The organism is Kribbella caucasensis (genome assembly GCF_004361855.1).
Classification (GTDB): domain Bacteria; phylum Actinomycetota; class Actinomycetes; order Propionibacteriales; family Kribbellaceae; genus Kribbella; species Kribbella caucasensis.
Window position 1 is genome coordinate 340,486 of record NZ_SNWQ01000002.1, and the last position, 57,671, is coordinate 398,156.

Here is a 57,671-nt window from a genome sequence, read left to right on the forward strand (position 1 = left end):
TCACGGCCGGTGCGGTGCACGGTGAAGCCGTTCGGAAAGATCTGGAAGTCCTGGATCCCCTTGAGCATCAGCCGCTTCACCTCGTCGGCCAGTCCGAGCCGCGCGGCCCACGTGGTGTCCATACCCCAGTCCTTGTCCTGTGGATAGACCCGTTGCCGGTACGTCGCCTGCATCAGCTCGGAGGTCTCGTCGAAGAGTCCCCACGGCCAGAGCACCTCCATCTCCGGGTTCTGCGTGTTGTGTGCCTCCTCGTCGGTACCGGACCACGCCAGCACCTCCTCACCACCACGCTGTACGGTCCGGAACGGCGGAAGCTTCCCGACGGCAGTTCGCAGCCGTGCGGCCAGAGCCTCGTCACCGCGCGACGATGCCAGGTCCGCGACGATCGGGAAGATCACCCGCATCGCGGCCAGGTCGGGTGCGGGGTCGTCGGTGTCCCACTGCACTTCGAGCGCGTTCACATGTTCGAGGTGGAGGTACCCATCCTCGCCAGGAGTCAGCGCGGCCAGATGGAACTCCGCGATGTCCCGGATCAGCGGATAGGCGCGATCCAGCAGGGCACGGTCGCCGGTATAGCGGTACTGCCACCAGACGTTGTTGACCAACTCCGGTCCACTGCTCAGAATGCGCTTCACCCAGCCGGGCTCGGACATGTTGTCGCAGCCGTCGCCGGTCCCGTCGTACCGCAGGAACTCCGGTACGCACGTGCCGACAGCGCCGATCCAGTGGTCGTGCGTCCACTTCTTCATCAGGTCGGCGCGGTCGAGGTAGAAGCGGAAGTACGGCGCGTTGAACTCACCGATGCCGGCACCCAGGTTGGTCGAGATGATCATCCGCAGGTTGAAATGCCAGTACGAGTCCTGCGCCCAGTCGGCCTGGTCCTTGGCCGACGAGAACATCCGTACGACGGCGCCGTGCGTACTCGGCACCGGCGACCGCATCGACGCGGCCATCGTGTAGAGCTGCAGCGTCCGCAGGTTCTCGACGTACTCACCGGTGCCGTCGGCCGAGGTGATCCGCATCGGCGCGGCCTTCGCCCAGAATGCATGCCACCAGTCGAGATGCTGGCTCTTCGACTCAACGACAGCACGACGCGCAGCGGTCGCGACGTCACCACCCTTGTACGACGGTACGCCGACAACCAGCCGGAACGAGCCGTCCGCGTTCGGGCGGAACGTGATCCGGACGGTCAGCGGGTCGACGACCGATGTCGAGACGTCGCGGGCCCGAGCGGTCAACGCGGCGACAGCGCCTGTCAGGCTGCCCGAGGCGGTGTCGCGGAAGGTCTCGGCGAGCGAGGCGACGGCGCCGGTCGCGTTGGCGGTCGGCGTACGGCCCTCCCACAGTTTGAGGTCCGCGGTCTGCGACTTGCCGGGATCGGCGCCGGTGACCTCGAGGACGAACTGGTCGGCGTCGGCACGCACGTACGAGCGGGCCGACATACCACCGCCGCGCTGGACGAGTTGGCCGTCGTACATCGCGAGCCGGCCGGTGTAGTCGGACGCGCGCATCAAAGGTTGGAGGCCAGGTACGACGAGACGCCCGGCGGACTTGAGTCCGGGGAAGGTGTCGACGCGGTTGAGCTGGGCACTGAAGCCCTTCTCGGCCCAGACCGCGGCACCGAGGACGCCGTTGCCGAGCGGCATCGCCTGGTAGGCGCGCCACGCCGGGCCTTCCTGAACCAGGTCCGACCGCGAGACGAGGCCGGCCGGATCGGTGCGTAACGCGCCGTCGTGCCAGGCGGTGGTGAGCTGGCCGGCGGGTTGGGCAGGTGCACCGGCTGCTGCGAGTGAGCCGGCGCTGGTGGCGAGAAGTGTCACGAGTAAGGGCAGGGACCATCGACGTACAGGCATGGCGGAGCCTTTCGGGGCGGTTACGTTCGGGGCGGTGGGGCGGGGAAGGTATCTAGCAGCTCAGTGCGGTCCACAGGTCGGCTGGTAGCGGATGCCGCCACAGCTCGACGTTCTCGCGGACCTCGGCCGCGGTGGCGCAGCCGATCAGGACTGTGGTCACCGCGGTGTGCGTGGCCGGGAAGCGCATGGCGGCCGCTTTCAGTGGTACGTCGTACGACGCGCACACCTTGGACAGTTGCTCGACGCGGTTGACGATCTCGGGTGACGCCGGCCGGTAGTCGTAGGTCGAACCGCCGGCGAGGATGCCGGAGTTGAAGACGCCGCCGGCGATCACGGCGACACCGCGGTCGGCCGCCGCGGTGAGCAGGTCGTCGGCGGCCGAACGGTCGAGCAGGGTGTAGCGGCCGGCGATCAGTACGACGTCGACGTCGGTCTCGCGGACGAACCGGGCCGGGATCTCCGGACTGTTCATACCGATCCCGATGGCGCCGATCACGCCTTGGCGGCGCAGGTCGTCGAGCACCGGGTACGCCTCTTCCAGTGCCTGCCGCACGTGGTTGTCCGGGTCGTGCAGGTGCACGATGTCGACCCGATCCAGCCCGAGCCGCGTCAAGCTGTCCTCGACCGACCGCGCGATCCCGTCCGCGCTGAAGTCGTACTCGACCCGATCCCCGACCACTCGCCGCCCGGCCTTCGTGGAGATCCGGTACGACGCCCGCGGCACCCCGGCCAACGCGCTGCCGAGCCGGCGTTCAGCCGACCCGGCGCCGTACAGCGGAGCCGTGTCGAAGTAGCCGATGCCAGTCTGGACCGCCTCTTCAACAGCCTCCCGCGCTCGCTGCTCGTCGCCCGGCCCCTCACCCGCCAACGGCGCGGTGCCTAGTCCGAGTGCAGTCATGGGCGGGGCTCGATGAAGTAGTCGACGCCTTGCCGGGTGCGGAATTCGACGACGCCGTCTTCCGGTCGGGCGAAGGCGACCGCGCCCGCGGTGGATTTCACGTCGACCTTGAGGCCGGTGCGGAGCTTCAGGCGGTTGCCGAGCAGGGAGCGGATGCGGGCCCGGGTCAGTTTGCCGTCGGACCAGGTGAGGTCGAGGTCGAAGCCGCCGCGGGCGCGCAGGCCGCGGACCTGGCCGGTGGGGAAGGCCGCCGGAAGGCAGGGCAGCAGCGCGACCTCGCCGGAGTGGCTCTGCATGATCATCTCGGTGATCCCGGAGACACCGCCGAAGTTCCCGTCGATCTGGAACGGCGGATGCAGGTCGAACAGGTTCGGCGCCGTCCGGCCGGGCGCGAGCAGTTGGGTCAGGTGCTTGTATGCGTTGTCCGGCTCGAGCAGCCGCGCCCGCATGTTCAGCTTCCACGCCAGCGACCAGCCTGCCGTGACCGCGGGACCGCGGAGTTCCAGCGATTTGCGCGCCGCGTCGGCGAGTTCCGGCGTACGGCGTGGAGTGATCTGGTCGCTTGGGAACACCGCCCACAGATGCGAGACATGTCGACTCGACTCCAAGGCGGCCTCCTCCCAGTCGATCAGCCACTCCTGGATCTGGCCGAGGTACCCGATCCGGATCGGCGCCAGCCGTGACCGTGCCTCAGCGACCCGAGCCGCCATCGCGGAGTCCTCGCCCAGCAGAGCAGCCGCCTGGCCGAAGACCTTGAACAGGTCGTGCAGGATCTCGGTGTCCATCGTCGGACCGGCGCAGATACTCACGCCCTCGTCGTCGATCTCGTGGTGCTTGACCTCCGGCGAGTGCGACGGGCTGGTCACCAGATAGCCCGTCTTCTCATCCGTCTGCAACTGGTCGAGGAAGAACTCCACCGACCCACGCAGCACCGGGTAGTACTTCCGCAGCATCGCCAGGTCACCGGTGTACTCGTACCGCTCCCAGAACAGCAGCGACAGCCAAGCACCACCCGTCGGCCACACCCCGTAGTACGCGAAGTCCACCGGAGCAGTACCCCGCCACCCGTCGGTGTTGTGATGCGCGACCCACCCGGGAGCGTTGTACATCTCCGTAGCCGTCCGCGCCCCGGACTCGGCCAGTTCGGCGATCATCTGGAACAGCGGGTCCCAGCACTCCGCGAGGTTGGCCGGACCGGCGGGCCAGTAGTTCATCTCGCAGTTGATGTTCAACGTGAACTTCGACTGCCACTCCGGCAGCATCTTGTAGCTCCAGATGCCCTGCAGGTTGGCCGGCTGCCCCGGGCTGCGCGAGCTGGAGATCAACAGGTACCGCCCGAACTGGTAGTACAGCGCGGCCAGCTGCGGATCGCCGCCGTTGCGGAACGCGATCACCCGCTGGTCGGTCGGCAACGCGATCGAGTCCGAGGTACCGAGATCGATGTCGAGCCGGCCGAACAGCCGCCGGTAGTCCTCGATGTGCGTCTGCCGCAGGCGCCCGTACGCCGGTCGCTCGGAGGGCAACGGGGCCGTCGCCTTCGCCACCTGATCGGCGCTGACATCGAGGTAGTTGCGGTAGCTGGTCCCTATCGACAACACCATGGTGACCGCATCGGCGCCGACGACAGTGAGCTTGCCGTCGGCAACCTTCGTGCTCCCGCCCTCGGTGAAGGCCCGGACCAGTGCGCAGAACTTCACCGACCCCTTGAGCCCTTCGGCATCCCCGCTGATCCCGTTCAGCGCCAGCGTCCGGTCGTCGTACCGATCGACCGTCGCCGCCTGCGGTGTCGTGAACGTCGCGTCGAAGGACAGCGCGCCAGCCTGGTCCGCTGTCAGCCGCATCACCAGCACCTGCGCCGGATGACTGACGAACACCTCACGCGTGTAGCGGACGCCGTTGGCGACGTAGCTCACCGAGGTGATCGCCGTGGTCAGATCGAGCTCACGCCGGTACGACGTGACGCCGGCCTCGGTGATCACGGGGAACGTGAGCATCAGGTCGCCGGCCGGCTGGTACTGCATCTGCTCGGTCGGACGGCCCATGAAGTGCTCGTCGGCCAGGTCCTGCGCGGCGAGGTACTCCTCCGCGGCGATCAGCCGCCGGATCTCCGGCAGCACCTCGCGGCCGGCCGGGTCGTCGTACTGGTGTGGTCCACCGGCCCAGATCGAGTCCTCGTTGAGCTGCAGCTGTTCGGTCGCGATGCCGCCGTACACCATCGCCCCGAGCCGGCCGTTGCCGATGGCAAGCGCCCGTAGCCATTCGGTGGCGGGCTGGGTGTACCACAGCTTCAACGGGTTGGTGTCAGTGTCAAAAGGGGCGGCGACTGCGGTCAGGGGATCGGTGAGGCTACCGGCGACGACAGCGGTGCCGGCCGCGGCGCCGGCGGTCCGCAGGACCTGGCGTCGGGTGTATTCGGTCATGGGGCGGTCTCCCTAGGGGCGGTAGGTGCGCTCGGCGGTGCCGCGGAACACGTCGTTGTGCGCGGCCGCCGGAAGCAGTTCGGTGGTACGGCGAATGGCCTCGGCGCGACTGCTGGAGAGCGTGCATACGGGCCAATCGGAGCCGAACATGACGCGGTCGCTGCCGAACAGGTCGAGCGTCACGGCGATGAGTTCGGCGAGGTCGCCGGATGGTAGGTGGGCGGTGCCGGAGAGCTTGACGGTGACGTTCGGCGCTTCGGCGAGAGCTTTCATCCCGGTGGACCAGTCGGCGGTCGGACCCGAAGGGTTGCCGAGGTGGTCGAGCACGAGGCGGGCGTCGGGTACAGCGGTTGCGAGCCGCGCGGCGCCGATCAGGGCAGGTGGTCGGAGGAGCAGGTCGATGGCGAGTCCGGCGTCGGCGGCGGCCCGCACTCCGCGAACGAAGGCGGGATCGGTGAGCGCGTCGGGGTCGGTCTGGTCGGCGGGCGGGCAACGGATGCCGACCAGGTTGCTGTCAGCCGGAAGTTGGAGATCGGAGTGGAGGTCGAACCAGCCGACGACGCCGAGGACGGAGGATGTGGTCGCGGCGAGGTCGAGCAGGTCGGTGACTTCGAGCGGATCGGCGTCGGCCTGGACGAGGATGGTGTCCGGCAGACGGCCGTCGGAGGCTTCGGTAAGGTCGGGGAGCGAGAAGTCACGGCGGAGGGGGTGGCCGGCGAGGAGCCAGGGCAGTTGCCGGCGGGCGAGATCCCAGACGTGAACGTGGGCGTCAAGTGGATCTGGGCCGGCGAGGGCGTCGGCCGGGGGTGGTGGGCGGTTGTCCGGCGAATCAGTCATGGCGCCCCGCGGGTCTCGTGATCGAGCTTTCGCCGCGGGCGTGGGCCGAGAACAGGCGGGCCGCGTCCTCGGGGTCGGTGCCGGCGAGGACCTCGACCAGGTCGAGGTGACGACGCGCCATCAGGCCCCAGTCACCGGCGTACATGGCGTTCGAGACGACCTGGAGATTCCACAGCGCGGGCTCGAGGGTGCGCCAGACCTTCAGCAGCATCGAGTTGCCGCTGGTCGCGAGGACCTGTCGATGGAAGCGCAGGTCGGCCTCGCGGAACGCGCCGATGTCGTGATGCTCGGCCGCCTCGGTCATCCGCCGCACCTCGATCCGCAGCAGGTCGAGCTCCTCCGGCGGGACGTGACCGGTCGCGCGCCGGGCCGCCGCGGCCTCGAGCAGCACCCGGACCTCACGCGCTTCGCGGGCCTCGACCTGGGAGATCTCCGTGACGAAGTTGCCCAGCCGTGGCCGGTACGTCACCAGTCCCTCGTGGGCGAGCCGTCGTACTGCCTCCCGCGCGGGGGTCTGGCTGGTGCCGAGGACGCGCGCGATCTCGGACTCGACCACGCGCATCCCGGGCGCGAGTTCACCGGAAAGGATCCAGCCGCGGATCGCCTCGTAGACCCGATCAGACAGCAGTTCGTTGTCCGTCGAAGGCGGCGGCGGAGGTTGCGTGGAGCCCAACACCAAACCGCCACCGGTCCGGTACTGGTGCACTTCCTCGCGGCGACGGCGCGCGACGGTCGACTGCGACACTCCGTGAGCGGCCGCGACATCACGCGTTGACAGCTGGTGTCCGGAATCGGCCATCGATCCCGCACCGATCGCACCCAGCTGCACCCGGTCGACCATCCGCGGCCGGCCGCTGCGCATCCCGTCGTCGAGACCGGCCATCCCCATCCGCAGGAACCGGCGCCGCCATTTGCCGACCGTTCCCGGTGTCACCGCGAGCAGATCCGCGACATCCTTGTTCGACTGGCCCTCGGCGCAAGCGAGCACGATCCGGCTGCGCAGCCGCATCGCCGGGCTGGTCCCGTTCTGGGCAGCGAGATGGGTGAGCGCGGCGCGCTCGGCCGACGACAACGTCAGCGGCGACTTGGGGCGTCCGGCATCGGGCATGGCTGCATGGTGGCCCCGCCGACGGCGATCTGCCAACCCCTTATGGCATGGACTTCTGACTCACAGCGTCCAGTTTGCCGTTTAAACGTTGACACTTCAGCGTGACGCTCTGCATTGTCGATCGCTAACGACGCCCGGCCGCCCCCGACGCCGGGACGATCCGAGGAGGACCCGGAAATGGCTCGTTCAATCGGTGCCCTGGCAGCAATCGCGATCCTGGTGGGCGCGGCCGGCTGCGGTGGCGGCTTCAGTGACGAGGGCTCGGCCGGTGGTCCCACCGGCGAGGTGCGGATGCTGGTGAACATCACCCCCAACCTGACCAAGGGCTACTGGGAGGAGCTGGTCAAGCCGTTCGAAGAGGCCAACCCCGGCGTCGACGTGAAGATCGAGGCGCCGACCGGACAGGGCGTGAAGGACACGCTGCCGCAGCTGCTCGCGGCCGGGAACGCGCCGGACGTGGTCGAGACCCTGATGGCGGACAAGACGCTCGCACCGCAGATGCTCGAGCTCACCGACCAGGCCTGGACCAAGGACACCCCGCTGGTCGAGCAGGCCGCCCTGGACAGCAAGGTCTACACCGTCGGTGTAGGCCAGCAGGCGCAGTCGCTGGTGTTCTACAACAAGGAGGCGTTCGCCAAGGCCGGCATCAGCGAGCCGCCGAAGAACCTCGACGAGCTGACCGCCGCGATGGGCAAGCTGAAGACGGCCGGGTACCTGCCGCTGCAGACCGCCGGCGACTACGTGACCGGGTTGCAGCTGCTGCAGCTCAGCGACCCGTCGATCGCGACCAAGCACCCGGACTGGTACCAGCAGGTCAACTCCAAGCAGCTCAGCGTCGGCCAGACCATGCTGCCGCTGCTGCAGCGCTACGAGTCCTGGATCGAGAACGGGTACGTCGACAAGAACGCGCTCGGCCTGGACGACGTCAACGCGCAGACCAGCTTCCTGACCGGCAAGTCCGCGATGTACATCATGGGCAGCTGGTTCGTCCGGACCGCGGAGAGCCAGAAACCCACCTTCGACCTCGGTGTGTTCGCCGCACCGACCGAGGCCGGCCAGCCGTACCCGGGTCCGCAGGGTGTCACGATGGCTGCGCCGTACATGGTGCTGAAGTCGACCAAGCAGCGTGACCTCGCGGTGAAGCTGGTCGAGTGGCTGGTCAGCGACCAGGAGGCCGTCCAGAGCCAGCTCGCCCAGGACGGCAACTTCCGCAAAGGCTTCACCGACAAGCTGACACCGCTCGGCAAGCAGGTGCAGGACATCCTGGACCAGGCGCCGAAGCACGTCGCGCAGGGTGAGGGGTACGGCGCCAACACCCTGCCGCAAGGGTTCAACGGGGAATGGAACAAGGCGGTCCAGAGCCTCTACACCGGCAAGTCCGCGCCGGACGTGGCCAAGCGGATCGACAGCTGGATGGGGTCGAAGTCGTGAGTACCCCCGCAGCAGCCGCCCGCCTGCGGGACCGGCTGACCACCGCGAGCATGGTCGGTCCCGCGCTGCTGCTCTTCGTCGTGATGCTCGTGGTCCCGGTCGGCCTGTCGATCTACCTGAGCCTGACCGACTGGAACGGGTACAGTGCCAACCCGGCGATCGTCGGGTTGCAGAACTACCTCGATCTCGCTCGCAGCGAGGAGGCGATCCGCGCCGGGTGGGTGACCCTGCTGATCGCCGCCGTCGGCACCGTCCTGCTCAGCGTGCTGGGTCTCGGTTTCGCGCTGCTGGTGAACGGTGCGTCCCGGTTGAACGCGTTCTTCCGGGTCGTGCTGTTCTACCCGCACGTGCTGAGCGCACTCGTCGTCGGCTTCCTGTGGAGCGCCGTACTCGGGACGTCCGGCGTGGTGAACGGCTTCCTGACGTCCAAGGGCGCCGAGGTGCTGCCGTTCCTGTCGAACCCGAACTGGGCGCTGGCGAGTCTGATCGGCGTACTGGTCTGGGCCGGGTTCGGCGTCAACGTGGTGCTCTACCTGGCCGGTCTGCAGACCGTGTCGCGTGATCTGCTCGAGGCGGCGCGGATCGACGGCGCCTCACCGCGGCAGACGTTCCTCAACGTCACACTGCCCGCGCTCGCACCGGTGGTGACGGTCAACCTGGTGCTGTCGCTGGTGACGTTGCTGAAGACGTACGACCTGGTCGTCTCGCTGACCGGTGGTGGTCCGGCCGGGTCCACGCAGACGGCGGCGTACCTGATCCTGTGGGACTCGTTCCACAACAACGCGCTCGGCTTCGGTTCGGCGCAGTCCGTCGTACTGATGCTGGTCACCGCGGGTCTCGCCCTCACGGTCGCGCGGCTGCGGTCGCGGGTGGATCAAGGGGTGAAGGCATGAGTGTGATTCGCCTTCCTCGGGTGAAGACGGAGGTGGTGCGGCCGAAGCCTGTGCGGCTCAAGGGCGGCGGGCGGATCGCGTTCCTGGTCGTGACGAGCGTGCTGATGCTGGTGCCGATGTACCTGCTCGTGGTGAGCGCGTTCAAGTCACAGCAGGACATCCTCACCCACCCGTTCTCGCTGTCGCCGGACCTGCTCACGACCGAGTACCTGCAGAAGGCCTGGACCAACCCGGACTTCAACATCGGAAAGGGGTACGCCGTCACCGCGCTGTTCGTGGTCTCGGTGAACATCCTGTCCGTCGCGCTCGCCGGACCGGTGTCGTACGTGATCGCCCGCCGTACCGAGCGCCGGTACCGCGTGCTCCTGCTGCTGTTCGTCGCCGGCACGTTCATCCCCAGCCAGGTGCTGGTGATCCCGGTCGTCTACACGCTGAAGTTCCTCGGGCTGATGGGGACCATCCCGGGGTTCGTGCTGTTCGAGACGACGCTGACCCTGCCGTTCTCGATCTTCCTGTACGCCGGGTACATCATGACCATCCCGGCGAGCCTGGACGAGGCGGCCGCGGTCGACGGGGCCGGCAAGCACCGGATCTTCTGGTCGATCGTGTTCCCGCTGATGAAACCGGCCGTGGTGACCATGGTCATCCTGAACACCTTCTCGGTGTGGAACGACTTCGTGAACCCGCAGATCATCCTCGGCCCGGGCAGCGGCCTCTACACCGTCACCACCGGCGTCTACGCGGCGGTGAGCCAGTACTCGACCGACTACACGGTCGTCTTCCCGACGCTGCTGCTCGCGGTGGCGCCACTGCTGGTGATCTTCGTGCTGCTGCAGCGGCACGTGATCAGCGGCCTCACGGCAGGAGCGACGAAGGGATGACGACGATGACCAGCAGTTCGCGTGTCACAGCCGCAGTCCCAGGCACTGTCACACCCCCGCCGACTGTCGTCGCCCAGACGCCAGTGGGGAGCCCGCCTGCGTGGGCGATCATGCAACGCCGCCTGTTCGACGTGATGGACGAGGGCTGGTGGCTGTTCCGCGAACGCTACTGCCTGCCCGACGGCAGCCTCCGGTACTCCGGACCCGTTGCCAGCCGGGACGGCGCGGACGACTTCTACGAGGCGTTCGTGAACTGGCCGGTGCTCTACCAGCTCGGTGGCGCGGACGACCTGATCGACGTCGCCAAGTGGCACTGGGAAGGTGTCACGCGCCAGCTCACCGACCTGGGCTTCCTGGTCGACGAGTTCGAGCGCGGGTACGACTGGTTCCACATCGGCGAGTCGATGATCTTCTTCTACTCGCTCTGTGCGGCCGACCCGGGCGACGAGGAGTTCCGCGAGCGGGCGTACCGCTTCGCAGAGCTGTATCTGCCCGGCTCGCCGGCCGGTAACTACGACGCGGCCACGAAGACGATCCGCGCACCGCACAACGGTGGCAGTGGTCCGCGCTGGGGGATCAGCGACGAGTGGCGCTCGTACGGCGCCGATCTCACGAACATGCGCATCTTCGGGCTGCCGCTGCCCGGCGTACCGGGGATCCAGACCTGGGACGACCTCAAGGATCCGGCCAAGGCCGACCTGATGGGTGCGGAGATGATCCGGCGGCTCGGCGCCGGCGACGTCGCGGTGAACCTGGCGGCGACCACGCTGACCGCCAACGCCTGGCTCTACGACCACAACGACCGGTTCGCGGCCTGGACGCTGGAGTACCTCGACGCCTGGCAGCAACGCGCCGCGGCCAACGGCGGCCTGCTCCCGGACAACGTCGGTCCGAGCGGTGAGGTCGGCGAGTTGCACGACGGACGCTGGTACGGCGGCAACTACGGCTGGAACTGGCCGCATGGCGTCTACAGCGTCGGCTCCGCGGCCTGCATCGCGGCGTTGAACGGCGTACTCCTGACAGGCGACTCGAGCAGGCTCGACATCGCGCGGAAGCTGCTGGACCACCTGTACGAGCGTGGCACCATCGGCGCAGTCGACGAGACCGAGATGAGCATCCGCGACCGGTGGCAGGCCGAGCTCGGTGAGGACTGCGCGACGCCGACTCTCCTGATCCCGAACCGGCACGGCGACGACGGCTGGTCCGACTACCAGCCGCCGCAGCTGGGTCTGCCGACCTGGTTGTGGCAAGCCTCCTTCGAGTCGTCCGATCGTGAACGGCTGCGACAGCTCAGGGAACGCAGCGGCTACGACTGGCGGACCGTGCGCGACTTCCGGAACAAGGAGGACGCCGGTCACGAGGCGCCCTGGCTCGCCTACCTCGCGGGTGACAACCCCGGCTATCCCGAGGCAATGCTCGGTGTCGCGCTCTCCCAGGTTCAACGCCGGATGGACCTGATGGCCGTCGACACCACCGACCCGGCCGAGATGAACATCCACCACTGGCAACGCCACAACCCGGTCGCGACCGAGGCACTGCTCCAGCTGACCACTGGTACGCCGCAACTCCTCTACAACGGTGGTCTGCTGCCGTTACGCGTGCTGTACCTCGACCCTGAACGCGGTCGCCCCGGTCTCCCCGCCGATGTCGCCGCGCTGGTCGACACGGTCGAGTCCGATCGCACCGGGTTGCAGCTGGTCAACCTGTCCGCGACCCAGACCCGCCGCGTGATCGTCCAGGCCGGCAGCTTCGGCACCGACCGGATCGACGAGGCCGTCGTCACCACCGCGAAGGGTGACTACCCCGGCCCGTCGCCCGCGTACACATCGCCGCCGCCGACGCCGGGGACCGAGACGATCGTTGTCGGCGGCAACCGTCTTGAGGTGACCATGCCACCCGGCCGGACCATCCGGCTGGAGCTGGAGCTGACCCGGAACGCCTACCAGGCGGCCCACGTGGCGCTGCCCGCCGACTGACCTTCCCGATCAAGCCATCACGAGTACTAGGAGACATATCTTGAGCAGCGGTATCGAACAAGCTCCGGCGGTTCCGATCTGGGACCTGCCGGTGCGCGGCGACACTCCGCCGGCGCCCGATCCCGGCCTCGTGTCGCGGCTGTCCGAGATCGGCGCGGCCACCGCCTGCGCCCGGTTGCACGGACAGGGGATTCGCCGGACCTTCCTCGACGGCCCGACCAGCATGTTCCCGGGCAAGAAGGTGGTCGGCCGGGCCCTCACCCTGCAGTTCATGCCGCAGCGCGAGGACATCGCCGACGGCCAGACGCAGGAGTACATCGAGCGCAGTACGGCGCTGTGGGCCGTGCTCGACGAGGTCCAGCCCGGCGACGTCCTGGTGGTCCAGGCCTACGGCAGCCACACCACCGGCTGCTTCGGCGACATGCTGGTCCGCTACTTCAAGCTCCGTGGCGGCGCCGGCATCGTGGTGGACGGCCGGATCCGCGACGTACCGCGGGTCTCGCAGCTCGACGTGCCGATCTGGTCGACCGGAGCCACCCCGCACTACGCGTCCCAGTCCGAGTTGTTCCCCTGGGCGTACAACGTCCCGGTCGCGGTCGGCGGCGTCCTGACCCTGCCAGGCGATCTGGTCGTTGCCGACGACGACGGCGCTGTCGTCGTACCACGACAGCGCGCGGAGGCCGTCGTACAGGCGGCTGCCGAGCACGACGCCTGGGAGAAGTTCAGCCGGCGCCGGATCGACGAGGGCGCACCGCTGCGCGACTACTACCCCCTGACCGAGAAGACCCGCCTCGAGTACGAGAGCTGGCGTGCCCAGAATTCCACCCAGAACGGCAACGCCGGAGACTGATCTGAGAGGACCCCGCCCACATGTCCAGACACAGCAGCAGGCGTACGGCGTTGAGCGTCGGCGCCGGTCTGGTTGCCACGGCCCTGGTGACCGTGGCAGCCGTCAACCTGAACACCCAGCCTGCCGGCGCGGCCAAGTGCGAGAACTTCTACCTGGCGACCGACGGCGACGACGCCGGCAAGGGCACCGAGAAGGACCCCTGGAAGACGATCACCCGGGCCCGTGACGAGATCCGGGCGCAGAAACTCAACGACACCGCCCACATGGGTTGTGACATCACCGTCAACCTCAAGACCGGCGAGTATCCCGTCTCGTCGACCATCCAGTTCGACCAGCGCGACTCCGGGACCAACGGGCACCGCGTGATCTACCGCAGCGTCGACGGACCGGGTAAAGCGACGCTGTTCGGTGGCGAGGAGATCACCGGCTGGGCGCCGTACAAGGACGGGATCTACAAGGCGAAGGTGGATCCGTCGAAGCCGTTCTACACGCTGTTCGAGGACGGCACCCGAGCTACGAACGCCCGATACCCGAACCGCGGCACCGAGGACACCTGGTCGCCGTACCTGACGTCCATCCTCTACGAAGAGGACAAGATGGACGTGCGCAACTGGATGTGGGGCACGCCCGGTGACTGGGACCCCACCTGGGACCTGAGCCAGGCGTCGGTGACCATCTGGTCGGGCGGGTCGTGGTCGTGGTTCACCGACACGATCCCGCTGCTGGATACGAACTTCAAGAAGACGCAGACGACGCTGAAGCACTGGACCCGCTACGCGATGGTCAACAGCCGCGGCGGTTCGCGGTACTTCTTCCACAACTCGCTCAGCTTCCTCGACCAGCCGGGCGAGTACTACCTCGACTACAAGGCCGGCGAGGTCTACTACAAGCCGCGCGGCGGCACGATGGACGGCGTCCGGGTGCTGCGGCCGACCGTGAAGACAGTCCTGGATCTCGCTGGTGCTTCGCCTGATCAGCGGCTGCATGATGTGACGTTCGACGGGCTTGGTGTGCAGTACTCCGACTTCGTCACCTGGTACCGCAACGGGTGGGTGTCCAGTGGGGACGCCGGCCTCGAGCACAAGTACCCGGAGTACGACCGGCAGATCGAGATGCCGCGGAACCGCTTCGGCGCGATCCGGCTGACGAACACGAGCAACATCGACCTGTCGCGGTTGCGTCTGTCCGACACGGGCTTCACCGGGATCTACCTGCTGTTCGCCAACGACCACACCCGGATCACCGACAGCCTGCTGGAGAACATCGGTGCCGATGGCATCAAGGTGGAAGGCGGCTGGCCGGGTGAAGGTGACCTGAGCAACCACCACACCATCTCGAACGTCTTCATCGACCACATCGGCGAACTGGTACCGGGTGACGCGGCCGGCATCGAGCTGATGGACACCGGCAACAACACGATCTCCAACATCGTCGTGAAGCACAGCGCCCGGTACGGCATCAGCCTGGAGTCGCGACCGGAGGTGAAGGACGGCGATCAGTACACGTCCGGCAACAGCTTCAAGTACATCCGGCTGGAACAGGTCGGCCTGGACAGCGGCGACATGGGCGCCTTCTACACCTACGGCATCGACAACCAGGAGCCGCACCCGGTGCAGAACACCGTGGAGCAGGTGGTCATCGGTGACGTGATCCCCGACCCGTCAATGCCGGACGCCGGCGGTACCCGCGGCGTGCACATGGACGCCGGCGGTTGTGGGTTCTCGTTCGCCGACATCGAGGTCGGGAAGGTCTCCGACGACAAGTACCAGTCGTACAAGTGCAACCAGGTCACCAACGCCAACTGGGTGACGGGTTTCGACGCGTCGAAGATGGAGTACGACAAGATCGGCGTCCTGCCCACCTTCCCGTACGACGTGACAGGCCGGTGAGCCGACAATGTCACTCAGTTGTCATCGATCGCTTCGCTGGGGATCAGGGCTGATCATCGGGCTGGCGGTCGGTCTGTTGGTGCCGGCGGCGGTCTTCGGCGGCTCGGCGCTGGGTGCCGGCGCCGCGCCTGGTGCTCACCAGGCCGGTTGCACGTCGTTCTGGGTGTCGCCGGACGGAAACGACTCGGCGATCGGCACCCAGGCCAAGCCGTGGCGGACGGTTGAGCATGCCCGCGACACCATCCGCGCACGCAACCTGAACAAGCACCTGTCCTGCGACCTGGTGGTCAACCTGAAGGCCGGTACCTACAAGGTCGACAAGACGATCACCTTCGACGACCGCGACTCCGGGTCGAACGGCCAGCAGGTCGTCTACCGGAGTGCGGACGGTCCAGGAAAGGCGGTGTTCGAAGGCGCCACCGAAGTCACCGGTTGGACGCCGTACAAGGACGGCATCTTCAAGGCGCCGGTGGACGTGGACCAGCCGTTCTACACGGTGTACGCCGAGGGGCAGCGGGCGACAACCGCGCGGTACCCGAACCGGCGGTCGGACGAGGAATGGGCGCCGTACCTGCGCTCGATCCTGTTCGACCCGACCAAGGAAGCGGTCCGGGACCAGATCGGGTTCAACGCCGGGGACATCGATCCGGCCTGGGATCTGCGGCTCGGTACGTCGTGGCCGGCGCAGGTCACGGTCTGGTCGGGCGGATCCTGGTCGTGGTTCACCGACACGGTTCCGATGCTGGACATCAACTTCACCAAGCGGCGGACGACGCTGGTCTACCCGGCGCGGTACGGGTTCATCAACTCCGGCGGCGGCTCGCGGTACTTCGTGCAGAACTCGCTCAGCCTGCTCGACCAGGCGGGCGAGTACTACCTGGACTACCCGGCGAAACAGCTGTACTACAAGCCGGCCGGCGGCACGATGGACGGCGTCGAGGTCCTGCGGCCGACAGTCACCCAGGTGTTCACGCTCACCGGCGCATCGACCAGTCGCCGGGTGGAGAACCTGACGCTCGACGGCCTGGCGATCCAGCACACCGACTTCATGGACTGGTATCGCTACGGCTGGAACGGCACCGGCGACTCCGGCTTCAAGCACAAGTACCCGAAGTACGACACGCAGATCGAGCTGCCGCGCAACCGTTGGGGCGCGATCACGCTGACCAACACGCGCGGGGTTCGGTTGACCCGGCTGCACATCCAGCAGACGGGGTTCACCGCGATCGAGCTGCTCTTCGCCAACGAGCGCACCACCGTCTCGGACAGCTTGCTCGAGCACCTCGGCAACGACGGCATCAAGGTCGAAGGCGGCTGGCCGGGTGAGGGCGACCTCGCCCACGACAACACCTTCACCAACAACTACATCCACCACGTCGGCGAACTGGTGCCCGGCGACTCGGCCGGTGTCGAGATCATGAACAGCGGTCGCAACGAGATCAGCCACACCGTGGTCGAGCACGGCGCCCGGTACGGCATCAGCATCGAGTCCCGGCCGGAGATCCCGAACGCCGACAACTACACCGGCGGCAACCAGGTCCACCATGTCCGGTTGTCCCACCTCGCCAAGGACAGCGGCGACACCGGTCCGTTCTACGCGTATGGCGTCCGCAACCAACCGCCGTACACCCCGGACGCGGCCGTGTCGCAGCTGATCATCGACGATGCCCACGCCGATCCGTCGATGCCGGACAGCAAGCCGTACGGCGTGCACATGGACTTCGGCGGCTGCGGATTCGCGTTCTCCGACGTGAAGGTGACGAACACCGAGAGCGATCCGTATCACGGGCCGTCCGCGGGACCGTGCTCCACCTTCGCCAACGTCAGCTGGGAGGCCGGGTTCGACGACTCCCGGATGCAGTACGACCGGATCGGCGTACTGCCGTCCTTCCCCTACGAGAAGCCCTGAGGTTCCCAAACTGTTATGGACACCGAACGATTCAAAGGCAAGGTCGCGCTGATCACCGGAGCCGGCTCCGGGATCGGCGCGGCCACCGCCCGCCGGATCGCCGCGGAAGGTGGCACCGTCGTGGTCTGCGACCGCGACGGGGTGGCGGCGGAGAAGCTGGGCGCCGAGCTCGGCGGCCGCGGCTACCACCTGGACGTCACCGACCCCGACCGTACTGAGGAGGTGGTGGGGGCGGTGACGGTCGAGCTCGGCGGCGTGCACGTGCTGGTCAGCGCCGCCGGGGTCGACGTCTGCGACACCGTGCCGAACACCACCCCGGAGCAGTGGCGGACGATCCTGGACGTCGACCTGACCGGGGTCTACCACTCCTGCCGGGCGGTGCTGCCCGGCTTCCTGGACCAGGGCGGCGGCGCGATCGTGACGATCTCGTCGGCGATCGGCACCGTCGGCGAACGGAACCGGTCGGCGTACTGCGCGGCCAAGGCCGGGGTGGAGAACCTGACCCGGGCGATGGCCCTCGACCACGGTCGCGCCGGAGTTCGGGCGAACTGTGTCGCGCCCGGCCTGATCGACACCCCGTTGATCCGCAACGGCAAGGTCGGCGGGGCCGACGATCCGGGCGCCATGCAGGCGATGGTCGACCGGCATCACGCGCTCGGCCGGATCGGGCGGCCCGAAGAGGTCGCGGCCGCGATCGCCTTCCTGGCCAGCGACGACGCCTCCTTCGTCACCGGCGCGGTGCTTCCGGTCGACGCCGGATGGACGGCCCAATGAGCACGGGAATCCTGGCCGGTTACCGGGTGCTCGACCTCTCCGTGGCGATGGCCGGGCCGCTGGCCGCGATGCGGCTCGGCGACCTCGGCGCGGACGTGGTCAAGGTCGAGCCGACCGCGGGGGAGTGGCAGCGGCACACCGCCGCCGGCGGCGCGACCGGGTCCGAGGTGAACGCCTCGTTCCTGTCGCTGAACCGCAACAAGCGCAGTCTCGCCGTGAACCTCAAGAGCGGCGAGGGCCGCGAGCTGCTCTACGAACTGGTGCGCACCGCGGACGTATTCCTGCAGAACTACCGGCCCGGTGTCGCCGCGCGGCTCGGCGTCGACTACGAGACGCTTCGGGAGCTGCGGCCCGAGCTGGTGTACGTGTCGGTCTCGGGGTACGGCGAGACCGGGCCGTACGCCGAGTGGCCGGGTCAGGACCTGCTCGTCCAGGCGATGAGCGGGGCCTTGTTCAGCGCCGGCCGCCCGGGTGAACCGCCGGTGGCCGCACCCTTCTTCCTCGCCGACGCGGTGACGGCGTACAGCGCGTTCGAGGGGGTGCTCGCCGCGTTGCTGCACCGCGAGCGTACGGGCGAAGGTCAGCTGGTCCAGGTGAACATGCTCGACGCGGTGATCGCGATGCAGATGCAGGAGCTCTCCGTGCACACCGTCGGCGGAGTTCCGCAGACCAGGTCGGCGGAGGTGCACGCGCACAGCTACATCCGCGCGCCGTACGGGATCTTCGCCACCGCAGACGGCTACCTCTCGCTCGCCTTTGCCGACCTGTCGGTGCTCGCCGAGGTGTTGGAGGCGCCCGGCTTGGCTGCGCTGGACGCGGAGCGAGACGGGTTCGTCCGGCGCGACGAGATCTCCGCCGTCGTGTCGGCTGAGTTGCGCCGGGAGGACACGCGGTACTGGTTGATGAAGCTACGCGAGCGCGGGATCTGGTGCGGCCCGGTGTACGACTACGCCGACGTCCAGACGGATCCGCAGGTGCTGCACAACGGGTCGTTCGTGACTTACGAGCACCCGACCGAGGGCACGGTGACGACGCCTGGATTCCCGTACAAGTTTGACCGTACTCCTCCAGACGTCCGGCGGTCGGCGCCGTTGACCGGACAGCACACCGACGAACTGCTGACCGAGCTGGGTGTGTCCGGCGAGCGGCGCGACGAGCTCGTACGGCGTGGCGTCGTGCGGGCCGGCGAGGTTCGGCTCGACCCGGCCGGTGACGAGGTCGTGGTGTCGCCGTGACGGTGGAACTGCGCGGGCTGACCTGGGACCACCCTCGGGGCTATCGCCCGCTGGAGGCGTTCGAGGCGGCCGGCGGCGCGCCCGGCGTACGGGTGCAGTGGGATCGGCAGCCGTTGTCCGGGTTCGAGTCCGAGCCGCTGGCTGCGCTGACGGAGCGCTACGACCTGCTTGTCGTCGACCACCCGGGCCTCGGTGCGGCGATCGAGGCCGGCGCCGTTCTGCCGGTCGAGGACGTGTTCGCGGCCCGCGACCTCGAAGTGTGGCGGTCGCGCTCCGTCGGGCAGACCTGGCAGAGCTACCACTTGCACGGGATGACCTGGGCGCTGCCGCTCGATGCCGCGACACAGGTCTGTCTGTTTCGACCCGATCTGTTGACCGGACCAGTGCCGACGACCTGGTCCGACATTCTCCGGATGTCTGGAGTGCTGCTCTGCGTCGCAGGCCCCCATGCGGGGTTGAGTTTGCTGGGTCTCGCCGGTGATCGATCGCGGACGGGGCTGCTGGATCGCAACCGTTCGATCGAGGCGATCCGGCTGCTGCGCGCGATCTGGCGACGCAGCGATCACGAGGCTGCCGAGCTGGACCCGATCGCGATCCACGAGCTGCTTGCCATCAGCAACGAGCTGGTGTGCTGTCCGCTCGTCTACAGCTATGCCTACTATGGCACGGCGTCCGGTGATCGGAAGCCGCTCGCGTGGTCGGCTGCCCCGCGACTCCGAGTGGACGACGATCTGGCCGCGAGCACCCTCGGCGGCACTGGTCTCGCGGTGACGCGAAGGGCCTACGACCGGGTCCTCGCCGTGACGAAGTACGCGCGTGGTCTGCTCGACGTCGGTACCCAGCTGGACGTCGTATCGCCGGTCGGCGGTCAGTCCGCCACGGCCGCGGTCTGGTCGTCCGGCCTGGTGGACGAGGCTTGGAACGGGCACTACAGCGCGACACTGAGCACGCTCGAATCGGCGTACATCCGGCCTCGGTTCGACGGCTGGATCGCCTTCCAGGACGAGCTTTCGGAACGCGTTCGGGAATTACTGGGCAGCGACGGCGACCCGGCCGTGGCGGTGGACAGGATCGAAGCGGACTATCGCGCCCGGGTCCGGGACGCAGTGGAGGTGTGCCATGGATGACGGCCGGATCTGTTTCGAGAGGGACGGTCGCGTCGGCCTCCTGACGCTGGATCGCCCGGCGAAGCTGAACGCGGCGACGCGGGCGATGAGCGAGCAGTTGCTGGACCTGATCCCGCGGATCGACGACGACCGCGACATACGGGCGGTCGTGATCACCGGAGCAGGTGACCGGGCCTTCTCGGTCGGCAGCGACATCGGCGAGCTCGACCGCTACGACGGGCCTTGGCAGTTCCGCAATCGGCGCGACTACTGCGATGCGCTCCGGGCGCTGCGTACTCCGGTGGTTGCCGCGATCAACGGTTACGCCTTCGGTGGCGGTCTGGAGCTGGCGCTGTCCTGCGACATCCGGCTGGCCGCCGACCGGGCCACCTTCGCCGCGGCCGAGATCAAGCTGGGCTGGATCGGAGGTGGCGGGGTGACCGCGCTGCTGGCCGCGAGCCTGGCGGCGAGCGACGTGGCGACGATGCTGCTGACCGGTGATCCGATCGATGCCGCCGAGGCGTTGCGGACCGGACTGGTGAGCCGGGTCCTGCCTGCTGACGAGTTGTTGCCGGCAGCGATCGAACTTGCGCACCGGATCGCGGCGCGGCCACCGATCGCGGCGCAGGCCGCCAAGGCCAATCTGCGGGCCGCCCTGTCGATGGGACTCGAGCCGGCGATTCAGTACGAGCGTGAGTTGCAAGCGGTGGCGATGGGGACGCGGGACGCCACCGAGGGCCGGGCCGCGTTCGCGGAACGGCGTACCGGCAGCTTCGAGGGGCGGTGAGCGATGCCTGAGGAGATCGCGCCCGGAGTGCATCGGCTGGCGACGGACTATCCGCATGTGTGTGGCTTACCGCTGTGGCTGCACGTGATCGACGCAGGCGACGAGCTGGTCCTGCTTGATGCGGGTATCGCCTCGACCCCGGAGGCGGCGACCGGTCCTGAGCTGAGGAAACTGGGACTCGACCTCGCCGATCTGACCCTGGTGGTGAACAGCCACGCGCACCCTGACCACATGGGTGGCAACGCGATCCTCAAGGACCACAGCGGTGCGCGGCTGGCCGCCCCGGCGCTCGAAGCCGGCTGGCTGGAGGACAACGAGGCGCTGCTGGCCGAGCTGTGGGGATCCGATCCAGCGGCGCTTGCTCTGGACGAGGGGGAGCGGGCCGACTTGCTCGGCATGCTCGGGGACCGGGTTCGCGTGGACGTGCTGCTGCGAGACGGTGATCTGCTGCCGAGCGGTGAGCGCCCGTTACGGGTGATCACCACCAGCGGTCACAGTCCGGGGCACATAGCAGTACTGGATGAACGGACGCGCACGCTCTTCGGGTTCGACGACGTCCAGGGGCGAGGCCAGCCGTACCTCGACAGCTCGGTGTGGCTGGCGCCGCTCTATACGGATGTCGAGCGGTACGTCGTAGGGCTGAACCGCTTGCTGGAGTTGGACTTCGACGCTCTGGTCCCGTCGCATGGCGAGGTACTGACCGCGGACCAGGGCAGGCGGCGGATCTCGGAGAGCCTGGAGTGGGTTGACGACGTCCACGAGTTGACGGTCATGCTGCTGCGTCGGCGGGGTTCGCTGACTGTCCGCGAGTTGGCCGGGGCGATCGGGACGGAGCTGGGTGACTTCGGCGGGCTCTGCTTGCAGACCGTGCGGATGGCCCGGGCACATCTCGAACTCCTGGCCCGCCAGGGTGGCGCCGAGCCGCGCTGGCACCACCCCGGCTGACCTCACTCACAGCGCAACCCTCAGGAGCAGCGCAACGTGTCGAGATCGGCGGCGTTGCCCATCGCCAGGTTGCCCGCGTCGTTCGGATGCAAGCCGTCGCCGCCGTTGTACGCGGCCTGCAACCTGGTCGGCTCGGCCGGGTCGCGAGTGGCGGCGTCGAAGTCGACCACACCGTCGAACTCGCCACTGCTGCGAACGAATTCGTTGACCTGCTGCCGAACGGCCTCCTTCTCCTCGGTGAAGACGAATGACCCGCCGACCGGAGTGAGCGTGCCGCCGACGATGCACCGGCCGCTCGCGTGCACTCTCGCGATCAGTTGGCGGTAGCCGTCGATCACCCGGTCCGCGGTCGCCCCGCCGTAGATGTCGTTGATCCCCTCCAGCAGCAGCACGGTCCGTACGCCGGGCTTGGTCAGCACGTCCTTGTCGAGGCGGGCGAGCGCGCTGGCTCCGGCGCTGCCTGGCTTGGCGACCCCGTCCAGCACCCGGTTGCCGGAGATGCCCTCGTTGACGACACCCAGCCGTCGGTGTTCGGGCAGATCACCGAGCCGGTTCGCGAGGATGTCCGGCCAGCGGCGGTTCTGGTCGATGGTCGTCCCGACGGCGGACGTGATCGAATCGCCCAGCGTGGCGACGGCTGCGACCTGCCGCGGCGTGGTGACGATCGCCGCGTTGAGGAAGAACCAAGCAGAAGACTCGGTCTGGAACGGGGTCGCCGACTCGTCCGCCGCGTGGTCGCCGGATACGGACTTGTAGCTGTGCTGCATGGCCCGGTTGTGCGCCGTGATGACACCGGTACCGCCGACCACGTGCAGGCTCACCGTCAGGCTCTCCCGAGCGGCGACCTCCCCGGCCAACGGGTCGCTGATCGCCATCGCCCCCGCCGGAATCCGCACCGACGTCTTACCACCGAAGGTCAACCGCCGACTGGACCCCGCCACGACGGCCGCACCACCCTGGTGCCGTCCCACGTAGACCGAGTCCAGTACCAACGGCTGGTCCCCGTACGCATTGGACAACCGAATCCGCAACTCCCGACCACCCACACTGGTCCGAAGGATGTTACGCACGGTCACATCCCCGAGAGTGCCCCCGGCAACATCATCAGCAGCCCCCCAGGTAGCCACCTGATGAGTCCCACCTTCGCCACCCCCCGATCCCGCCGGCACTGCCGTCCCCGCAAGCTCAGCCGTCCCCGCAGCCGTCGTATTCGGCCCGGCGGCGGTGTCCGCGAACCCCACTGCCGCCATCGCCGTCACCAGAATGCTCGCGCCCACTCGGCGCCAAGAGGAAGTAGTCATGGTGACAAGTCAAGGCTGAATAGATATAACCACAACGGCTCGCCAGACCCACTGCGACGAACGGCCCGATCCCCGAGCCGAGCGGTCACGCTTGGCGGTCGCCGCCGGGGATCCAGAGGACGTCGCCGCCGGAGGAGAGGTTGGCTACGCGGCCGAGGATGAAGAGGAGGTCGGAGAGGCGGTTGAGGTAGGTCAGGGCGAGCAGGTTGACGGACGGGCCGTGGGCTTCGACGGCGGCCCAGCCGGCCCGTTCGGCGCGGCGTACGACGGTGCGGGCGACGTTCAGGTAGGCGGCGCCCTCGGTGCCGCCGGGGAGGATGAAGGAGCGGAGCTTGGTCAGCCGGTGGTTGTACTCGTCGCACCAGCCCTCGAGCCGGTCGATGTAGTCCTGGGTGATCCGCAGCGGCGGGTACTCCGGCTCGGGCACGATCGGGTTGCACAGGTCGGCGCCGACGTCGAACAGGTCGTTCTGGATCCTGGTCAGCAGCACCACCAGCGCGCTGTTCAGGTGACCCGCGGCGATCGCGACGCCGATCGCGCTGTTCGCCTCGTCGACCTCGCCGTACGCCGCCAGCCGCGGGTCGGTTTTGGAAGTCTTGCTCATGTCGCCCAGGCGGGTCTCGCCGGCGTCTCCGGTCCGGGTATAGATCCGGGTCAAGTTCACAGCCATGGAAGGACTCTACGCAGAGTCCAGACCGCAAGCAGATACAGTCGGCGGGTGGAACGGTTTCGGATTGCGGGCGAGGCACGGCTCGAGGGCTCGGTCGAGGTGGCCGGCGCGAAGAACAGTGTGCTCAAACTGATGGCGGCGGCGCTGCTGGCAGAGGGTACGACGACGCTGCGGCAGGTGCCGGGGATCCTGGACGTCACCTTCATGGCCCAACTGCTGGACACGCTGGGCTGCTCGGTGAAGGTCGACGGCGACTCCGGTACGGCGACGATCGCGGTGCCGGCCGAGATCGGGCACCAGTGCGACTACGCGTTGGTCCGGAAGCTGCGCGCCTCCATCTCGGTGCTCGGACCGTTGCTCGGGCGCTGCGGGCGTGCCGAGGTCGCGTTGCCGGGCGGCGACAACATCGGGTCGCGCGGGCTGAACATGCACGTGGCCGGGCTGGAGGCGATGGGCGCGAAGGTGCACATCGAGCACGGTTTCGTCATCGCCGAGGCGCCGCAGGGGTTGCACGGCGCCGAGGTCTGGCTGGACTTCCCGAGTGTCGGGGCGACCGAGACGATCATGATGGCCGCCGTACTCGCCAAGGGCAGCACCGTGATCGAGAACGCGGCCCGCGAGCCGGAGATCCAGGACATCGCCGAGATGCTGGTCGAGATGGGCGCCCAGATCGACGGTGCCGGGTCGCCGCGGATCGAGGTCACCGGTGTTCAGGGGCTGCTGCAGCCGGTCGACCACCTCGTCGTACCTGACCGGATCGTCAGCGGCAGCTGGGCGTTCGCGGCCGCGATCACCAAGGGCGACGTCACCATCACCAACGGCCGCTCCGAGCACCTCGAACTGCCGCTCGACAAGTTGCACAAGGCCGGCGCCGAGATCACCGTGCTGAACCCGGGCTTCCGCGTCGTGATGCCGGACCGGCCCAAGTCGGTGGACGTGGTCACGCTGCCGTACCCCGGGTTCCCGACCGACCTGCAGGCGTTCTGTATCGCGATGAACGCGGTCAGTGACGGAGCCGCGATGGTCACCGAAAACCTGTTCGAGGGCCGGTTCACGTTCGCCCAGGAGCTCACCCGGCTCGGGGCACAGGTCCAGACCGACGGGCACCACGCGGTCATCCGCGGCGTACCGCGGTTGTCCGGCGCGCCGGTCGTCGCCAGCGACATCCGCGCCGGCGCCGCCCTCGTTGTAGCCGGTCTCGCGGCCGAGGGCGAGACGATCGTCGCCGCCGCGCACCACGTGCACCGCGGGTACACGGACTTCGCCGGCAACCTCCGCCGCCTCGGCGCCGACGTGGTAGTCGAGCCCGACGACGCCGGCCCCTACTGGAACTGATGACCCCGCATCCCGGCCGACCGTGATCAGAGCGGTTTGACGGACACCAGTTCCAGGACCAGGTCGGCGGCCTCGTCGGAGGCTGCCAGGTCCACGGTGGCCGAGATGCGCCAGTCGTGGTTGCCGTCGGGGTCGTCGATGATTTGCTGGACTTCCCAGTAGCCGGGGTGTTCCTCGACCAGGAAGAGGGCGGGCCCGCGGGCGGCGGGGCCGGTGCCGACTGTGTCGTGCTCCTCGTAGTACGTCGTGCCGGCTTCGGCCCAGCGGGCGGCGTCCCAGCCGGATTCGGTGTCGAGTTGGCCGAGTTCGGCCCAGCGGTGAAGGGCGAGTAGTTCGACGCGGCGGAACATGGCGTTCCGGACGAGGACGCGGAAGGCCCTGGTGTTCAGGGTGATCCGGCGCGGTCCGGCCGGGACAGGGGCGACCGCCTCCTCTTCCGAAGATGGGTTGGTGAGCTCCTCCCACTCGTCCAGCAGGCTGGAGTCGGTCTGCCGGACCACCTCGCCGAGCCACTCGATCAGGTCGGTCAGGTCCTCGTTCACCTTGTCCGGCGGCACGGTCTGCCGGAGCGCCTTGTACGCGTCGCTCAGGTACCGCAGCACGATCCCCTCGGATCTCGCCAGCCCGTAGTACCCGATGAACTCGCCGAACGTCATCGCCCGCTCGAACATGTCCCGTACCACGGACTTCGGCGACAGTCCGGCGTCCGCGATCCACGGGTGCGACTGGCGGTACATCTCGAACGTTGCCGAGAGCAACTCCTCCAGCGGTTTCGGCCAGCTGACGTCCTCGAGCAGTTCCATCCGCTCGTCGTACTCGATGCCCTCGGCCTTCATCGCGTTCACGGCCTCGCCGCGCGCGTGGTGTTCCTGCGCCATCAGGACGGCGCGCGGGTCCTCCAGCGTCGCCTCGATCACGGAGACCACGTCCAGCGGGTACGCCGGGTCGTCGGGGTCGAGCAGATCGAGCGCGGCCAGGGCGAACGTGGACAGCGGCTGGTTGAGGCTGAAGTCCTTCTGCAGATCGACCGTCAGCCGCAGGGTCCGGCCGTACTCGTCCGGCTCGTCCAGCCGCTCGACCACGCCGGCGGTGACCAGGGTCCGGTAGATCTGGATCGCCCGGCGGATCAGCCGGACCTGGTTCTTGGACTCCTCGTGGTTGTCGCGCAGCAGTTGCCGCATGCTGGCGAACGCGTCGCCGTCGCGGGCGATCACGTTCAGCAGCATCGCGTGGCTGACCCGCATCCGGGACCGCAGCGCCTCGGGCTCGGCGGCGACCAGCCGGTCGAAGGTGTCCTCGCCCCAGGTGACGAACCCCTCCGGCGGCTTCTTCCGCTGCACCTTGCGCTGCTTCTTCGGGTCGTCACCGGCCTTCGCGAGCGCCTTGACGTTCTCCACGACGTGGTCGGGTGCCTGGACGACGACGGTGCCGGACGTGTCGTACCCCGCCCGGCCCGCGCGCCCGGCGATCTGGTGGAACTCGCGCGCCTTGAGGATGCGTTGCCGGCGTCCGTCGTACTTGCTGAGCGCGGTCAGCACCACGGTCCGGATCGGTACGTTGATGCCGACGCCGAGGGTGTCGGTACCGCAGATGACCTTGAGCAGACCGGCCTGGGCGAGCTGTTCGACCAGTCGCCGGTACTTCGGCAGCATGCCGGCGTGGTGCACCCCGATCCCGTGCTTGACCAGTCGTTGCAGGGTCTTGCCGAAGCCCGGGCTGAACCGGAAATGACCGATCAGGTCGTTGATCTTGTCCTTCTCCTCGCGTGAGGAGACGTTGATGCTCATCAGCGCCTGGGCCCGTTCGAGCGCGGCCGCCTGGGTGAAGTGGACGACGTACACGGGGGACTGGTGGGTGGTGAGCAGTTCCTCGAGCGTCTCGTGCAGCGCGGTCGTCACGTACTTGTAGATCAACGGCACCGGTCGCTCGGCCGACGACACGATCGCGGTCGACCGGCCAGTACGGCGGTTGAGGTCGATCTTGAAGCGCTCCACGTCGCCGAGGGTCGCGGACATCAGGATGAACTGCGCGTTCGGCAGCTCGAGCAGCGGTACCTGCCAGGCCCAGCCGCGATCAGGTTCGGAGTAGAAGTGGAACTCGTCCATCACCACCTGGCCGACGTCGGCCGCGGCGCCTTCGCGGAGGGCGACGTTCGCGAGTACCTCGGCGGTGCAGCAGATGATCGGCGCGGTCGAGTTGACCGAGGCGTCACCGGTGAGCATGCCGACCTTGTCGGCGCCGAAGATGTCGCAGAGCGCGAAGAACTTCTCCGACACCAGCGCCTTGATCGGGGCGGTGTAGAAGGTCCGCCGGCCGTTCGCGAGCGCGGCGAAGTGCGAACCGGTGGCGACCAGGCTCTTGCCGGAGCCGGTCGGGGTGGACAGGATCACGTTCGACCCGGTCATCACCTCGATCAGCGCTTCCTCCTGCGCCGGGTACAGCGAGATCCCCTGCGCACCGACCCAGCTGGCGAAGGCGTCGTACAGGGCGTCGGGATCAGTAGTATCCGGCAGCTTCTCGGTCAGCGTCATCGCCACCCATTGTCCCGCATGCCGTTGCGTCCGAAGAACTGTGGCCTACAGCGCTCGGTTCTTCGGACGCAAGGGCCTTAGTTGGGGGACTGGTCGGTGCGGATGGTGTCGAAGTTGATGGTCCAGGTTTTGGCTGCCGTGTCGCCGATTTGGATGCGGCCGATCGGGGTGGTGCCGGTGTTGGTCTGCCAGGGAGTGCCGCGTTGGACGCCGTCGAGGTAGAGGGTCCAGGTTGTGGTGGCGCCGACGGTTCCGCAGAGCTCGATCGTGTGCCAGGTGTTGAGCGCCACGGTCGCGCCGGAGGAGCGTTGGGTGCCGGTCGCGTCCGAGCGGACCCACAGGACCCGGTTGGTCGCGACATAGACCCGTACTACGCCGCCGTCGGCGGCCGTGCGCAACCTGAACAGGTCGATGCTCGCGCCGAGCGACGCGACCCGGATCTGCTGACTGTGGCACAGATTCGGATAGGTGGCGCCGAGATTCCGGGCCGCATAGGCGCGAGCGGCCGACGGGTTGCCTCGGGCGCTCGGTGCGGTCGGTGAGCCCTGGGTGGAGTCCAGGGTCAGCCCGGTGTTGGTCGTCCAGCCGGTGAAGCCGTTGCTGAAGTCGGACTCGAAGATCGCCGACGACGCCTCCTGCACGGTGATCGGCGAAGACGGCCCGGCCAACGGACTGGAGTTGCCCGAGGCATCGACCGCCCGAACCCAGTACGTGTGGGTCGATCCGGCTGCGAGGCCACTCCGGGTGTAGCTCACCGAGGTTGTCGACGAACTGGTCACCTCGGCGACCTGGTTCGTGTCGGAGTCTTCGAAGACCTGATAACGCAATACCGTGCTGACGTTGTCCGACGAGGCTGCCCAGTTCAGCGTGATGGTCGAACTGGAGTTGCTCTGCCCGGTCGGCGTGCCGGGTGTGCTCGGCGGCGTGAGGTCCGGTTCGGTGACGACGTCCGGGACGACTGCGAGGCTGTGGTCGCGGCCGGCCGAGACCTCCGCGGCTCCGGTCAGCCCGATGACCGTGACGGGGCTGGTGCGGTTGGTGGTTGTGCCGTCACCGAGTGCCCCAGTCGTGTTCCAGCCCCAGGCCCGGACGGCGCCGTTCGCGACCACGGCCAGGCTGTGCTGGCGTCCGGCCGCGATCGCGGTGGCCCCGGTCACGCCCGGTACGGCGACCGGCAGCGTTCTACGGGTCGTCGTACCGTCACCGAGTTGGCCGCTGGAGTTCTGCCCCCAGGAGCGGACCGCGCCGGTATCGAGTCGTGCAAGGGAGTGGTACGCGCCCGCGGCCACCGAGGCGACGCCGGTGAGGCCGCTGACCTGGACCGGGCTGAGCCGGTTCGTCAGCGTTCCGTCGCCGACCTGGCCTTGGGTGTTGTCGCCCCAGGACCAGACAGTCCCGTCGGAGCGTACGGCGAGCCCGTGGTCGCGGCCGCCGGCGATCGTGGTGATGCCGGTCAGGTTGCCGACCCGGACCGGCCGGGTTCGCTGGGTGGTGGTGCCGTCGCCGACCTGGCCCGTCGTGTTCAGGCCCCAACCCCATGCGGTGCCGTCCGAGCGGACCGCGTAGCTCATGTCCCGGCCGCCCGCGATCGAGACGACATCGGTCAGCGGGCTGACCACGACCGGAGTACGTTGCGCGCTCGTCGTCGCGCCGTTGCCGAGTTGCCCGAAGGATCCGTAGCCCCAGGCCCGCATCGTTCCGTCCGACATCAGGGCCAGGCTGTGGTAGTGCCCGGCTGCGATGTCGACGACTCCGCTGAGCCCGGCGACCTGGATCGGCGACAAGCGGTTGGTGACCGTACCGTCACCCAACTGGCCCATCTCGTTGAATCCCCAGGTCCAAACGGTCCCGTCGGAGCGGAGCGCGATGGTGTGCTGACGCCCCGCCTCCAGTTCGACGATGTCGGTCAACCCGGTGATCGCCGCGGCCGTCGTGCGGCCTGTAGTCGTACCGGTACCCAGTTGGCCGGAGTCGTTCCCTCCCCAGGACCACCCCGCGCCAGGCTCCGCCGCCACCGCCTCGACCGGCTGCAACAGAACCGCGATCAGACCCCCGACAGCAAGAATCCCCCACCGCTTCATACTGTGCTCTCCCCCCACCCCTTAGCAGCCCTTTGTACCTGTGCCCCGTAGGTCCGTCCAGGGCACAGGCACAACAGAGCGTTACTTCAGCTCGTACGCGCGCAGGATCGTCTGCTTCACCTCGTTGCCCGCCGCGTCCTTCGCTCGAGCTCGCAGTGACACGAATCCGCTGCCGGGTTGGTCGATTGTTGCCGTCCACCCCGACCCCGTACGCCGTACCGGCAGCCGCTGCCACGTCTTCTCGTCCAGCGAAGCCTCGATCTCCAACGAGACCACGCGAGCCACATCAGCGCCGTATTGGTGCTCGACAGTCACCGGTACGGCGAACCGCCCGGCCGCGGCCCTGTTCCGTTCATCGAGCACAGGCGCATACCGCACGGTCATCAACGGCAACGCGGACGACTCCCCATCGGGGGTCCGCGCGGAGCGGAACGTCCACTCCGACGTGATCTCCGTCGACAACCTGAACCGCTTGGGCGATCGCTTGACCTCCTTGGTCAACGTGTACTTCGCCTCATCCGCGGGCAACGCGAACGTCTGCTGCTTGAACGCGTCGGACGCCGCGAGTTCCACGCCGTCGCGAGCCAAGGTGGTCCGCTCGGAATCCGTCAGCGAGTCGCCATACCGGCCCGCACCGCCATCCGCGTGCATGAGCGCCACCACAGTCAAGCTGTCGCCGTCACGGAACACCCACGGCACCGGGTTCTTCCCGGGCAGACCGGCCCGGTTATCCGCGAGGCTCGGCCCGAAAACGCCCTGCTGCCAGCGGATCGGCGTCGTCCGTCCGGCCGGGTAGGCGACGTGCTGCGAGTCGACGATCGAGGTGTACTCGACCTCGTTCTCGGGGAGCAGCTTGAACACGTCGGTCTCGAAGCCCCAGTTGATCCCGTCGGCCGAGTAGTACTCCTGCCGGCGGAACGGCAGGTTCATCTCCACCGCCGGCGTGAACAGGAACAACCCGACCACGTGCCCGCCCTTGTCCTTTCGGGGCAGCGTGGGGAAGCCGTAGTTGTTGGCCCTGGTCCCCGGCTCACCCGCGTACGACGCGTCGAGGTGCGCGTACTTCTTCGTCTTCAGTTCCGGGTTCGCGGGGAAGCGGCCGGGCCAGGCGACGACGTCGTGGTAGAGATACGGACTGTCCAGGTAGAAGCCGTTGTCGGGCGACTGGTCCGGCGGGATCTCGGCCCAGGCGAGATGGGCGAACCCGGTGAAGTTCTTCGCCGTACCGGTCTTGTTCTGCGCGACGTACAGGTCGGGGGAGAAGCCCGGCTGGAACGAGTTGGTGATCGCGATCCCGCCGACGAAGGTCTCGTCGCCGATCGGCCGGGTGAAGCCGACGGCGCCCGAGGCCGGATCGGCTCCTGGTACGGGCGCCTGTACTGCGATCTTGTGCGCGGTCCGGGCGTCGAGGACGAGCTCGCCTTCGCCGTCGATCACGAGATCCGGTTCGCCGAAGTAGGTGGCGTCGCCGTAGCCGAAGCCGCCCGGGTTGACCTTGCCGTACAGCCCGTCCATCACGTAGCGGCCGCGCGGCAGCTTGAGGGTTTCGCCGGCCTCGGCCATGTACGCCTGCTGGTGGTCGACGTCGAGCAGGAAGACCGCGGCGAACTGGTTCTCGTCGTTGGTCACCGGCTTGCCATCGCGGTCGAGGACGGTGACCTTGCGCCCGTAGCTCGGGATCTCCTTGCCGACGCCGACGGTCGTGCGGGTCTCCATGCCGTTGCCAGTAGCAACGAGCCAGCCGGCGTACGCGCCGTCGGCAACGGGCTTGGAGGTGTCTGCGGTGACGTCGATCGTGGCGGTGCCGTGGGCGGGGATGTCGACGACTGAACGGCTCAGCGTGAACACCTGTGCCGTGTCCTTGCCGCCGCGCAGGGCGAGCATCAAGCGGACTGGAGTGGCGCCGTCGTTGCGATATGTGACCGGCTGGGTGACGGGCTTGTCGTCATCGTGCGGGTAGGACTGCAGTCCGAGGTTGAGAGCGCTCGGTGATGCCGTCACGGTCTGCTTGATCGCGCGGGTCAGGTCGACGCGGCCGGCGCCCTGGGCGAAGACGCCGATACCGTTCAGATCGCGGGCGGAGCTCATCAGGGCCGACTTGAGTTCCGGTGCGCGCCAGGTCGGGTGCTGCCGACGCTCGACTCGGAGCCGAAGTTGCCGGCCGCGGCGACGAACAACCTGCCGGTGGTCTCGGTCAGCTCGTTGACGGCCTTGGCGACGATGTCGGTGCCGTCCGAGGGGCCGCCTCCGACGCTCAGGTTGACCACCCGGGCGCCTTCGTTCGCGGCCCACTCCATCCCGGCGATGATGGCGGAGAGTTCGCAGTTACGGCGGGAACAGATCTTGCCGATCATCAGGTCCGCCTCGGGGGCGACACCGCGGTACCGGCCGTTGCTCGCGGCACCGAGGGCGACGGCGTCGACGATCGGGAGTTCGCGGTTGACCTCGGTGCCGGCCGGGAGAGCTTGCCGTACGGCGCGCGGTTGGCCGGCGTACTGGACGAGGAGGGGAAGCTGTGGTGCGGAGGCGTCGTCGAGGCCCAGGTCGGCGAGCAGGGCGACGTCGAACAGACGGGCGTCGACGATGCCTGCCGTGACGAGTGGGATGGCGTCGAACGGGAGCACCGACTGCTGGTTGCCGAGGGCAAATTTGTGGAACATCATGCCGGCCCGTCCGGGGCCCGGGCGGACCTCGGTGCTGGCCGTGCCGCCGGGGGAGCGGCGCAGCGTGACCTTGTCGCCGGTGATCAGGGTGATCGTCAACGGCTTGAGGTCAGCGGGCTGGAGGGCGGTGGTCTGGAAAGCGGCGGTGGTGGTCGGGGAGCCGGCCGGCTGGTTGCTGGTGACCTGATCGCCGGCCGCGGGGACGGCCCAGGCGGCGACGGCCACCAAGGCGGCTGCGACGGCTGCGGCGAGCCATCGGGGGCGGAAACGGGACAAAGGGATGACCTCTCCTGGATGTGTTTCTGGGCAGGGGACAGCACGGCGACGCGGTAGTCACCGGGATCGAGGTGGGTCTGTCAGCGGATGGTGGGTGAAGGTGGGGTGGGGGACTCGTCGGTCCAGCCGGATTCGAGGACGACGCTGGCGCCCTTCCTCATGCCGATCGCCTCTGAGCTGAGCAGCCGGCCGGAGGTCGTGTCGACGATGAAGCGAGTGCCGAGACCGTCAGCAATGGTCGGGCGCGCGATCGGCTGGGATTTCGGCGGCGTCCACGTATAGGTGATCTCGGTACCGGTCCGGCCGATCGGGTCCCGCACGTTCTCCCGCAGTACGGCGCCCGGGAGTTCGGACATCACCCGGAGCGCGGCGCCGCGCAGCTTCGGCGGGGACGGCATCTCGAACAGCAGCCGCCCCGCCGCGTAGAAGGTCAGATAGTCGATCTCGTCCTGGGTCGCCCCAGGCTGCGCGCCCGCCGACAACACGGCCCGCAACTTCGCCGGATCGGTCGGCAGCGCCTGGATCTGCTGGGCCGACACGGGTTTGTCACCGCTCAGGAAGTACCCCGGCGGCACCTCGTCGAACGACATCTCGTTGACCACCGGCCGGCCCGGCGTCATCGTCACCGGATCTTTCTCGTAGCTGAGCTGCCAGGACCGGGGTGACCCCTGCGCCCTCCACTCGGCCTGGTCGGCGGACGTGGCCGGCCGCGATCCGAGGTCGACCCAGCCGAACCAGGACTGCACCTGCGGCCGCATCGGCATCCAGCTCTCCGCGATCCTGCGCTGCTCGAGCTTGTACTTCGCTCCCGTCTTGCCGACCTCGATCGACCGGAGCTGCAGGGTCCGGACCCGGAAGTACCGGCCGGAGACCCGCTCGTCGACCTCCTGTTTGATCGCGAGATCCAGCAGTACCTGGCTGGCCGTCATCAGCCGCGGCGTCGGTGTGATCGTGCTCGGCACCGGAGCCGCATCCGGCCCGGAGTCGGGGGCGAGGAGCAGGGGAGCGCCCATCGCAACCAGGGCAACCCCCGCCGTCGCGGTGGTCAACGCGATACCCACCCGCCCCGACCGCGCCGCGGCGTACCAACGCGCCCCGGCACCCGCCCGCGTGCGCCGTGCGGCGCGGATGATGGTGTGCCGGCGGCTCCGGCGACCTGCTCCGGCGGCCTCGCGGGTCAGCGCTTGGAGCTTGCGGCGGGCGTTGGCGGTTGTCTCGGGAGTTGGGGCGGGCTGCTCCGGGAAGGCGGATCTGATCCGGTCGAAGTCGTCCATCGTCAGATCTCCTCGGGGCGGGTCGGGTCGGTGTGGCCGAGGCTTTCGCGAACGACCCGGCGAGCGCGGGACAGGCGTGAGCACACCGTCCCGTACGCGATCCCCAGGGCGGCCGCGACCTCTTCGTAGGTCAGCTCGCCGAGTGCGACCAGCATCAGCACCTCGCGGTCCTTGGCCGACACCTTGGTCAGCGCCTCCGCCAGTTGACGGCTCGCGCCCTCGGCGGCGACCTGCGCCTCGACCCGTTCCTCATGACCGCCGGTCGGCAGCGGCCGGGGCAGTCTCGCAGTCGCCTTCCACGCCCGTACCTCGTCCCGGCGGTGCCGGCGGATCAGATTGGTGGCGATCCCGTACAACCACGCCCGGACCGCCCCGCTCCGGCGGTCGAACCGCTCCCGCTGCCGGAACGCGATCAGGAACGTCTCCGCCGACAGATCGTCGGCGAGATCGGTACCCAGCCGGCGCGCGACGTACGAGTGCACCTGGGCGAAGTACTTGTCGAAAATGATGGTGAACCGGTCCGGCTCCCGCACCGACGACTCGAGAACGCGACCATCCTCGTTCAGCGCGGTCTCGTCCGGCTGGGCGTCGGCCGGTCGCGCGACCACCGGGCGGCCGGGCAACGCGACGGTCGCCAAGGCGAGATCGGGCGTCATCGAACTCCTCACAGATTCGGTGCCGTTCGGCTCACTCTGTTCTTGTCCGATGTCCCCAGACCCCTTCTCGTACCCCGGCGAACCCCCGCGGTCATGACGCGCGCCGGCCGTCCCCGGAGGACACGGCGGACAGGTTCGGGTCAGGAGTCTTCGAGAATCTCGCGGGCGGCGGGCTCGTCGGTGGGCCAGACGTAGACCGACCAGCCGTCGGTGGTGCGGGCCGCGGTCGCGCGGATCTCCCGCTCGCCGAGCCGATCGACGGTACGCCGGGCGTCGGCGTACGAGGTGAGCGTGCGGACGTGGACCAGTAGTCCGAACTTGTCCTTGGCGGCCGGTCTTCGATCAACACGGCGCACGAGGGACCCGGTGCCGGAGGAGAACGCCCAGCGCAGCAGAAGAATCACCGCGCCGAGGAATGCGAGCGCCACGACCGGGAACAGGAAATACTGGTCACGTAGCACTACAGCATTGTCTCGCGAAGAGAAAGGTCGCGACGTCTTGGCAACCTTCCGGGTCGCCAGGGAGTCTTTACGAACACACGCTGCAAGTGCGGCCGATCTCGGGGGCCGCCGGAAGAGCGGAGGGCACGGACATGCTCGCACCGACCCACAACGAAGAAAACGTGATCCACCTGGCCGGCCTGCTGGACGTTCGCTCGGTCGGCGACGTCCGCCAACTGCTGACCGACCTGATCGACAACTCCGACGGCGACATAGTCGTCGACCTTGAAGCCGTCGACGCCGTGGACGCCACCGGCCTGGGCCTGCTGGTCGCCACCCACCGCCGCACTCAGCTCCTCGGCCGCCAACTGGTCCTACGACACCCCGTGCCCTCAGTAGTCCGCATCCTCGCGGTCACCCGCCTCCACCGAATCCTCCACGTAGAACGCACCCCGCTGCCGATCTCAGCCTGACCGCTGTGACCCATACCGCTGGTGACACCGGTCACGAGCTGGGGACTCACAAGTGCACGGAGTCCTACTCTCGGGTACATGACCGAGAAGGACCGACCCTGGGTGATGCGGACGTACGCCGGCCACTCGTCGGCGGCTGAATCGAACGCGCTGTTCCGGCGCAACCTGGAGAAGGGGCAGACCGGGCTGTCGGTCGCGTTCGACCTGCCCACCCAGACCGGGTACGACGCCGACCACCCGCTGGCGAAGGGTGAGGTCGGCAAGGTCGGGGTGCCGATCGCGCATCTGGGTGACGTACGGGCGCTGTTCGACCAGATCCCGCTCGCCCGGATGAACACGTCGATGACGATCAACGCGACCGCGATGTGGTTGCTCGGGCTCTACCAGGTCGCCGCGCAGGAACAGGGCGCGATGCCGGACGAGCTGACCGGGACGACGCAGAACGACATCGTCAAGGAGTACCTGTCCCGCGGCACCTACGCGTTTCCGCCGGACGCGTCGCTGCGGCTGGCGACCGACCTGATCGCGTACACGGTCTCCACGGTGCCCAAGTGGAACCCGATCAACATCTGCAGCTATCACCTGCAGGAGGCCGGGGCGACGCCGGTGCAGGAGCTGGCGTTCGCGTTGTCGACCGCGATCGCCGTACTGGACCGGGTCCGCGATGCCGGCCAGGTCCCGCCGGAGCGGTTCGTGGACGTGGTGCAGCGGATCTCGTTCTTCGTCAACGCCGGTGTCCGGTTCATCGAGGAGACCTGCAAGATGCGGGCGTTCGTCCGGCTCTGGGACGACATCACCCTCAACCGGTACGGCGTGACCGACGCCAAGGCGCGCCGCCTGCGGTACGGAGTCCAGGTGAACTCACTCGGTCTGACCGAGGCGCAGCCCGAGAACAACGTGCAGCGGATCGTGCTGGAGATGCTTGGCGTCACCCTGTCGAAGAACGCGCGGGCCCGGGCGGTCCAGTTGCCGGCGTGGAACGAGGCGCTCGGCCTGCCACGGCCGTGGGACCAGCAGTGGTCGCTGCGGATGCAACAGGTGCTCGCGTACGAGTCCGACCTGCTCGAGTACGACGACATCTTCGACGGCTCGCACGTGATCGAGGCGAAGGTGAACGAACTCGTCGAGGGCGCGCGCGACGAGATCGACCGGGTCCAGGCGATGGGCGGCGCCGTCGAAGCGGTGGAGAGCGGATATCTCAAGCAGGCCCTGGTCGCGTCGCACGCCGAGCTGCGGCAGCGGATCGAGTCGGGCGAGCACATCGTCGTCGGCGTGAACAAGTTCGAGAACACCGAGCCGTCGCCGCTGACCGCCGACCTCGACACGGCGATCCAGACGGTCGACCCGGCTGCCGAGGCGGCCGCGCTGAAGTCCCTACGGGAGTGGCGGGCGACTCGCGACGAGAAGGCCGTCGAGGACGCGCTGGCCGGCCTGCGCGAGGCCGCGAAGGGAACAGACAACCTGATGCAGCCGACGCTCACCTGCGTCCGGGCCGGCGTCACCACCGGCGAGTGGGCCGGCGTACTGCGGGAGATGTTCGGCGAATACCGCGCACCCACAGGGGTCTCCGGCTCGGTCGGGATCTCCGGCGGGGGCGAGGAGATCGCGGCCGTCCGGGCGAAGGTGGCCACGACGTCCGAGGAACTGGGTGGCCGGCTGCGGTTCCTGGTCGGCAAACCCGGACTGGACGGACACTCGAACGGGGCCGAGCAGGTCGCCGTCCGGGCCCGCGACGTCGGGTTCGAGGTGATCTACCAGGGGATCCGGCTGACCCCCGAGCAGATCGTTGCCGCGGCCGTCGCCGAAGACGTGCACTGCGTTGGTCTGTCCATCCTGTCCGGTTCGCACATGGAGCTCGTCCCGCAGGTGGTCGACGGACTCCGCGAGGCCGGCCTGCACGACGTACCGGTCGTCGTCGGTGGCATCGTCCCCGACGCCGACGCCCGCGCCCTCCGCTCGGCCGGCGTAGCGGCGGTCTACACCCCCAAGGACTACGACCTCACCGGCATGATGTCCGACGTCGTCGACGTCATCCGAGCCGCCAACAACCTCTAACCGCCGGCCTGCTTGGCCGTGATGATGTCCTCGACGGCCTTCGGGATGGTGGTTTCGAAGTCGAGCAGCTTCACCCAGTCCGGGGTGATCGTGATCCGGCACATCTGGTCGTAGAGCGCCGTCACGCCGGCCTTCCACGCCTCCTGCTGATCCGCCGGCACGAGCTTGAAGGACGCCTCGACGTACTCGTCCGGGATGCCGTCGACAATTTCCAGCTCGACACTGCCGCGGATCAGCAGCACCTTCGGCGGATAGGACTCCGTGTCGATGGTGATCGAGGCCCGCGGGTGCTTGCGCAGCGCGGAGACCTTGGCCGAGGCCGGCACCGTGCAGACGACGATGTGCTCGCCGTCCCAGAGGAAGGCGATGGGGATCACCCGCGGGTCGCCGTCCAGGCCGACGTAGGCGAACCGGGCCGGGATGCCGCCGGTGAGCAGGTCCTGGGAGTACGGCTTGGCCAGTACTTCGGCGATCTCTTCCTTGGTCATGTTCCTGATCCTTGTCTCTAAGAGGTGCTCTCACCACGGGGACGAGGCCGGCGCCGGTTTCTCGACATCATGATTCGCTAAGTTGAGAACATGCGCGAGAGGTTCGCCTTCGGGGGCGGCAAGGTCGAGTTGACGGATGACGGTTCGGTGGCGGCGGTGGTGCATCCGGCGCGCGGGCTCTCGATGCTGCTCGAGGACGGCGGGCTGCACGACCCACGGCACTACTGGGGCAAGGGATTCGTCATCACGTCGCGGGGCAGCCATCGGTTCGACGCTCCGGCGTTCACCCGGTGGCGGCAGACCGGGATCGATCTGCTGTACCAGTTCGGTGAGCTGGAGTTGCGGGTCGGCCGCCGGTTCGGGGAGCAGTGGACCGAGACGTACGAGCTGCGCAACACGTCGGCCTCGGCGATCGAGGTCGGGTCGCTGGCGATCAGCACACCGTGGCGCGACCTCTACAGTTCGAGCCGTGAGAGCCTGAACGGTGCCGTGCACGCTCACGTCTGGACTGGAGGTGCCGATGCGTGGTCCTGGGCCGTTCCGATGGACGGCAGTGGGCCGGGGCTCGGGTTGCGACTGACCGAGGGCGAACTGTGGGCGTACTCGGTGGAGTCGCGCGACGGCGGCACCGGCAGCAACGTTCGAGGGCACCTCTACCTGCACGTCACCGACCAGGCTCGCGCTCCGCATGCGATGGGCGGACAGCCGCTGATCGTGCTCGAGCCGGGACAGTCGTACCGCTGGACCTGGCAGCTGGGTTGGTACGACAGTCTCGCGGACTTCCGGGCGAGCTGGCAGCCGTTGCTGGAGGCCACGGAGTTGGCGGCCGAGGTGGGGGAGTCGATCGCACTCGAGTTGGCTCCGGAGGCGAGCGGTCCGTCGAGTGTGTCCGCTGCGACACCCGGAGTTCAGTACGTCGAGGCGAGCGACGGCACGAGGACGTCGCGGATCAGTGTGCTGTTCCACCAGCCGCTGCAGGAGATCGTCGAGCGGCGCGTGCGGTTCGTACTGGATCACCAGCGGCCAGTCGAGCTCGGTGACAGCCGGCGGTTCTCCTTCCTGCCGTACGACACCGAGACCGGGCTGACCGTGTTGTCTGCCGCGTGGCAGGACTGGTCGGACGCACGGGAGCGGATCGGTACGGCGTTGTTGCTCCAGGCAACACGGGATCACGGCTGGGGCGACCGGGCCGAGCTGGACGAGGCGCTCGTCGGGTACCAGGAGTTCTTGACCGAGCACCTGATCGCTGCCGACGGCACGGTTGCCGACGACAGCCAGCGGCGCGGCCGGGTACGCCTTTACAACTTCCCGTGGTTCGCCCGGTTCCTGCTCGGCCAGGGCGACGTCGCGGGCGCCGTACGGATCATCGACCGGTACTACGAACTCGGCGGCAGCCACTTCCTCGCGTTCGACCTCGGTCCGTTGCTGGAGGAGTTGGCCGCGTTGCCGGGTGATCCGGCCAGGGCCGCACGGATGCGGGATCACCTGGCCGGACATGCCCGGGCCTTCCTCGACTACGGCGACGACCTGCCGCCGCACGAGGTGAACTACGAGCAGTCCATGGTCGCTCCGCTGCTCGAACTCCTCCTCGCGGCCCGTCGGGTGGCGCCGGACTCGATCGACCCCGCGGAGCTCATCCGGCGGCTGCCCTGGTTGACCGCCTTCGCCGCGGACCAACCAGACGTACGACTGCGGCACATCCCGATCCGGCACTGGGACGGCTACTGGTTCGGCCTGCTCCGGATGTGGGGCGACGTGTTCCCGCACTACTGGTCCGTCCTGAGCGCCGCCGTCTACCTGACCTTTCCGGACGATCTCGTACCGGCCGCGGAGGCCGCCTGGCTGCGTTCGGCAGGCGACGCGATCCTCCGCGCCAACCTGGTCAACTTCCACCCCGACGGCTCCGCGACCTGCGCCTTCGTCTACCCCAGCTGCGTCAACGGCCGCCGAGCCCACGTCGCCGACCCCCTCGCCAACGACCAGGACTGGGCCCTCGTCTACGCCCTGCGGTTAGGGCAGGAGCTCGCGTAGTACCTGCATCAGGGCGTTGTGCAGGCTGGTGCCGTAGGTGATTCGGGTGGCGCCGGCCGCGATCAGGTCGGCTGGGGTGGGGCCGTCGGGCTTGGCGTGGGCGTTGATCGGGCCGCCGATCGCCGTTGCGAGGTCCGGTAGTGAACTTGTCGGCGCGAAGATCGGGTAGATGCAGTCGGCGCCGGCTCGGCGGTACTCACGGCCCCGGGTGACGGCGTCTTCGATGGTGCCGCCGAAGAGGAACGTGTCGACGCGGGCGTTGATCACCAGATCCGCTCCTGCGGCCGCGCGGACCTCGCTCAGGTAGTCGGCCTGGCGTGCGGGGTCTTGCAGTTGGTCATTGAGCGAGTCCTCGAGGTTGCAGCCGACCGCGCCGGTTTCGAGCAGGCGGTCGACGAACTCCTTGGCCGGCAGGTCGTAGCCCGCTTCCAGGTCCGCGGTCACCGGTACGCCGACCGCCGCCGCGATCCGGTGGACCGCGGCGAACATCTCGGCAGGCGGGGTCAGCTGTCCGTCGTCGTACCCGATCACCCGCGCGACCGCACCGCTGCTGGTGGCGATCGCGGGGAAACCGGCGTCGGCGATGACCCGGGCGCTGACCGGATCCCAGGCGTTCGGGATGATCAGCGGTTGAGGGCCGTGGTGCAGCGCCCGGAAGGCTGCGGCAGTCATCGGCTCGGGTCGTAGTGGCCCGGTTCCATCCGGCCGGTGACGCCGATCCGGGTCCAGGCGTTGATGGTGATGATGAGGCCGATCAACTGGGCCAGGTCCTTCTCGTCGAAAGCCCCGGCGGCGAGCTCGTACACGTCGTCCGGGACGTGGTCGATGCTGATCAGGGTGATCGCCTCGGTCAGCGCCAGCGCGGCCCGCTCCTGCTCGGAGAAGAACTTGCCGGCCTCGCGCCAGGTGGCGACCAGGTTCACCCGCTGCGCGGAGTCGCCTTCGTACACGGCGTCGAGGGTGTGCATGTCGAGGCAGTAGGCGCAGCCGTTCAGCTGGGAGGCGCGGATCCGGACCAGGTGGGCGAGCTTCGGGTCCAGGCCGGTGGCGGACACGGCGTCCAGCGCGATCATCGCCTTGTAGAAGTCGGGGGCATGGGTGGCGAGCTTGACTCGGCGAAGCTTCGTAGTGGTCATGTCGACTACGCTATGGCCGGATCGGCCCAGGTGCATGGTCCAGTTCTATGGAGGACTCAGGGGCCAATTTCACGACGTGCGACAAACCGCCGACCTCGATGACGAGCTCAGGGGTCGGCGACACGAGTCCCACGACACAGTCGGCATCCAAGCCGATCTCCCGTGACGGCCAATGCCTGCCCGCAGGGGGTCTAACCTCCTCGGGCCGAGCAAATACGGCGCATTTACTGCGCATATATTTGAGCTATACTCGGAGGCATGCATACGACGATGCGGGTATCGGTCCCGACGCGGGACGAGCTGGCCCGCGTCGCTGAGGACGAGTTTGGCGGGATCAGCCTGGACGAGGCACTGAGGATCGTGCTGTTCGAGCACGCATCCGCGGCGGCGATCGCTCGTTTGTCGGCCGATCCCGAAGCGCTCAGCGAGTACCGCGCTGAGGCTGAGGGTCTGGAAGGTGTGGACACGGAGATTGCCGAGTGGTGACCCCGCCCCGGGTCGCCCCGTGGCAGGTCTGGTGGGTTGACTTCAATCCCCAGCTAGGCAGAGAGCAGGCAGGTCGGCGACCGGCCATCGTGGTCGGATCGTCGCTTGCCTGCGGTCTGCCCAACGGGCTCGCGATCGTCGTGCCGATGACCACCCGGAACCGAGGCCTGCCCTTCCACCCGGCGGTCCAGCTCGGGGAGACGACCGGGTACGCGATGACGGATCAGATCAAGTCCATCAGTACCCAGCGACTGAAGAAGCCGCACCCCGATCAGCTAGTGTCCGAGGATGTGCAGACAGTCAAGTTCGCGCTCCGTCGCATGCTGGATCTGTAGGCTCCTGACCTTCGACCGCTGACAGTCTCGGACAGGTTCGAGCGCGGGGTCCTCGCAACCTCGCGCGATTGGCCAACGAGGGCGAGGCGTACGTCGAGTATCGGCCCGCGGCCTGGGTCGATGGCGCCACCCGATCGGCATCTGACGCCGGGGTGCGCGGCACGCCCACCATCCTGCTCGACGGCGAAGTCTTCCAGGATGGACGGGGCAGATCGGCCGGGTTGTCGATTTGCCTCGTGAGCGTGGGCATAAGGTCCACTTTCATGGAAGATCCACGGGCAACCTCGGCGCCGGCCGCCGGCGCGGATCTGCATCTGGACCTGGCGGCGAGGCGCGGCCGCAACGAGCTGGTCCGGGCGCTGCACGAATCGATTCGGACCGGACGGCTGACGCCCGGCACCCGGCTGCCGTCGTCGCGGTCGCTGGCCAAGGATCTCGGGATCGCGCGCAACACGGTCGCCGACGCCTACGGGCAACTCGTCGCCGAGGGCTGGCTGACGGCCCGGCAGGGATCCGGTACCGAGGTCGCCGCGCGCCCGTCCGGGCCTTCTTCGGCATCACCGGTTTCCTTGCCTGAGGCAAAGAAGGCCCGGTACGACCTGACGCCGGGGTCGCCGGACGTGGCGACTTTCCCGCGGAGCGAGTGGCTGGCCGCGGCCCGGAAGGCGTTGCCGTCGGCACCGAACGACGCCTTCGGGTACGGCGATCCGCGCGGCCGGATCGAACTCCGCCGGGTACTGGCCGACTACCTCGCCCGGGCTCGCGGCGTACGGGCTGATCCCGACCGGATCCTCATCTGCTCGGGATATGTGCAGGCGTTGAGCCTGGTGAGCGAGGTACTGCGGTCGCAGGGTGCCGAGGTGATTTCGGTCGAGGAGTTCGGGTACAACCTGCACTGGGACGTGGTCCGGGCTCGCGGGCTGAAGCCGGTGCCGGTGGCGGTCGACGGGCTGGGCGCCCGGACGGAGGAGTTGTCCGGTCAGGCCGCGCTGCTGACTCCTGCGCACCAGATGCCGATCGGAGTGCCGCTGGCTCCCGATCGCCGGACGCGGGCGATCGACTGGGCTCGGTCGAACGGTGCGTTGCTGATCGAGGACGACTACGACGGTGAGTTCCGGTACGACCGGCAGCCGGTGGGGGCGCTTCAGGCGTTGGACCCCGAACGCGTCGTCTACACCGGCACAGCGAGCAAGAGCCTCGCCCCGGGGTTGAGGCTGGCGTGGATGGTGCTGCCGCCGTGGCTGATGGAACCTGTCCTCGCTGCGAAACGGACAGCCGATCTGCAGACGGCAACGCTGGACCAGTTGGTGCTGGCGGAATTCATTGCCTCTGGCCACTATGACCGGCATGTCCGGAGGTGTCGGCTGCACTACCGGAGCCGTCGGGATCGCCTGGTCGAGTTGCTGGCCGTTCGCGCTCCCGGTGTCCGGGTGGCGGGGATCTCGGCCGGCCTGCACGTGCTGCTCGACGTACCGGGTGATGCGGCGGACATGGTCGAGCGCGCCGCTCGTCAGGGGCTGGCGGTGACTTCGCTCGATCGGTATCGGTTCGCGCCGGATCCGTCTGGTCGGCAGGCGCTGATCGTCGGGTATGGCACGCCGCCCGACCACGCCTATACCGGGGCTCTCGATCTGCTCTGTCAGGTCCTCGGGGTCTAGTTGACTGCGGCGGCCAGAGCCTGGATGTCGGCCGGGCCGACTCGGCAACAGCCGCCGACAAACCGGGCCCCGGCTGCCGTCCAGCCCTGCGCGAGCGACGTGCTGTCCGACGCCCCACCAGTCCACCGACGTCCGCCCGCGTCCCACTCCTCGCCGCTGTTGGGATAGGCGACCACCGGCTTCCCGGTCACGGCCGCCGCGACCTCGACCGCAGTCTGTACATCGCCCGGCGCGCAGCAGTTGACGCCGACAGACATGACCGCCGTACTCCGTGCCGCCACACCGAACGCATCCTCAAGCGGCTGACCCGCACGCGTCTTGGCCCCGTCGATGGAATACGAGAGCCAGGCCGGGAAGCCCAGTTCGTCCAGCAACTCGACCAGCACCTCGGCCTCGTCGAGATCCGGGATCGTCTCGACGGCGAGCAGGTCGGGCCCCGCCTCAATGAGCAACTCCAGCCTCGGCCGATGGAACTCGCGCAAGGCCGCCGCGCCCACGCCATACCGCCCCCTGTACTCCGACCCGTCGGCCAGCATCGCGCCGTACGGACCAACGGAGGCCGCCACCCACCGCTCCCGCCCGTCGGCCGCCAACTCGTCCCGCACCTGCCTCGCGATGCAGACGCTGTCGGCGATCAACTTCTCGGCCTCGACGCGGGGGATCCCGGCCCGCTCGAAACCGACCACGCTGGCCTGGTAGCTCGCCGTGGTCGCGACCTGCGCCCCAGCTTCGTAGTACCCGCGGTGCACGGCGGCGATCTCATCCGGCGCGTCCTTCAGCAGCCGCGCCGACCAGAGCGCATCGGACAGGTCGTGCCCGCGATCCTCCAGCGCGTTCGACATCCCGCCATCGAGGACGACGGGACGTTCAAGACTCATCACATGCTCAAACCTACTGCTGCCGCACCAGCTCGACGACCTCGTCGGCGCAGCCCCAGGAGAGGGTGACGCCGGAACCGCCGTGGCCGTAGCAATGCACTACGCGCTGGCCGCCCGACTGGACCAGTTCGCAGCGGACCTGGGGGCGGGCCGGGCGCAGACCCACCCGATGCTTGAGCACCTTCGCCTTGCGGAGTTGGGGGACCAGCTCGATCGCCCGGGCCAGGATCAGCTCGGCGACCGACGGATCCACGGTCAGGTCCCAGCTGTCGGGTTCGCTCGTCCCGCCGACCACGACGTCCTTCTCCCGAGGGATCACATAGGTGAGGTCCTTCGGCCCGCGATCCGCGATCAGCCACTCGGTCAACCCCACCTGCTCGACGGTCATCACCTGCCCGCGAACCGGAGTCACCGTCGGATCCCCGGCGGTCAACCGAGCACCGAGCCCAGTACAGTTGATCACCACATCAGCCGATGTCGGCAGCCCCGACAACGCCGCCCGGGTCAGCGTGCCGCTAGCCTGCTCGAGTCGTTTCACCAACGACCGCAGGTACGCCGGCATCTCGATCACCGGCGCCGTGAACGACCAGCCGTCCTTGAACCCGACCGGCGGCGACCCGACCCGGTTCAGATCGCCCAGCACGTTCGCCCAGGCCGGATCGGGCATCGGCTCCACCAGGAACTCCCGCCCGTGCCGCATCCGCACCGACGGCTCGTGCTCGGCCAGCTTGGTGAACTCGTCGAACGACGTCCGGGACCAGGCCGCGACCCGATCCTCGGGCGCCGACAGGTACGGATACCAGATCGCGGCAGCGACCGCCGACGTGGTCTCCAACGGCAGATCCCGCGCGAACACGGCGACCTCGTACCCCGCCTCGGCCAGTCGCACCGCGCAACTCAGCCCGATCACGCCGGCACCCACCACGATCACGCGCATCTACAGATTGTCACCTGCATCGACGCATCACGCCAGCGTGCGGCTGGTGGTTGCCGCGGGCACCCGTCAGCGCGGGGTCAGCGGCAGCTTTCAGGGCAGGATCAGTGCAGGTCGACCGCGAGAGAGTAGAAGCGGGTGATCTGAGTGGCGCCGTTGTTGTCGTCGGAGAGCAGGTAGAGCTGGCGGCGGCCGCCGGGGAGCCAGCCGCCGAGGGCGAGGGCTTCCACGTTGTCCAGCAGGGGATTCGGCTGCGGCTGCTTGGCGACGGCACCCGACGGCGGGCAGTCGACCAGGTCGAAGACCAGCTTCTTCTGCAGGAACACCTTCTCCGGCGCATCCGCGAGCGACTCGAACCCGGTCACGTCGGCGGCCAGGCGGAGCGACACCGTGAACACCCGGACCGTGTTCCCGACTCCGGGCGTGAACGTGCGCTCCATCGAGATGAGCTCGTTGCGATCCACGACGGCGAGTTCGACCAGGGAGAGCCCGGGATCCGGTTTGTACGCGTACTGCGCGGCGACCCGGTATCCGTGGCCCGGCAGACCGGCGTACCGGATGATGCGGTTGCGGCTGCTGCCGTTCGCGTCGGTGCCGTCGGCGGAGAGCGGTCCCTCCATCCCGGCGTACAGGGTGCTGCCGTCGCGGTCGGCGGTGAGCGACTCGAAGGTCTGGTTGACCGCTGCCTGTCCGGCCGGCGTGACCTGGAACCGCGCGGGCACCGGCAGCGACGCGATCTCCTTGCCGTCGGACAGCCGGAATCGCCGGATCGACGGCTCCCGCTCGGACGTGGCGAGGATCGTGCGCCGGCCCGGCTCGACGACGAGCCCTTCACCGTCGAAGTCGGCACCCGTGTACGGCGTACCGTCGGGGCGGCGCAGGATCGTCACGCCGTCCACGCTGACGGTCGGGCCGCGACCGATTGTCAGATCGAACACGCGCGCCGGTGTGGTCAGCACGTTGTCGACCAACGCGAGTCCACTTCGCGGGCCGGTCAGAGCCAGCGCGGACAACCCCGCCACCGGCAGCCCCTCGAACGTCGTCTTGTCGAGGCTGTCGCTGAACCCGAGGAACTCCGCGTCCGGCGAGCAGGCGCCGAGGCCTCCGCCTGGGTGACCGCCTTCCACGCTGGCAGCGCGCTCGACGGCCTGGCCGGCCGAGGCGGTCAGCGTGATGGTGAGGGCGGCCAGCGTGACGGCCGTGGCGAGTGGGGTCTTCCAGCGCATCAGGATTCCTCCGGTCGAGCGGTTTACCGTCCGATCGAAACCCATCCCGGCCAACGGCAGGTGAACCCCGCCCAAGAAACAAGAACCGAACCGCGCCCAAGAACCGGGGACCGCGCCCACGAACGGGGGACCTCGCACCCGAAACCGGGACCTCGGCCAAGAACGCGGGACCTCGGCCAAGAACGCGGGACCTCGGCCAAGAACGCGGGACCCTGAACATGACGTGCCGTGTTCAGGGTCCCGGGAAGGTGTTCGAGGATCTACTCGACGGTGACCGACTTCGCCAGGTTGCGGGGTTTGTCGACGTCGTGGCCGAGGGCTACCGAGGCGTGGTACGCGAGCAGTTGGAGCGGGATGGTGAGCAGGATCGGGTCCAGTTCCGGCTCGTTCTTGGGGACCACGATCACGGCTGCCGCGCCGTCCGGGACCTCGACGCCCGGGTGGGTGACGACGTACAGCGGGCCGGAGCGGGCGGCGATCTCGTGCAGGGCCCCGATGTTGCGGTCCAGCAGCTCGTCGTCGGGCACGATCGCGACCGTCGGGACGTCGGGCGAGATGAGCGCGAGCGGGCCGTGCTTGAGCTCGGAGGTCTGGTAGGCCTCCGCGTGCCGGTACGAGATCTCCTTCAGCTTCTGCGCGCCTTCGCGGGCGACCGGGTAGCCACGGGTCCGGCCGACGAAGAACAGGCTCTCGTGCTTCGACAGCCGGCCGGCGATCTCGGCCAGCTCCTCTTCCTTGGCGACGATCTCGGTGATCTGGGCCGGGATCTTCTTCAGCCCCTCGATCAGCCGGCGGCCGTCGGCGGGGGAGACGTCGCGGATCCGGCCGAGGTGGATGCCGAGCATCGCGAAGCCGACCGCCATGTTGGTGAGCGCCTTGGTCGACGCCACCGACACCTCCGGCCCGGCGTGCAGGTAGACGCCGCCGTCGACCTCACGGGCGATGCTGGAGCCGACCGCGTTGACCAGGCCGATCACGCGACCGCCCTTGCGCTTCAGCTCCTGGACGGCGACCAGGGTGTCGAGGGTCTCGCCGGACTGGCTGACCGCGACGTACAGGGTGTCCCGCTCGACGACGGGGTTGCGGTAGCGGAACTCCGAGGCGGGCTCGGCGTCCGCGGGGATCCGGGCCACCTCCTCGATGAACTGGGCGCCGAGCTGGCCGGCGTAGTACGCCGAACCGCAGCCGAGGATCTTCACCCGCTTGATCTCGCGGGCCTCCCGGGCGTCCATGTTCAGGCCGCCGAGGTGGACGGTGTGGAACCGCTCGTCGAGCCGGCCGCGGATCGCCCGCTGGACGGACTCGGGCTGCTCGTGGATCTCCTTGACCATGAAGTGCTCGTGGTGGCCGCGCTCGTACTCGTCGGCGGTCCACTCGACCGTCTTCTCGGTCTTGGTGGTGGCCCGGGCGTCCTGGGTGAAGGTGCGGTAGCCGTCGGCGCGGACGGTGGCCAGCTCGCCGTCGTCCAAGTAGACGACCTGACGGGTGTAGCGGATCAGCGCGGCCGCGTCGGACGCGACGTGCATCTCGCCGTCACCGATGCCGAGGATGAGCGGGCTGCCGTTGCGGGCGACGACGATCCGGTCCGGGAAGTCCAGGTCGATCACGGCGATGCCATAGGTGCCGTCGATCCGGCCCAGCGCCGCGAGCACCTTCTCCTCCAGCGTGTCGCCGGCGGCCTGCTCGATCAGGTGGGCGAGCACCTCGGTGTCGGTCTCGGAGCGCAGCTTCACGCCGGCGTCCTCGAGCTGGGCGCGCAGCGCGGCGGCGTTGTCGATGATGCCGTTGTGCACGACGGCGATCCGCTCGTCGGCGCTGACATGCGGGTGCGCGTTGTCCTTGCTCGGCCCGCCGTGGGTGGCCCACCGGGTGTGGCCGATGCCGAGCTTGCCGCCGAACCGCTTCGGCAGCGACGCCTCCAGCTCGCGGACCCGGCCGGCGTCCTTGTGCACCTTCAGCTCGCTGGAGCCGAGGACCGCGACACCGGCGGAGTCGTAGCCGCGGTACTCCAGCCGGGCCAGTCCGTCCACCAGGATGGGCGCGGCCGGCTTGGTGCCGACGTACCCGACGATTCCGCACATGTGGGTGTGGTTCCTTTCCGCGAGAATTCTTGGGTCAGCCGTAGACGATCCGTCGTAGCTGCCGGGCAGAGAGTTCGGGGGAGCGGACCGGCCAGTGCCTCAGTTCCGCGCCGAGCCGGGCGAAGATCTCGTCGTTGCGCGCACCGTAGGTCTGCAGCTCACGGTGCCGGCGGCGGACGTACTCCTCGGTCGTCTCGGTGAAGTAGGCCAGTACGTCCGCGACGACGCGGCGGGCATCGTCCAGGGGGAGCCCGGTGGTGCGGCTGACCTGTTCGACGAGCTCGTCACTCTGGTTCGTCGCCTCACGCATCACCCGACAACTGTGCAGTGCTTCGGGGGTCAACGCAAAGATGTTGCCCGAAATCGGGCAAGATTCCCCTGTTTTGTCAGTGGGTGACCAGGGGCTGCCGCCGGTGGACCTTACTCCTCCCGCCCACCCCTGTCGATGTCGCCGGCCGGGGCCGGAAGTTTCGGTAGTTTTGCCCGGCATGACGGAAAATTACCGGCCAACTCGCTCTTGCGGCTCACGATGGCCGGGCGTAGCACTTTGCGTAGGGCGGCTCTCGGGGACCACAAACAGTCGGCCGCCGGTAGCTCCTGCCGTCTAACCCGGGGGAGGTCCCCAAATCATGAAGCGTCCCGCAGTCATCGCTGTGCTGGCCGTCACCGCGCTGGTCACAGCCGGCGGATTCAACGCAAGCGCACAGCCGTCGTCATCCTCGGCTCCGCCGGGGTCGACCGGTTCGTTCGCCGGGGGTGGCTCCTTCACCCTGACCGGCGCCGACGCCCGCGCCTTCGCCGTACCGAAGGACGTGGCGAAGGTCTGGTCGGCCAAGCTGCCGAACGGCGTCACGCAGACCCGGTACCAGCAGACCGTCGCTGGCGCGAAGGTGTTCGGTGGGCAGTTCACCGTGCTCACCGACCGAGCCGGACGTACCTCGTCGGTCATCGGCGCCTACTTCCCAGGTCTGAAGGCCAAGAACAGCGCAGCGGTCTCCGCCGCCGGGGCCCGCGGTGTCGCGGCGAAGCGGGTCGGGGCCGACGGCAAGTGGTCGTCGACTCTGCGCATCGATCCGAAGACCGGGCGGCTGTTCCACGAGGTCGTCAGCCAGCGATTCGACCACCGCTGGGTGCACTGGGTCGACGCCTCCACGGGCGCGGTGCGGAAGCAGTACGACGCTGTCGCGCACGGCGACGGGACCGGCGTGAAGGGCGACACCAAGACGATCGACACCACCCGGATCGGCAACACGTTCTTCCTTCGGTCGCGAGACCTGCGACAGGAGACGTACGACGCGAAGAACAAGTCGTCGCTGCCCGGCACGATCATGACCGATGCCGACGACCACTGGAACACCAACCTGCCGAACCTCCGGACGCCAAGCCAGGCTCCGGGTGTGGACGCGCACTACTACGCGAACGTCACCGACGATTTCTACGCCGAGATGTTCGGGCGAGACAGCCTCGACGACAACGGCATGCAGATGATCTCGACCGTGCACGTGCTGAACCGCTTCTGCAACGCGTTCTGGAACGGCGAGCAGATGGCGTACGGCGACGGTGACAACAAGACCTGCATCTCACTGTCCGGCGGTCTGGACGTCGTCGGGCATGAGCTCACCCACGGCGTCACGCAGTTCACCTCGAACCTCATCTACCAGGACGAGTCCGGTGCCCTGAACGAGGCGTTCAGCGACATCATGGGCAACACGATCGAGTTCTACGCCGCGGCCCGCGGGCTCGACCCGGCCGCGACGCCGGACTGGCTGATCGGCGAGGACATCATCCTCACGCCCGATGCCGCACCGGGGTTCCGGAACATGGGGGACCCGCAGGAGGACGCGGATCCCGACCACTACAGCGAGTTCATCGTCACCGAAGCGGACAACGGCGGCGTCCACTCCAACAGCGGGATCCCGAACCACGCCTACTACCTCCTCGTCAACGGCGGCAAGAACGCCGGTTGCGACGCGGTGGGATCGAACGGACACCAGCACACGGCCGACTGTGCCGTCACCGTTCCCGCGCTCGGCGTGAACCGGGCGGCGCAGATCTTCTTCGCCGGCTTCACCAGCCTGCCCGAGTTCGCGAACATGTGCGACGCGCGCAACGGCACGGTCGCGGTAGCCGGGGCCGACGCGGCAAGCACCAGCGCCGCGTGGGACGCGGTCGGTATCCACTCCGGTTGTACGCCGGGTGTGCCGCCGCCTCCGCCGTGCGTGAGTGACCCCGACGCGCAGATCCCGTTCGAGTCGCCGCACCCGTACGGCAACAACGGCGACTGCACGTGGACCTACGACAACGGCACCGCGGGCTTCGCGTTCCACTTCAGCCTGCTCGACACGGAGGAAGACTTCGACTTCGTCATCGTGTCCGACGGCAACGGCAACGAACTGATCCGCTACACAGGTCTGTTCCGGCGCGGCGCGACCTCACCGTGCATCCCCACCAGCACCGGCTCGGTCCGCCTGATCACGGACTCGTCGGTGGTCGCCCAGGGCTTCATCGTGGACGCGGTGGTGCCCTGCTGACCTGACCGAGCACCCGGCGCGGCCGACCAAGTTAGGCGGCCGCGCCGGGCGCGTCAGAAGAGGCGGAGGATGTCGGATTCCATCCCACGGAGGGCGTCGTAGTCGACTGTGACGCACTCCAGGCCGCGGTCGACCGCGAGGAACTGGGCCTGGGGCTTGATCTGCTGGGCGGCGAAGATGCCGCGGACCGGGGCGAGCAGTGGGTCGCGGTTCAGGAGATCGACGTACCGGGTCAGCTGCTCGACGCCGTCGATCTCACCGCGGCGCTTGATCTCGACGGCGACGTGCCTGCCGTCCGCGTCGCGGCAGAGCAGGTCGACTGGACCGATCGCGGTCGGGTACTCGCGCCGGACCAGGGTGAAGCCGTCGCCGAAGGTGTGCACGTGCTCGGCGAGCAGTTCCTGCAGGTGCGCCTCGACGCCGTCCTTGATCAGCCCGGGGTCCAGGCCCAGCTCGTACGCCGAGTCGCTGAGGATCTCCTCGATCGTGATCCGGAGCTCCTCACCGGCCTTGTTCACCACCCGCCACTGCCCGTCTTCCTCGGTCAGCGTGCACGGCGGCGACATCCAGTTCAGCGGCTTGTACGACCCGCCGTCGGCATGGATCAGGACAGACCCGTCCGCCTTCACCATCAGCAGCCGTGGCGCCATCGGTAGATGAGCGGTCAACCGGCCGGAGTAGTCCACGGAGCAACGAGCAATCACCAGACGCACGAGGAGACACCGTAGTCGACTCCCGGCCCCGGCTCCATGGCGCCGTGCCGGGTGAATCGGCCTACGCTGAAGGTGTGAGCGGGACCGAGACCGATCTGCTGGTCATCGGCGCGGGGCCGGCCGGACTGTACGCGGCGTACTACGCCGGCTTCCGCCGGTACTCCGTCATGCTGGTCGACTCATTACCCGAGCTCGGCGGTCAGGTGTCCGCGCTGTACCCGGAGAAGGTGATCTACGACGTCGCCGGGTTCGTCGCGATCAAGGGGCAGGACCTGGTCGACGCACTCGTCGATCAGGCTGCGACGGCGAAACCGCAGTACCTGCTGGGCCACCGGGCCGAGGAGCTCGTGGTCGACGACGAGGTGGTCACGGTCACCACGCACCTCGGCGCCGTCATCCAGGCGAAGGCTGTGCTGATCACCGGCGGGATCGGGACGTTCACGCCGCGGCCGTTGCCGGACGCCGACGACTTCGCCGATCGTGGCCTGCGCTACTTCGTCAAGCGGCTGGACGATCTGGCCGGACAGAAGGTGCTGATCGTCGGTGGCGGCGACTCGGCCTTCGACTGGGCGGTGAGCCTGGAGCCGATCGCCGAGACGATCACGCTGATCCATCGCAGGCCGAAGTTCCGGGCCCACCAGGCGACCGTCGACGACGTACTGGCGAGCCGTGTCGAGGTGCTCACGCCGTACGAGGTGGCCCGAATCAACGGCAACGCCCGGGTGGAGTCGGTGGAGATCTTCGACAACCTGAGCGGCGAGCGGCGGACTCTGCCGGTGGACACCGTCGTCGCCGCGCTGGGCTTCACCGCGGACCTCGGCCCGTTCACGCGCTGGGGCCTCGACCAGCGCAAGCGCCACATCCTGGTCGATCCGGCGATGCGGACGAACCTGCGGCGGGTGTTCGCCGCGGGCGACATCGTCGACTACGACGGCAAGGTCAAGCTGATCTCGGTCGCGTTCGGCGAGGCCGCCACCGCGGTCAACAACGCCGCGGGTCTGATCGAACCCGGCGCGAAGGTGTTCCCGGGACACTCCACCGGCGCCGAAGGTGGCGCTGAATGAACCTGATGTGCCCGGCCCGGCTGGTTCTGCTGCCTGCGGGCTCGACGGCCTGGGTCGACGGGTTGGCGGAGGAACGAATCGCGGCGGTCTACACGGGTCCGCCGGTCTTCGAGGGCGCCGAGCAGCTCGCGGAGCGGCTCGGCATACGGCTGACCGTGCTGGACCAGCCCGTACGGCGGGACGCGGAGCTGCAGGAGATCGCGGATCAGCACCGCGGCGAAACCGTCATCGTCCTCGCGCCCGACCTGGACGTCGGCCTCACCCTCCCCGCGATCGTCGAGCACACCGGCGACGGCTGGACCCTGGTGTCGGCCACCGGACCGGGGACGAACGAGGTCACCGTGGACACCTACGAGCAGATGGCCGAGCGGTTCCGCGAGTCGATCCCGCGCGAGCCGAACGAGAACCTGATCAGGCTCGTCGACGAGGCCCTGCCGACCGGCGGGTTCATCCTCGAACTGGGCAGCGCCACCGGGCGGGACGCGGCCGAGCTGGAGCGCCGGGGCCACCGCGTACGCCGCACCGACGTGGCGGGTGCATTCGTCGAGATGCTGAGAGCGGACGGGTTCGAGGCAGACCGGCTCAACGCGCTGACCGACGACTTCGGCGGCCCCTACGACTTGGTGTTCGCCGACGCGGTCTTCCTGCATTTCAACCCCGGCCAGCTCGCCACGGTGCTCGAGAAGGCGGCAGAAGCGGCTCTACTACTCGCCTTCTCCACCCGCGAGGGCTCCGGTGCCGAGTGGTCGACCAGGTTCCTCGACCTGCCGCGCCACTTCACCCTCTGGCAGGAGCAACCCCTTCGCGACCTGCTGGAACGCACGGGGTGGAACGTCCTTCGGCTGAACCGGGGCCAGACTCGCGCCGGCGGCTGGTTCCACATCCTGGCCCGGCGGCGCACGGCAGGACTGCAAGCGCCCGAGCCGTGGGCCGCGGTGTGAGGTTGACCTCGGGGGTGACTCATCTCATGGGCAGACCACTGGTGGGACTGGCACACTGCGAGCCATGGGTCGCGAACTTAAGACGGTCGGTGTGGTCGGGCTCGGCACGATGGGAGCCGGGATCGCGGAGGTGTTCGCCCGGAACGGGCTGACGGTGGTCGGCGTGGAGCGGGACGAGCAGGCGGCCGAGCGCGGCCGTGGGCACATCCAGCACTCGACCGACCGGGCCGTCAAGCGCGGCAAGCTGTCCGTCGAGGACCAGCAGGCGCTGTTCGACCGGGTCACGTTCGCCACCGAGCTGGAGGCGCTGGCCGACTGCGACCTGGTGATCGAGGCCGTGATCGAGCGGCTGGAGCTGAAGCGGGAGATCTTCTCCGCGCTCGACAAGGTGGTCCGGGAGGACGCGATCCTGGCCACCAACACCTCCTCGTTGTCGGTCACCGAGATCTCGGTCGCCACCGAACGCCCGCGCCGCGTGGTCGGGATGCACTTCTTCAACCCGGCGCCGGTGCAGGAGTTCGTCGAGGTGATCAAGACCGTCGTCACCGAGCCTGACGTGGTCGACGACGTGCTCGCGCTGGCCCGCAAACTCGACAAGGTCCCGGTCGTCGCCGCGGACCGGGCCGGCTTCATCGCGAACGCGCTGCTGTTCGGTTACCTGAACCACGCGGTCTCGATGGTCGAGTCCCGCTACGCCACCCGCGAGGACGTGGACGCGGCGATGCGGCTGGGCTGCGGATACCCGATGGGCCCGTTGGCGCTGCTCGACCTGATCGGCCTCGACACGGCGTACGAGATCCTCGACACGATGTACAAGCAGGGCCGCAACCGGCTGCACGCGCCCGCGCCGATCCTCAAGCAGATGGTCACCGCCGGGTTGCTCGGCCGGAAGACCGGTCGCGGTTTCTACACCTACGAGGCGCCGGACTCGCCGGTCGTGGTCGACGACGACCTGACGCCCAAGGCAGGCGCCGACGAGAAGGCGGTCCGGCCGATCAAGCAGGTCGGCGTGGTCGGCTCCGGGACGATGGCGGTCGGCATCATCGAGGTCTGCGCCAAGGCCGGGTACGACGTCTTGTATGTCGCCCGTGGCACCGAGAAGGTCGACCGGGTCCGGGCCTCGATCGAGCGGTCGCTGGAGAAGGGCGTCCAGCGCGGCAAGCTCTCCTCGGAGGAGCGGGATGCGGCGCTTGGCCGGATCATCGGTACGGCGCGGCTGGATGACCTCGCCCCAGCTGACCTGGTGATCGAGGCCGTGGTGGAGGAGCTGAGCGTCAAGCAGGCGCTGTTCGAGACGTTCGACGAGATCTGCAAGCCGGGCGCGATCCTGGCCACGACCACGTCGTCGCTGCCGGTCATCGATCTGGCGATGGCGACCAAACGGCCGACCGACGTGGTCGGGCTACACTTCTTCAACCCGGCACCGGTGATGAAGCTGGTCGAGGTGGTCAGCACGGTCAGTACAGCGCCTGACGTGGCCGACTCGGTCGCCGCGCTGGCGGTTGCCGCGGGCAAGCACCCGGTGCGGTGCGGCGACCGGGCCGGGTTCATCGTCAACGCGCTGCTGTTCCCGTACCTGAACGACGCGGTCCGGATGCTCGAGGCGCACTACGCGGGCGTGGACGACATCGACGCGGCGATGAAGCTCGGCTGCCGGTTGCCGATGGGCCCGTTCGAGCTGCTCGACGTGGTCGGCCTGGACGTGTCGCTGGCGATCCAGCGCACCCTGTACCTGGAGTTCCGCGAGCCCGGCTTCGCTCCGGCGCCGCTCCTCGAGCACCTGGTCACCGCGGGCTACCTCGGCCGCAAGACGGGCCGCGGCTTCCGCGACTACACCTGAGTTCGCGGTAGCGTTGGGTGTCGTCACCGTAGCCGGAGGGAGCCGACGATGCCGGACGGCGAGGAGCCCCGGAAGCACATCACGGAGGCGCTCGGCGGTCGTGCCATCGGGCCGTTGAGCCATCAGGAGCGGGTGGACCGAGAGCGGGTCCGAAATCTGATCCAGGGCGTGCTCTCGTGCTACAACTCGCTGGTCAGCCAAGAACGCGACGAGAACCGCCGAGCCGAGCTTGCGGCGAAGCGCGCCTTCTACACCGACGAGTTCCGCCGCCGCGTCACGATGTCGGCCGAGGAACGCGGTGAGGTGCTGCGCACCTATCCGGAGATCCTGGGACGTCTCCGCGCCGAACTCGGCGAATGACCGACCGGACGCTGACCCCGGCCGAGTCCGAAGCGGTCATCGCCCAGCGACTGGACGAGATCACGCCGCCCCGGCCGCCCGAGCGGGCGCCCGGCGTTCGCCCGATGGCGGTGCTGATCGGCGGCCAGCCCGGCGCCGGGAAGTCGACCACCCAGGATCTGGTCCAGCGGGCCCTCGGTGCGGACACCACCGCGTCGTACGACTTCGACGACAACGCCGCGGCGCATCCCCGGTACCGCGCGATCCTGCGCACAGGCGGGCTCGACGCTCACCGTGATGTCCACGAGAGCCTGCCACCCGACCTGCATCGGCGCTGCCTCGACCACCTTCGCACAGGTGAGACGCAGTACGACGTCGTGGCCAGCGCACCGCTGCAATGGGACGAGGGGGCCAAGCCGTGGGTGGACGGCTTCGCAGGAGAGGGCTATCGGGTGGCTGTCGTCTACGTCGCCACGAACGACGCCAACAGCCTGCTCGGGGTGGCGAACCGGTACCAGCAGGCGAAGGACGACAACGGCGTCGGCCGATGGGTGGCTCCCAGACTTCACGACAGTGCCTACCGGGGTGTGCCGGACGCTGCCCACGCACTCGAGTCGCAGGCCTACGTCGACGACATCTACGTCGTCGACCGGGACGGCAACGTGCTGTTCGAGAACCACCGCAAGGACGACGGCACGATGGAGCACCCGGAGGGGGCCCGGGACGCGATCATTGCCGAGCGCAACCGTCCGCCGACACCGGCCGAACGGGACCACTTCAGGGACGTCGCCGTCCCGTTGCTGCGGCACGACCCGGAGTTGGAGGAGCCCGTCAGGGACGCGGTCAGCGAAGCGATGCAGCGGGAAGTGGCCCGTGCGGCGCCCGAGGATCACAACCGCCAACCGTCACCGGAGCACCGGATCGACCAGCGACTGGCGGACCTGCAGCGGATCACCGGCTCCGGAATCGCGCCCCCGCACGCCATCGGTCCGCCGTCGAGCAGGCCGCCGGAGACCGCGCACGGGTCGGACGGTGGACGCTCCGGGCGGTCGATGGACGGCGGATCGAGAGACAGGTAAGCGGGTTCGAACCGGTGGGTCGCGGCTGACTGGATCTCACGGTTCCGCGCCGGCGTAGTCGCCGCAGGGGCCGCCGCCTACCGCTGCCGGGATCGACAGGGTACGGCGGTCGGGGCGGACGAGTGGGTCGTAGAAGGCGGCGATCTCGGTGCTTGCCTCGGGGATGTAGTGGAAGATCAGCGAACGGCGGAACCGGTCGGTGCTGGTGTTCGGCCTGGAGCCGTGGACCACGCTGCCGTGGAAGAACAGCACATCCCCGGCCCGCATCCTGGTCTGCACCTTCCGCAGCCCGTCGGGGATCGGCACCTCGACATCGGTGAACGACTCGGTCAGGTCGGCCGGCTCCGGGCAGACGAGCTCGGTC

General features: G+C 68.5%; 49 protein-coding genes (2 of these 49 only partly in view). 25 read left to right on the top strand and 24 right to left on the bottom strand.

Features of this window, described 5'->3' with window-relative positions; all coding sequences use genetic code 11:
• The 5 genes in view from EV643_RS05700 to EV643_RS05720 are tightly spaced (at most 52 nt apart) and all read right to left on the bottom strand, a layout consistent with a single transcriptional unit that may run on beyond the window.
• Window positions 1-1,853: the 5' portion of a glycosyl hydrolase family 95 catalytic domain-containing protein gene (locus tag EV643_RS05700; RefSeq protein ID WP_133798894.1), read on the bottom strand. The gene continues 904 nt to the left of window position 1, outside the view; 1,853 of the gene's 2,757 nt are visible here — the first part of the coding sequence; it begins with the start codon at window positions 1,851-1,853; its stop codon lies off the left edge, out of view.
• Window positions 1,854-1,905: 52 nt separating this feature from the next.
• Entirely contained in the window at window positions 1,906-2,751 is an 846-nt protein-coding gene (locus EV643_RS05705; protein WP_133798895.1) for an aldo/keto reductase, read from the bottom strand.
• Window positions 2,748-5,171 (bottom strand): glycoside hydrolase family 95 protein, encoded by a 2,424-nt coding sequence (locus EV643_RS05710; protein WP_133798896.1) that lies wholly within the window; start codon window positions 5,169-5,171, stop codon window positions 2,748-2,750. The genes EV643_RS05705 and EV643_RS05710 overlap by 4 nt, the downstream gene beginning before the upstream one ends.
• Window positions 5,172-5,183: 12 nt before the next feature.
• Window positions 5,184-6,008, bottom strand: a complete 825-nt coding sequence (locus EV643_RS05715; RefSeq protein ID WP_133798897.1) for an amidohydrolase family protein — start codon at window positions 6,006-6,008, stop codon at window positions 5,184-5,186.
• Window positions 6,001-7,116, bottom strand: coding sequence for an FCD domain-containing protein (locus tag EV643_RS05720; RefSeq protein WP_133798898.1), 1,116 nt, complete (start codon window positions 7,114-7,116; stop codon window positions 6,001-6,003). Before EV643_RS05720 ends, EV643_RS05715 begins: the two co-directional genes overlap by 8 nt.
• A gap of 177 nt (window positions 7,117-7,293) precedes the next feature.
• Between EV643_RS05720 and EV643_RS05725 the strand changes: the two genes are divergently transcribed.
• Genes EV643_RS05725 through EV643_RS05780 form a run of 12 tightly spaced genes read left to right on the top strand, consistent with a single transcriptional unit; the run spans window position 7,294 to window position 21,792 of the window.
• A complete protein-coding gene (locus EV643_RS05725; RefSeq protein ID WP_133798899.1) occupies window positions 7,294-8,547 on the top strand; it encodes an ABC transporter substrate-binding protein in 1,254 nt (417 codons plus the stop codon).
• Window positions 8,544-9,440 (top strand): carbohydrate ABC transporter permease, encoded by an 897-nt coding sequence (locus EV643_RS05730; protein ID WP_202869405.1) that lies wholly within the window; start codon window positions 8,544-8,546, stop codon window positions 9,438-9,440. The genes EV643_RS05725 and EV643_RS05730 overlap by 4 nt, the downstream gene beginning before the upstream one ends.
• Window positions 9,437-10,321: a carbohydrate ABC transporter permease gene (locus EV643_RS05735; RefSeq protein WP_133798900.1), complete on the top strand. Its 885-nt coding sequence runs from the start codon at window positions 9,437-9,439 to the stop codon at window positions 10,319-10,321. The genes EV643_RS05730 and EV643_RS05735 overlap by 4 nt, the downstream gene beginning before the upstream one ends.
• Before the next feature lie 5 nt (window positions 10,322-10,326).
• Window positions 10,327-12,297 carry a DUF8034 domain-containing protein gene (locus tag EV643_RS05740; protein WP_133798901.1) on the top strand — a complete coding sequence of 657 codons (1,971 nt, stop codon included), beginning with the start codon at window positions 10,327-10,329 and terminating at the stop codon, window positions 12,295-12,297.
• A gap of 40 nt (window positions 12,298-12,337) precedes the next feature.
• The gene (locus EV643_RS05745; RefSeq protein WP_202869406.1) at window positions 12,338-13,147 is read left to right on the top strand and encodes an RraA family protein; all 810 of its coding nucleotides are present in this window, start codon (window positions 12,338-12,340) and stop codon (window positions 13,145-13,147) included.
• A 20-nt stretch (window positions 13,148-13,167) separates the two neighbouring features.
• The gene (locus EV643_RS05750) at window positions 13,168-15,036 is read left to right on the top strand and encodes a right-handed parallel beta-helix repeat-containing protein (protein WP_133798903.1); all 1,869 of its coding nucleotides are present in this window, start codon (window positions 13,168-13,170) and stop codon (window positions 15,034-15,036) included.
• Window positions 15,037-15,043: 7 nt separating this feature from the next.
• Window positions 15,044-16,945, top strand: a complete 1,902-nt coding sequence (locus EV643_RS05755) for a right-handed parallel beta-helix repeat-containing protein (RefSeq protein WP_202869407.1) — start codon at window positions 15,044-15,046, stop codon at window positions 16,943-16,945.
• 15 nt (window positions 16,946-16,960) lie between these two features.
• On the top strand, window positions 16,961-17,719 hold the full coding sequence (locus tag EV643_RS05760; protein ID WP_133798904.1) for an SDR family NAD(P)-dependent oxidoreductase: 759 nt from the start codon (window positions 16,961-16,963) through the stop codon (window positions 17,717-17,719).
• Complete coding sequence (locus tag EV643_RS05765; RefSeq protein WP_133798905.1) at window positions 17,716-18,954, top strand: CaiB/BaiF CoA transferase family protein; 1,239 nt, start codon at window positions 17,716-17,718, stop codon at window positions 18,952-18,954. The genes EV643_RS05760 and EV643_RS05765 overlap by 4 nt, the downstream gene beginning before the upstream one ends.
• Complete coding sequence (locus tag EV643_RS05770; protein ID WP_133798906.1) at window positions 18,951-20,081, top strand: carbohydrate ABC transporter substrate-binding protein; 1,131 nt, start codon at window positions 18,951-18,953, stop codon at window positions 20,079-20,081. The genes EV643_RS05765 and EV643_RS05770 overlap by 4 nt, the downstream gene beginning before the upstream one ends.
• A complete protein-coding gene (locus EV643_RS05775) occupies window positions 20,074-20,847 on the top strand; it encodes an enoyl-CoA hydratase/isomerase family protein (protein ID WP_133798907.1) in 774 nt (257 codons plus the stop codon). Before EV643_RS05770 ends, EV643_RS05775 begins: the two co-directional genes overlap by 8 nt.
• 3 nt (window positions 20,848-20,850) lie before the next feature.
• Window positions 20,851-21,792 (top strand): MBL fold metallo-hydrolase, encoded by a 942-nt coding sequence (locus tag EV643_RS05780; protein WP_133798908.1) that lies wholly within the window; start codon window positions 20,851-20,853, stop codon window positions 21,790-21,792.
• Window positions 21,793-21,812: 20 nt separating this feature from the next.
• Here EV643_RS05780 and EV643_RS05785 read toward each other — a convergent pair whose 3' ends face one another.
• Window positions 21,813-22,862, bottom strand: a complete 1,050-nt coding sequence (locus tag EV643_RS05785) for an SGNH/GDSL hydrolase family protein (protein ID WP_202869408.1) — start codon at window positions 22,860-22,862, stop codon at window positions 21,813-21,815.
• Window positions 22,863-23,178: 316 nt separating this feature from the next.
• Window positions 23,179-23,763: a cob(I)yrinic acid a,c-diamide adenosyltransferase gene (locus EV643_RS05790; protein WP_133798909.1), complete on the bottom strand. Its 585-nt coding sequence runs from the start codon at window positions 23,761-23,763 to the stop codon at window positions 23,179-23,181.
• Window positions 23,764-23,811: 48 nt separating this feature from the next.
• On the opposite strand from EV643_RS05790, the gene murA reads away from it, so the two are divergent.
• Window positions 23,812-25,098 (top strand): UDP-N-acetylglucosamine 1-carboxyvinyltransferase, encoded by a 1,287-nt coding sequence (murA, locus tag EV643_RS05795; protein ID WP_133798910.1) that lies wholly within the window; start codon window positions 23,812-23,814, stop codon window positions 25,096-25,098.
• A gap of 26 nt (window positions 25,099-25,124) precedes the next feature.
• On the opposite strand, the gene EV643_RS05800 is transcribed toward murA, so the two are convergent.
• The 7 genes from EV643_RS05800 to EV643_RS05830 all read right to left on the bottom strand — a co-directional run bounded on the left by EV643_RS05800 (window position 25,125) and on the right by EV643_RS05830 (window position 35,040).
• Window positions 25,125-27,629 (bottom strand): DEAD/DEAH box helicase, encoded by a 2,505-nt coding sequence (locus EV643_RS05800; RefSeq protein WP_133798911.1) that lies wholly within the window; start codon window positions 27,627-27,629, stop codon window positions 25,125-25,127.
• Between the two features lie 77 nt (window positions 27,630-27,706).
• Complete coding sequence (locus EV643_RS05805; protein WP_133798912.1) at window positions 27,707-29,710, bottom strand: RCC1 domain-containing protein; 2,004 nt, start codon at window positions 29,708-29,710, stop codon at window positions 27,707-27,709.
• 81 nt (window positions 29,711-29,791) lie between these two features.
• Window positions 29,792-31,798, bottom strand: a complete 2,007-nt coding sequence (locus EV643_RS05810; RefSeq protein ID WP_133798913.1) for a hypothetical protein — start codon at window positions 31,796-31,798, stop codon at window positions 29,792-29,794.
• Window positions 31,798-32,649, bottom strand: a complete 852-nt coding sequence (locus EV643_RS46385; RefSeq protein ID WP_133798914.1) for a S8 family serine peptidase — start codon at window positions 32,647-32,649, stop codon at window positions 31,798-31,800. Before EV643_RS46385 ends, EV643_RS05810 begins: the two co-directional genes overlap by 1 nt.
• Window positions 32,650-32,729: 80 nt before the next feature.
• Window positions 32,730-33,923 carry a CU044_5270 family protein gene (locus EV643_RS05820; protein WP_133798915.1) on the bottom strand — a complete coding sequence of 398 codons (1,194 nt, stop codon included), beginning with the start codon at window positions 33,921-33,923 and terminating at the stop codon, window positions 32,730-32,732.
• A gap of 2 nt (window positions 33,924-33,925) precedes the next feature.
• A complete protein-coding gene (locus tag EV643_RS05825) occupies window positions 33,926-34,579 on the bottom strand; it encodes an RNA polymerase sigma factor (RefSeq protein ID WP_133798916.1) in 654 nt (217 codons plus the stop codon).
• Window positions 34,580-34,719: 140 nt separating this feature from the next.
• Entirely contained in the window at window positions 34,720-35,040 is a 321-nt protein-coding gene (locus EV643_RS05830; RefSeq protein ID WP_133798917.1) for a hypothetical protein, read from the bottom strand.
• A 131-nt stretch (window positions 35,041-35,171) separates the two neighbouring features.
• On the opposite strand from EV643_RS05830, the gene EV643_RS05835 reads away from it, so the two are divergent.
• Both EV643_RS05835 and EV643_RS05840 read left to right on the top strand, forming a co-directional pair.
• Window positions 35,172-35,492, top strand: a complete 321-nt coding sequence (locus EV643_RS05835) for an STAS domain-containing protein (protein WP_133798918.1) — start codon at window positions 35,172-35,174, stop codon at window positions 35,490-35,492.
• 78 nt (window positions 35,493-35,570) lie between these two features.
• Complete coding sequence (locus EV643_RS05840; protein ID WP_133798919.1) at window positions 35,571-37,547, top strand: protein meaA; 1,977 nt, start codon at window positions 35,571-35,573, stop codon at window positions 37,545-37,547.
• Here EV643_RS05840 and EV643_RS05845 read toward each other — a convergent pair.
• The gene (locus EV643_RS05845) at window positions 37,544-38,035 is read right to left on the bottom strand and encodes a pyridoxamine 5'-phosphate oxidase family protein (RefSeq protein ID WP_133798920.1); all 492 of its coding nucleotides are present in this window, start codon (window positions 38,033-38,035) and stop codon (window positions 37,544-37,546) included. The genes EV643_RS05840 and EV643_RS05845 overlap by 4 nt on opposite strands.
• 90 nt (window positions 38,036-38,125) lie before the next feature.
• Here EV643_RS05845 and EV643_RS05850 point away from each other — a divergent pair, with 90 nt between their 5' ends.
• A complete protein-coding gene (locus EV643_RS05850; RefSeq protein WP_133798921.1) occupies window positions 38,126-40,066 on the top strand; it encodes a hypothetical protein in 1,941 nt (646 codons plus the stop codon).
• Here the strand turns inward: EV643_RS05850 and EV643_RS05855 are convergent.
• Both EV643_RS05855 and EV643_RS05860 read right to left on the bottom strand, forming a co-directional pair.
• Window positions 40,046-40,738: an isocitrate lyase/PEP mutase family protein gene (locus tag EV643_RS05855; protein WP_133798922.1), complete on the bottom strand. Its 693-nt coding sequence runs from the start codon at window positions 40,736-40,738 to the stop codon at window positions 40,046-40,048. The two genes, EV643_RS05850 and EV643_RS05855, sit on opposite strands and share 21 nt — an antisense overlap.
• Window positions 40,735-41,202 (bottom strand): carboxymuconolactone decarboxylase family protein, encoded by a 468-nt coding sequence (locus EV643_RS05860; protein ID WP_133798923.1) that lies wholly within the window; start codon window positions 41,200-41,202, stop codon window positions 40,735-40,737. Before EV643_RS05860 ends, EV643_RS05855 begins: the two co-directional genes overlap by 4 nt.
• Before the next feature lie 258 nt (window positions 41,203-41,460).
• On the opposite strand from EV643_RS05860, the gene EV643_RS05865 reads away from it, so the two are divergent.
• The 3 genes from EV643_RS05865 to pdxR all read left to right on the top strand — a co-directional run bounded on the left by EV643_RS05865 (window position 41,461) and on the right by pdxR (window position 43,681).
• Complete coding sequence (locus tag EV643_RS05865; RefSeq protein ID WP_133798924.1) at window positions 41,461-41,688, top strand: hypothetical protein; 228 nt, start codon at window positions 41,461-41,463, stop codon at window positions 41,686-41,688.
• Entirely contained in the window at window positions 41,685-42,023 is a 339-nt protein-coding gene (locus EV643_RS05870) for a type II toxin-antitoxin system PemK/MazF family toxin (protein WP_238165421.1), read from the top strand. The genes EV643_RS05865 and EV643_RS05870 overlap by 4 nt, the downstream gene beginning before the upstream one ends.
• A gap of 263 nt (window positions 42,024-42,286) precedes the next feature.
• Window positions 42,287-43,681, top strand: coding sequence for a MocR-like pyridoxine biosynthesis transcription factor PdxR (pdxR, locus tag EV643_RS05875; protein WP_133798926.1), 1,395 nt, complete (start codon window positions 42,287-42,289; stop codon window positions 43,679-43,681).
• Here pdxR and mmuM read toward each other — a convergent pair.
• The 5 genes from mmuM to EV643_RS05900 form a co-directional block, all read right to left on the bottom strand.
• On the bottom strand, window positions 43,678-44,559 hold the full coding sequence (gene mmuM, locus EV643_RS05880) for a homocysteine S-methyltransferase (protein WP_133798927.1): 882 nt from the start codon (window positions 44,557-44,559) through the stop codon (window positions 43,678-43,680). The two genes, pdxR and mmuM, sit on opposite strands and share 4 nt — an antisense overlap.
• A 13-nt stretch (window positions 44,560-44,572) precedes the next feature.
• Window positions 44,573-45,496, bottom strand: a complete 924-nt coding sequence (locus EV643_RS05885; RefSeq protein WP_133798928.1) for an FAD-dependent oxidoreductase — start codon at window positions 45,494-45,496, stop codon at window positions 44,573-44,575.
• 101 nt (window positions 45,497-45,597) lie between these two features.
• A complete protein-coding gene (locus tag EV643_RS05890) occupies window positions 45,598-46,719 on the bottom strand; it encodes an esterase-like activity of phytase family protein (RefSeq protein ID WP_133798929.1) in 1,122 nt (373 codons plus the stop codon).
• A 260-nt stretch (window positions 46,720-46,979) separates the two neighbouring features.
• Window positions 46,980-48,800 (bottom strand): glutamine--fructose-6-phosphate transaminase (isomerizing), encoded by a 1,821-nt coding sequence (glmS, locus tag EV643_RS05895; protein ID WP_133798930.1) that lies wholly within the window; start codon window positions 48,798-48,800, stop codon window positions 46,980-46,982.
• A gap of 34 nt (window positions 48,801-48,834) precedes the next feature.
• On the bottom strand, window positions 48,835-49,110 hold the full coding sequence (locus tag EV643_RS05900) for a hypothetical protein (RefSeq protein ID WP_133798931.1): 276 nt from the start codon (window positions 49,108-49,110) through the stop codon (window positions 48,835-48,837).
• 319 nt (window positions 49,111-49,429) lie between these two features.
• On the opposite strand from EV643_RS05900, the gene EV643_RS05905 reads away from it, so the two are divergent.
• Window positions 49,430-51,331, top strand: a complete 1,902-nt coding sequence (locus EV643_RS05905) for a M4 family metallopeptidase (RefSeq protein WP_133798932.1) — start codon at window positions 49,430-49,432, stop codon at window positions 51,329-51,331.
• A gap of 53 nt (window positions 51,332-51,384) precedes the next feature.
• Here the strand turns inward: EV643_RS05905 and nucS are convergent, their stop codons facing one another.
• On the bottom strand, window positions 51,385-52,044 hold the full coding sequence (nucS, locus tag EV643_RS05910; RefSeq protein WP_133798933.1) for an endonuclease NucS: 660 nt from the start codon (window positions 52,042-52,044) through the stop codon (window positions 51,385-51,387).
• A 74-nt stretch (window positions 52,045-52,118) separates the two neighbouring features.
• Between nucS and EV643_RS05915 the strand changes: the two genes are divergently transcribed.
• From EV643_RS05915 to EV643_RS05935, 5 genes are all read left to right on the top strand, one after another.
• Entirely contained in the window at window positions 52,119-53,108 is a 990-nt protein-coding gene (locus EV643_RS05915; RefSeq protein ID WP_133798934.1) for an NAD(P)/FAD-dependent oxidoreductase, read from the top strand.
• Window positions 53,105-54,049 (top strand): class I SAM-dependent methyltransferase, encoded by a 945-nt coding sequence (locus EV643_RS05920; protein ID WP_133798935.1) that lies wholly within the window; start codon window positions 53,105-53,107, stop codon window positions 54,047-54,049. Before EV643_RS05915 ends, EV643_RS05920 begins: the two co-directional genes overlap by 4 nt.
• A 64-nt stretch (window positions 54,050-54,113) precedes the next feature.
• Window positions 54,114-55,889 carry a 3-hydroxyacyl-CoA dehydrogenase family protein gene (locus tag EV643_RS05925; RefSeq protein ID WP_133798936.1) on the top strand — a complete coding sequence of 592 codons (1,776 nt, stop codon included), beginning with the start codon at window positions 54,114-54,116 and terminating at the stop codon, window positions 55,887-55,889.
• Window positions 55,890-55,937: 48 nt separating this feature from the next.
• Entirely contained in the window at window positions 55,938-56,249 is a 312-nt protein-coding gene (locus EV643_RS05930; RefSeq protein ID WP_133798937.1) for a hypothetical protein, read from the top strand.
• On the top strand, window positions 56,246-57,307 hold the full coding sequence (locus EV643_RS05935) for a zeta toxin family protein (protein ID WP_133798938.1): 1,062 nt from the start codon (window positions 56,246-56,248) through the stop codon (window positions 57,305-57,307). The genes EV643_RS05930 and EV643_RS05935 overlap by 4 nt, the downstream gene beginning before the upstream one ends.
• A gap of 36 nt (window positions 57,308-57,343) precedes the next feature.
• Here the strand turns inward: EV643_RS05935 and EV643_RS05940 are convergent, their stop codons facing one another.
• Window positions 57,344-57,671: the 3' portion of a phytanoyl-CoA dioxygenase family protein gene (locus EV643_RS05940; RefSeq protein WP_133798939.1), read on the bottom strand. The gene runs 455 nt beyond the window's last position; only the last 328 of its 783 coding nucleotides appear in the window; its start codon lies beyond the right edge, outside the window — the gene reads right to left on this strand; it ends in the stop codon at window positions 57,344-57,346.

What these genes read in the sequence shown, in the direction of transcription:
- EV643_RS05725 (WP_133798899.1), top strand. Translation starts at nt 7,294, where the DNA reads ATGGCTCGTTCAATCGGTGCCCTGGCAGCAATCGCGATCCTGGTGGGC.
- EV643_RS05845 (WP_133798920.1), bottom strand. Translation starts at nt 38,035, where the DNA reads ATGACCAAGGAAGAGATCGCCGAAGTACTGGCCAAGCCGTACTCCCAG.
- EV643_RS05765 (WP_133798905.1), top strand. Translation starts at nt 17,716, where the DNA reads ATGAGCACGGGAATCCTGGCCGGTTACCGGGTGCTCGACCTCTCCGTG.
- EV643_RS05710 (WP_133798896.1), bottom strand. Translation starts at nt 5,171, where the DNA reads ATGACCGAATACACCCGACGCCAGGTCCTGCGGACCGCCGGCGCCGCG.
- EV643_RS05750 (WP_133798903.1), top strand. Translation starts at nt 13,168, where the DNA reads ATGTCCAGACACAGCAGCAGGCGTACGGCGTTGAGCGTCGGCGCCGGT.
- mmuM (WP_133798927.1), bottom strand. Translation starts at nt 44,559, where the DNA reads ATGAGTCTTGAACGTCCCGTCGTCCTCGATGGCGGGATGTCGAACGCG.
- EV643_RS05780 (WP_133798908.1), top strand. Translation starts at nt 20,851, where the DNA reads ATGCCTGAGGAGATCGCGCCCGGAGTGCATCGGCTGGCGACGGACTAT.
- glmS (WP_133798930.1), bottom strand. Translation starts at nt 48,800, where the DNA reads ATGTGCGGAATCGTCGGGTACGTCGGCACCAAGCCGGCCGCGCCCATC.
- EV643_RS05935 (WP_133798938.1), top strand. Translation starts at nt 56,246, where the DNA reads ATGACCGACCGGACGCTGACCCCGGCCGAGTCCGAAGCGGTCATCGCC.
- EV643_RS05715 (WP_133798897.1), bottom strand. Translation starts at nt 6,008, where the DNA reads ATGACTGATTCGCCGGACAACCGCCCACCACCCCCGGCCGACGCCCTC.
- EV643_RS05835 (WP_133798918.1), top strand. Translation starts at nt 35,172, where the DNA reads ATGCTCGCACCGACCCACAACGAAGAAAACGTGATCCACCTGGCCGGC.
- EV643_RS05740 (WP_133798901.1), top strand. Translation starts at nt 10,327, where the DNA reads ATGACCAGCAGTTCGCGTGTCACAGCCGCAGTCCCAGGCACTGTCACA.
- EV643_RS05840 (WP_133798919.1), top strand. Translation starts at nt 35,571, where the DNA reads ATGACCGAGAAGGACCGACCCTGGGTGATGCGGACGTACGCCGGCCAC.
- EV643_RS05855 (WP_133798922.1), bottom strand. Translation starts at nt 40,738, where the DNA reads ATGACTGCCGCAGCCTTCCGGGCGCTGCACCACGGCCCTCAACCGCTG.
- pdxR (WP_133798926.1), top strand. Translation starts at nt 42,287, where the DNA reads ATGGAAGATCCACGGGCAACCTCGGCGCCGGCCGCCGGCGCGGATCTG.
- EV643_RS05825 (WP_133798916.1), bottom strand. Translation starts at nt 34,579, where the DNA reads ATGACGCCCGATCTCGCCTTGGCGACCGTCGCGTTGCCCGGCCGCCCG.
- EV643_RS05805 (WP_133798912.1), bottom strand. Translation starts at nt 29,710, where the DNA reads ATGAAGCGGTGGGGGATTCTTGCTGTCGGGGGTCTGATCGCGGTTCTG.
- EV643_RS05760 (WP_133798904.1), top strand. Translation starts at nt 16,961, where the DNA reads ATGGACACCGAACGATTCAAAGGCAAGGTCGCGCTGATCACCGGAGCC.
- EV643_RS05850 (WP_133798921.1), top strand. Translation starts at nt 38,126, where the DNA reads ATGCGCGAGAGGTTCGCCTTCGGGGGCGGCAAGGTCGAGTTGACGGAT.
- EV643_RS05930 (WP_133798937.1), top strand. Translation starts at nt 55,938, where the DNA reads ATGCCGGACGGCGAGGAGCCCCGGAAGCACATCACGGAGGCGCTCGGC.
- EV643_RS05865 (WP_133798924.1), top strand. Translation starts at nt 41,461, where the DNA reads ATGCATACGACGATGCGGGTATCGGTCCCGACGCGGGACGAGCTGGCC.
- EV643_RS05925 (WP_133798936.1), top strand. Translation starts at nt 54,114, where the DNA reads ATGGGTCGCGAACTTAAGACGGTCGGTGTGGTCGGGCTCGGCACGATG.
- EV643_RS05820 (WP_133798915.1), bottom strand. Translation starts at nt 33,923, where the DNA reads ATGGACGACTTCGACCGGATCAGATCCGCCTTCCCGGAGCAGCCCGCC.
- EV643_RS05735 (WP_133798900.1), top strand. Translation starts at nt 9,437, where the DNA reads ATGAGTGTGATTCGCCTTCCTCGGGTGAAGACGGAGGTGGTGCGGCCG.
- EV643_RS05775 (WP_133798907.1), top strand. Translation starts at nt 20,074, where the DNA reads ATGGATGACGGCCGGATCTGTTTCGAGAGGGACGGTCGCGTCGGCCTC.
- EV643_RS05905 (WP_133798932.1), top strand. Translation starts at nt 49,430, where the DNA reads ATGAAGCGTCCCGCAGTCATCGCTGTGCTGGCCGTCACCGCGCTGGTC.
- EV643_RS05800 (WP_133798911.1), bottom strand. Translation starts at nt 27,629, where the DNA reads ATGACGCTGACCGAGAAGCTGCCGGATACTACTGATCCCGACGCCCTG.
- EV643_RS05810 (WP_133798913.1), bottom strand. Translation starts at nt 31,798, where the DNA reads ATGAGCTCCGCCCGCGATCTGAACGGTATCGGCGTCTTCGCCCAGGGC.
- EV643_RS05885 (WP_133798928.1), bottom strand. Translation starts at nt 45,496, where the DNA reads ATGCGCGTGATCGTGGTGGGTGCCGGCGTGATCGGGCTGAGTTGCGCG.
- EV643_RS05890 (WP_133798929.1), bottom strand. Translation starts at nt 46,719, where the DNA reads ATGCGCTGGAAGACCCCACTCGCCACGGCCGTCACGCTGGCCGCCCTC.
- EV643_RS05920 (WP_133798935.1), top strand. Translation starts at nt 53,105, where the DNA reads ATGAACCTGATGTGCCCGGCCCGGCTGGTTCTGCTGCCTGCGGGCTCG.
- EV643_RS05860 (WP_133798923.1), bottom strand. Translation starts at nt 41,202, where the DNA reads ATGACCACTACGAAGCTTCGCCGAGTCAAGCTCGCCACCCATGCCCCC.
- EV643_RS05755 (WP_202869407.1), top strand. Translation starts at nt 15,044, where the DNA reads ATGTCACTCAGTTGTCATCGATCGCTTCGCTGGGGATCAGGGCTGATC.
- EV643_RS05705 (WP_133798895.1), bottom strand. Translation starts at nt 2,751, where the DNA reads ATGACTGCACTCGGACTAGGCACCGCGCCGTTGGCGGGTGAGGGGCCG.
- EV643_RS05720 (WP_133798898.1), bottom strand. Translation starts at nt 7,116, where the DNA reads ATGCCCGATGCCGGACGCCCCAAGTCGCCGCTGACGTTGTCGTCGGCC.
- EV643_RS05790 (WP_133798909.1), bottom strand. Translation starts at nt 23,763, where the DNA reads ATGGCTGTGAACTTGACCCGGATCTATACCCGGACCGGAGACGCCGGC.
- EV643_RS05900 (WP_133798931.1), bottom strand. Translation starts at nt 49,110, where the DNA reads ATGCGTGAGGCGACGAACCAGAGTGACGAGCTCGTCGAACAGGTCAGC.